Annotated in this window: 51 protein-coding genes and 2 pseudogenes (1 of these 53 running past the window's edge); 26 read left to right on the top strand and 27 right to left on the bottom strand. The window is 63.6% G+C overall.

The features are described 5' to 3' along the window. Nucleotides 1–476, bottom strand: partial view of an endo alpha-1,4 polygalactosaminidase gene (locus DK389_RS33610; protein WP_210206675.1) — the 5' portion only. 937 nt of this gene lie to the left of the window's left edge; only the first 476 of its 1413 coding nucleotides appear in the window; the start codon lies at nt 474–476; its stop codon lies off the left edge, out of view. A gap of 512 nt (nt 477–988) precedes the next feature. On the opposite strand from DK389_RS33610, the gene DK389_RS32540 reads away from it, so the two are divergent. After that, nucleotides 989–1150, top strand: coding sequence for a hypothetical protein (locus tag DK389_RS32540; RefSeq protein WP_162560701.1), 162 nt, complete (start codon nt 989–991; stop codon nt 1148–1150). Nucleotides 1151–1243: 93 nt separating this feature from the next. Then, nucleotides 1244–1510: a hypothetical protein gene (locus DK389_RS32535; protein WP_162560700.1), complete on the top strand. Its 267-nt coding sequence runs from the start codon at nt 1244–1246 to the stop codon at nt 1508–1510. 102 nt (nt 1511–1612) lie between these two features. Here DK389_RS32535 and DK389_RS16405 read toward each other — a convergent pair whose 3' ends face one another. Then, a complete protein-coding gene (locus DK389_RS16405) occupies nt 1613–2326 on the bottom strand; it encodes a class I SAM-dependent methyltransferase (protein ID WP_162560699.1) in 714 nt (237 codons plus the stop codon). A 303-nt stretch (nt 2327–2629) separates the two neighbouring features. Then, nucleotides 2630–4507: a DEAD/DEAH box helicase family protein gene (locus tag DK389_RS16400; protein ID WP_236960104.1), complete on the bottom strand. Its 1878-nt coding sequence runs from the start codon at nt 4505–4507 to the stop codon at nt 2630–2632. Between the two features lie 224 nt (nt 4508–4731). On the opposite strand from DK389_RS16400, the gene DK389_RS34330 reads away from it, so the two are divergent. Beyond that, complete coding sequence (locus DK389_RS34330) at nt 4732–4986, top strand: hypothetical protein (protein WP_236960102.1); 255 nt, start codon at nt 4732–4734, stop codon at nt 4984–4986. Here DK389_RS34330 and DK389_RS16395 read toward each other — a convergent pair. Together DK389_RS16395 and DK389_RS34325 are read right to left on the bottom strand one after the other, a co-directional pair. After that, entirely contained in the window at nt 4962–6653 is a 1692-nt protein-coding gene (locus tag DK389_RS16395; RefSeq protein ID WP_236960983.1) for a DNA topoisomerase, read from the bottom strand. The two genes, DK389_RS34330 and DK389_RS16395, sit on opposite strands and share 25 nt — an antisense overlap. Nucleotides 6654–6680: 27 nt before the next feature. Next, nucleotides 6681–6926 (bottom strand): annotated as a pseudogene (locus DK389_RS34325) (DNA topoisomerase); the annotation flags it as partial. A gap of 484 nt (nt 6927–7410) precedes the next feature. On the opposite strand from DK389_RS34325, the gene DK389_RS16390 reads away from it, so the two are divergent. From DK389_RS16390 to tnpC, 5 genes are all read left to right on the top strand, one after another. Beyond that, a complete protein-coding gene (locus DK389_RS16390) occupies nt 7411–7854 on the top strand; it encodes an NUDIX hydrolase (protein WP_236960100.1) in 444 nt (147 codons plus the stop codon). A gap of 197 nt (nt 7855–8051) precedes the next feature. Further along, entirely contained in the window at nt 8052–8228 is a 177-nt protein-coding gene (locus DK389_RS33450; protein WP_194075083.1) for a hypothetical protein, read from the top strand. Nucleotides 8229–9376: 1148 nt separating this feature from the next. Beyond that, a complete protein-coding gene (gene tnpA, locus DK389_RS16380) occupies nt 9377–9802 on the top strand; it encodes an IS66-like element accessory protein TnpA (protein ID WP_162560622.1) in 426 nt (141 codons plus the stop codon). Next, nucleotides 9799–10155 carry an IS66 family insertion sequence element accessory protein TnpB gene (gene tnpB / locus DK389_RS16375; RefSeq protein ID WP_109891135.1) on the top strand — a complete coding sequence of 119 codons (357 nt, stop codon included), beginning with the start codon at nt 9799–9801 and terminating at the stop codon, nt 10153–10155. The genes tnpA and tnpB overlap by 4 nt, the downstream gene beginning before the upstream one ends. Nucleotides 10156–10274: 119 nt before the next feature. Further along, on the top strand, nt 10275–11756 hold the full coding sequence (gene tnpC, locus DK389_RS16370; RefSeq protein WP_418292057.1) for an IS66 family transposase: 1482 nt from the start codon (nt 10275–10277) through the stop codon (nt 11754–11756). A gap of 19 nt (nt 11757–11775) precedes the next feature. Here tnpC and DK389_RS16365 read toward each other — a convergent pair whose 3' ends face one another. From DK389_RS16365 to DK389_RS32510, 10 genes are all read right to left on the bottom strand, one after another. Beyond that, complete coding sequence (locus tag DK389_RS16365; protein ID WP_109889933.1) at nt 11776–12006, bottom strand: DUF6429 family protein; 231 nt, start codon at nt 12004–12006, stop codon at nt 11776–11778. Nucleotides 12007–12360: 354 nt separating this feature from the next. Further along, the gene (locus DK389_RS32530) at nt 12361–13440 is read right to left on the bottom strand and encodes a hypothetical protein (protein ID WP_162560698.1); all 1080 of its coding nucleotides are present in this window, start codon (nt 13438–13440) and stop codon (nt 12361–12363) included. After that, nucleotides 13437–14582, bottom strand: a complete 1146-nt coding sequence (locus DK389_RS16360; RefSeq protein ID WP_162560697.1) for an HlyD family secretion protein — start codon at nt 14580–14582, stop codon at nt 13437–13439. The genes DK389_RS32530 and DK389_RS16360 overlap by 4 nt, the downstream gene beginning before the upstream one ends. Nucleotides 14583–14595: 13 nt before the next feature. Then, nucleotides 14596–15825 (bottom strand): glycosyltransferase family 2 protein, encoded by a 1230-nt coding sequence (locus DK389_RS16355; RefSeq protein ID WP_162560696.1) that lies wholly within the window; start codon nt 15823–15825, stop codon nt 14596–14598. Between the two features lie 67 nt (nt 15826–15892). Further along, complete coding sequence (locus tag DK389_RS32525; RefSeq protein WP_162560695.1) at nt 15893–17305, bottom strand: TackOD1 domain-containing metal-binding protein; 1413 nt, start codon at nt 17303–17305, stop codon at nt 15893–15895. A 45-nt stretch (nt 17306–17350) separates the two neighbouring features. Beyond that, entirely contained in the window at nt 17351–17872 is a 522-nt protein-coding gene (locus DK389_RS32520) for a hypothetical protein (RefSeq protein ID WP_162560694.1), read from the bottom strand. A 684-nt stretch (nt 17873–18556) separates the two neighbouring features. Next, the gene (locus tag DK389_RS16345; protein ID WP_109891127.1) at nt 18557–19390 is read right to left on the bottom strand and encodes a glycoside hydrolase family 191 protein; all 834 of its coding nucleotides are present in this window, start codon (nt 19388–19390) and stop codon (nt 18557–18559) included. A 664-nt stretch (nt 19391–20054) separates the two neighbouring features. Further along, nucleotides 20055–20186 (bottom strand): hypothetical protein, encoded by a 132-nt coding sequence (locus DK389_RS34990; protein WP_257791895.1) that lies wholly within the window; start codon nt 20184–20186, stop codon nt 20055–20057. 336 nt (nt 20187–20522) lie between these two features. After that, on the bottom strand, nt 20523–20696 hold the full coding sequence (locus tag DK389_RS32515; protein WP_162560693.1) for a hypothetical protein: 174 nt from the start codon (nt 20694–20696) through the stop codon (nt 20523–20525). A 65-nt stretch (nt 20697–20761) separates the two neighbouring features. Beyond that, nucleotides 20762–20899 carry a hypothetical protein gene (locus DK389_RS32510; protein ID WP_162560692.1) on the bottom strand — a complete coding sequence of 46 codons (138 nt, stop codon included), beginning with the start codon at nt 20897–20899 and terminating at the stop codon, nt 20762–20764. Between the two features lie 310 nt (nt 20900–21209). Here DK389_RS32510 and DK389_RS16340 point away from each other — a divergent pair, with 310 nt between their 5' ends. The 5 genes and pseudogenes from DK389_RS16340 (at nt 21210) to DK389_RS34320 (ending at nt 24580) form a co-directional block, all read left to right on the top strand. Then, nucleotides 21210–21596, top strand: a complete 387-nt coding sequence (locus DK389_RS16340) for a hypothetical protein (RefSeq protein WP_109891125.1) — start codon at nt 21210–21212, stop codon at nt 21594–21596. Between the two features lie 49 nt (nt 21597–21645). Further along, on the top strand, nt 21646–22314 hold the full coding sequence (locus DK389_RS16335; protein WP_236960098.1) for a hypothetical protein: 669 nt from the start codon (nt 21646–21648) through the stop codon (nt 22312–22314). 331 nt (nt 22315–22645) lie between these two features. Then, a pseudogene (locus DK389_RS16330) lies at nt 22646–23125 on the top strand (efflux RND transporter periplasmic adaptor subunit); the annotation flags it as partial. 152 nt (nt 23126–23277) lie between these two features. Then, complete coding sequence (locus DK389_RS16325; RefSeq protein WP_109891123.1) at nt 23278–23754, top strand: BLUF domain-containing protein; 477 nt, start codon at nt 23278–23280, stop codon at nt 23752–23754. Nucleotides 23755–24289: 535 nt separating this feature from the next. Beyond that, complete coding sequence (locus DK389_RS34320) at nt 24290–24580, top strand: hypothetical protein (protein WP_236960096.1); 291 nt, start codon at nt 24290–24292, stop codon at nt 24578–24580. A 438-nt stretch (nt 24581–25018) separates the two neighbouring features. Here the strand turns inward: DK389_RS34320 and DK389_RS34985 are convergent, their stop codons facing one another. Further along, nucleotides 25019–25150: a hypothetical protein gene (locus DK389_RS34985; RefSeq protein WP_257791894.1), complete on the bottom strand. Its 132-nt coding sequence runs from the start codon at nt 25148–25150 to the stop codon at nt 25019–25021. 14 nt (nt 25151–25164) lie between these two features. Here DK389_RS34985 and DK389_RS16310 point away from each other — a divergent pair, with 14 nt between their 5' ends. The 3 genes from DK389_RS16310 to DK389_RS16305 all read left to right on the top strand — a co-directional run bounded on the left by DK389_RS16310 (nt 25165) and on the right by DK389_RS16305 (nt 29960). Next, nucleotides 25165–25458: a HigA family addiction module antitoxin gene (locus DK389_RS16310; RefSeq protein WP_109891121.1), complete on the top strand. Its 294-nt coding sequence runs from the start codon at nt 25165–25167 to the stop codon at nt 25456–25458. Between the two features lie 444 nt (nt 25459–25902). Continuing rightward, on the top strand, nt 25903–26139 hold the full coding sequence (locus DK389_RS32505; protein ID WP_162560691.1) for a hypothetical protein: 237 nt from the start codon (nt 25903–25905) through the stop codon (nt 26137–26139). Between the two features lie 980 nt (nt 26140–27119). Then, nucleotides 27120–29960 (top strand): Calx-beta domain-containing protein, encoded by a 2841-nt coding sequence (locus tag DK389_RS16305; protein ID WP_162560690.1) that lies wholly within the window; start codon nt 27120–27122, stop codon nt 29958–29960. 94 nt (nt 29961–30054) lie between these two features. Here DK389_RS16305 and bcsN read toward each other — a convergent pair whose 3' ends face one another. The 8 genes from bcsN to DK389_RS32500 all read right to left on the bottom strand — a co-directional run bounded on the left by bcsN (nt 30055) and on the right by DK389_RS32500 (nt 44173). Next, nucleotides 30055–31152 carry a cellulose biosynthesis protein BcsN gene (gene bcsN, locus DK389_RS16300; RefSeq protein WP_162560689.1) on the bottom strand — a complete coding sequence of 366 codons (1098 nt, stop codon included), beginning with the start codon at nt 31150–31152 and terminating at the stop codon, nt 30055–30057. Beyond that, complete coding sequence (locus DK389_RS16295; protein ID WP_109891115.1) at nt 31152–33137, bottom strand: tetratricopeptide repeat protein; 1986 nt, start codon at nt 33135–33137, stop codon at nt 31152–31154. The genes bcsN and DK389_RS16295 overlap by 1 nt, the downstream gene beginning before the upstream one ends. Then, nucleotides 33122–34285, bottom strand: coding sequence for a family 8 glycosyl hydrolase (locus DK389_RS16290; RefSeq protein ID WP_109891113.1), 1164 nt, complete (start codon nt 34283–34285; stop codon nt 33122–33124). The genes DK389_RS16295 and DK389_RS16290 overlap by 16 nt, the downstream gene beginning before the upstream one ends. Then, the gene (locus tag DK389_RS16285) at nt 34282–36906 is read right to left on the bottom strand and encodes a cellulose biosynthesis cyclic di-GMP-binding regulatory protein BcsB (RefSeq protein WP_109891111.1); all 2625 of its coding nucleotides are present in this window, start codon (nt 36904–36906) and stop codon (nt 34282–34284) included. The genes DK389_RS16290 and DK389_RS16285 overlap by 4 nt, the downstream gene beginning before the upstream one ends. 73 nt (nt 36907–36979) lie before the next feature. Beyond that, entirely contained in the window at nt 36980–39427 is a 2448-nt protein-coding gene (bcsA, locus tag DK389_RS16280) for a UDP-forming cellulose synthase catalytic subunit (RefSeq protein WP_109891109.1), read from the bottom strand. Nucleotides 39428–39564: 137 nt separating this feature from the next. Then, nucleotides 39565–40293, bottom strand: a complete 729-nt coding sequence (bcsS, locus tag DK389_RS16275) for a cellulose biosynthesis protein BcsS (protein ID WP_109891107.1) — start codon at nt 40291–40293, stop codon at nt 39565–39567. Between the two features lie 506 nt (nt 40294–40799). Beyond that, nucleotides 40800–43286: a response regulator gene (locus DK389_RS16270; protein ID WP_236960982.1), complete on the bottom strand. Its 2487-nt coding sequence runs from the start codon at nt 43284–43286 to the stop codon at nt 40800–40802. Nucleotides 43287–43897: 611 nt separating this feature from the next. Beyond that, entirely contained in the window at nt 43898–44173 is a 276-nt protein-coding gene (locus DK389_RS32500) for a hypothetical protein (RefSeq protein WP_162560688.1), read from the bottom strand. 156 nt (nt 44174–44329) lie between these two features. Between DK389_RS32500 and DK389_RS35670 the strand changes: the two genes are divergently transcribed. After that, nucleotides 44330–44518 (top strand): helix-turn-helix transcriptional regulator, encoded by a 189-nt coding sequence (locus tag DK389_RS35670; protein WP_210206673.1) that lies wholly within the window; start codon nt 44330–44332, stop codon nt 44516–44518. A 147-nt stretch (nt 44519–44665) separates the two neighbouring features. Here the strand turns inward: DK389_RS35670 and DK389_RS16260 are convergent, their stop codons facing one another. Beyond that, a complete protein-coding gene (locus tag DK389_RS16260) occupies nt 44666–45955 on the bottom strand; it encodes an MFS transporter (protein ID WP_109891101.1) in 1290 nt (429 codons plus the stop codon). A 271-nt stretch (nt 45956–46226) separates the two neighbouring features. Here DK389_RS16260 and DK389_RS35665 point away from each other — a divergent pair, with 271 nt between their 5' ends. From DK389_RS35665 to DK389_RS16240, 3 genes are all read left to right on the top strand, one after another. Continuing rightward, a complete protein-coding gene (locus DK389_RS35665) occupies nt 46227–46532 on the top strand; it encodes a GcrA family cell cycle regulator (protein WP_109891097.1) in 306 nt (101 codons plus the stop codon). Nucleotides 46533–46837: 305 nt separating this feature from the next. Continuing rightward, the gene (locus DK389_RS16245; protein WP_236960094.1) at nt 46838–47170 is read left to right on the top strand and encodes a hypothetical protein; all 333 of its coding nucleotides are present in this window, start codon (nt 46838–46840) and stop codon (nt 47168–47170) included. A gap of 127 nt (nt 47171–47297) precedes the next feature. Next, nucleotides 47298–48494 (top strand): outer membrane beta-barrel protein, encoded by a 1197-nt coding sequence (locus tag DK389_RS16240; protein WP_236960092.1) that lies wholly within the window; start codon nt 47298–47300, stop codon nt 48492–48494. A 62-nt stretch (nt 48495–48556) separates the two neighbouring features. On the opposite strand, the gene DK389_RS16235 is transcribed toward DK389_RS16240, so the two are convergent. Then, nucleotides 48557–48859: a hypothetical protein gene (locus DK389_RS16235; RefSeq protein ID WP_109891093.1), complete on the bottom strand. Its 303-nt coding sequence runs from the start codon at nt 48857–48859 to the stop codon at nt 48557–48559. Nucleotides 48860–49498: 639 nt separating this feature from the next. Here DK389_RS16235 and DK389_RS32495 point away from each other — a divergent pair. Continuing rightward, nucleotides 49499–49861, top strand: coding sequence for a hypothetical protein (locus tag DK389_RS32495; protein WP_162560686.1), 363 nt, complete (start codon nt 49499–49501; stop codon nt 49859–49861). Nucleotides 49862–49960: 99 nt separating this feature from the next. On the opposite strand, the gene DK389_RS16230 is transcribed toward DK389_RS32495, so the two are convergent. Beyond that, the gene (locus tag DK389_RS16230) at nt 49961–50548 is read right to left on the bottom strand and encodes a PAS domain-containing protein (RefSeq protein WP_236960090.1); all 588 of its coding nucleotides are present in this window, start codon (nt 50546–50548) and stop codon (nt 49961–49963) included. A 96-nt stretch (nt 50549–50644) separates the two neighbouring features. Here DK389_RS16230 and DK389_RS32490 point away from each other — a divergent pair, with 96 nt between their 5' ends. The 5 genes from DK389_RS32490 (at nt 50645) to DK389_RS16210 (ending at nt 57575) form a co-directional block, all read left to right on the top strand. Beyond that, nucleotides 50645–50977, top strand: a complete 333-nt coding sequence (locus tag DK389_RS32490; protein WP_162560685.1) for a hypothetical protein — start codon at nt 50645–50647, stop codon at nt 50975–50977. Nucleotides 50978–51255: 278 nt separating this feature from the next. Then, nucleotides 51256–51585, top strand: coding sequence for a DUF3467 domain-containing protein (locus DK389_RS16225; protein ID WP_210206666.1), 330 nt, complete (start codon nt 51256–51258; stop codon nt 51583–51585). Between the two features lie 20 nt (nt 51586–51605). Beyond that, nucleotides 51606–53492, top strand: a complete 1887-nt coding sequence (locus DK389_RS16220; RefSeq protein WP_109891089.1) for a GAF domain-containing protein — start codon at nt 51606–51608, stop codon at nt 53490–53492. Next, complete coding sequence (locus DK389_RS16215; protein WP_162560684.1) at nt 53482–55611, top strand: site-2 protease family protein; 2130 nt, start codon at nt 53482–53484, stop codon at nt 55609–55611. Before DK389_RS16220 ends, DK389_RS16215 begins: the two co-directional genes overlap by 11 nt. Then, nucleotides 55608–57575 carry a preprotein translocase subunit SecA gene (locus tag DK389_RS16210; protein ID WP_109891085.1) on the top strand — a complete coding sequence of 656 codons (1968 nt, stop codon included), beginning with the start codon at nt 55608–55610 and terminating at the stop codon, nt 57573–57575. Before DK389_RS16215 ends, DK389_RS16210 begins: the two co-directional genes overlap by 4 nt. Nucleotides 57576–57671: the final 96 nt, after the last annotated feature.

Below are 57671 nucleotides of genomic sequence, written 5' to 3'. Positions count from 1 at the left end.
TTGGCCTGAGCATAATCGCGCAGGTACTTGATGAGGTCGACCATGGCCTGCTCGGCACCGGCCGCGCCGCCCGGCGCGTGGCTCTTGGCCCAAGCGGTCTGATACTCGTCGACCACGTCGAAGTAGACACCGTCGTAGCCGGCCGCCAGCATCCGATCGATGTAGGCCGTGGCGACCGCCTTCCACTCGGGCGTCCAGAATGCAACCTCGAAGTTTCCCTTCCACTGCGGGTTCTCGGGACCGAGGGCAGCTGAGGGAATGGTCTTGAAGTAATCCCGGTATGTCTCGGCCTCACCGATGCTGAAGTAGCCGAGAAGCAGCGCGCTGCCCGGGCCGCCGCCCATCTGCTTGACCTCAGCGGGCGTGAAGGTCCGACCGGTGTCGTTGTAGATGTCGATGACTTTAACGTCGAACGGGGCCGCCGCGATCTGTGAGGGTGTGACGCCTTGGAGGACGTACATTCCCGTCTTTGGCATCTCTCATCCTCGTTCAGGAGACTCTCGCAGGCGGGCGTAACTGAACACCTGCGTAAGCGGCAGGAATCCGATCCCGACCCTGCACAGTGATTCGGAAATTCGTGCTTAATGACGCAACATTATCTTCCCTGCAGCGGCGGCAGGTCATCTGGTGATGAGCAATCGTGATTTGCGCCAGTACCCTAGAGATCGCCACTCAACGAGAGCAGAAAGATCAGTCTCTTGAGCGCTCGCTTATCCGCACGTGAGGCGGATTTGCACTGAGAGGCGGATTGGAAAACTGATAGTCCTGTCGATGGCTGCATGACTTCCGCCGGGCAACAGCTGGAACAGGAATGAATGCGGGCGATGGGCCGGTTAGCGCGGCAACGAGACGGTGTATCAGCCGCGGCCGAAGTTCAAACATTCATTCCCCGCTGCACCATAGTTCACAGCCCAGCTTACAGAAGTTAATTTGGGCGGAAAGGTGGCGAAGCAACGGTCATAGTCAGTGCGTATCAGATTGTACATTTATGGCGACGCTGAAGGCGCTCTTCCAAAAACAACTTTTTCATTCCTGCATTCAGATCATTACGGCGGTGTTCGAACATTTTACGTTAAGAATGCTCGGTGCATCGACACCGGGCCGTCAGAGGAATCGCGTGGTGAATTCCGCATTTGGTTACGGTTCATGATGAGTGGCGCAATCTGTGTGGAATGGGCCGCGCCGATCTCGACCGCTGGCGGCGCCATCGCCTACGCGTGCGTCGGCTTTTGAGGGCGAAGAAATGCAAACCGGTATCGAATGGAACCGCTATACCGTTGTCCATTGGAAAACGGCCCAAATCTCAGGAAGCGAGAACGCTCCTCTGAAAGGTTGGACGCGCGCTTTTGCGCAACTCACGCAGGCGGTGGTGTTTGTTAAAACCCTCGATCCGGAGCGCCAGCAAACGGCGCGGGTCGATTGTGGCGGACAGTCCTACCACATCCTCGACATCAACCATCTTGCCGGGCGCGCAGACTTCCCGCACGCGCACCAACTTGTGGCGGCCTGACAGCGCTTCAGGCAACATCCAGAGCCTAAAATCACCCCCAGTTCTAGCTGGGGATGACCACGGGCAATTCGCAATCGATGACCTTGCTGGGCTGCTACAACTTTACTTCTTCCGAAGTATCGAGATGCAGTCGATCTGCTCTTCTCCCCACGGAACTTCTCGTTGCTCTATCACGTCGAATCTGGACCTGATCGCAACATGTTTCAAAATTGCTGCTGTCATAAAATTTCGCCAATGAGGATTTGCTCTGAAATCACCACCTGGGTTTTTACTGTAATTTGAATGATGAAGCAGAGCGTGCCCTCCCGATTTAAGCACTCGGGCAATTTCAGGGATGTAGGAGATAATCACCTCCATGTCAAAATGCACCATTGCATCAAATGAATAGAAAAATGATGCAGACTGATCCGATAAACCAGAGAGACTATAACCATCGTTTTTGAAAGATTTTGCACGGGGACCTTCAAGCGTGCTTTTGAGTTGATCAATGCACTCTTGATTGAAATCGACCATCATGACGTGGCCCGCACCGGCCTCGAGGAGCTTTTTCGTATTTCTCCCAAAGCCTGCCGCAAAATCGATCGTCTTTGTCAGATCAAATTCGTATTTTTCAAAAAATGGGTTGATATAATCTCTCCATTGATCGTCCATATGGCTGGAAGCGATCCCATGGTATTCATTTGCGACTTCAGATCCCCACAGAAGACCTTCTGCCGTGACAGTCTTTTCGAGACGGTTACTGTCTGACATCAAAAGCTTCCTGCCATCATCGGCACCCATATAAGCTACAGAACCCGCTCCTGGCAACTTACGCACTCTCAAAATATCGGGCGAAACCTCGGGTTAACCCTCACCGACGTCGGTAGCGGCTGAATTTGTCTACGGTCTATTTTGGCTTGAGCCAATCGCGGGTTGCAGCGCGGCAATAGACAGCGGCGACGCTGGTTGCGGTTTTTGTCGCGACGGCGCGCCGCTCCGACGATTTTACCGGAAGCGATCGAAAGCTCGGCGAACGCGCAAAGCAGCCCGTCGGCAGCGCTGCCCGGATCGCCGTGGCCCTCGGCCGCACCTGGGTCGATAAACACGCCAGCGGCCGCTGGCCTGTGGCTGCCCCACAGGTCACGGGCTTGGACGCTTTGACAGCCATCCGCCGCTCCGGTGGCGTGCGGACCACGCGTAACGCGCGTCGCCGTCGAGCAGATGCAGATGGTCGGAGAGGCGGTGGCGCTCCAGCCACGCGAGTGCAGCCTCCAGTTCGGCAAGTGTCATGGCGGCCCGCGCCTTGCCAAGCACGCGCTTGAGGACGGCGTTGTAGCGGTGGGGACGGTTGCCACTGCGCGGGATGCAGAGGTTCGCCTCGTCCTCCGCAGCTTGCGCGGCGACGGTCGCGGAAAGGCGCTGACGAAGGAGACGTTCGCTCAGCGATGGAGCTCGCTCCGAATCGGGGCAGCCGATCGCGGGATTCAGCGCGTTTGATGCTCTCGCCCTTTCGGCCCGCGCAACCGTTATCGGGCGCAGCAGAGCGTAGCGCAGGCCGATTGCATTGCTCTCCAGAGGAGTGATCGCGCGGGGCTCCTCGTCGGACCAGACGACACGCTCGGGCGTGAGCGCGGAGATGCGCTGGGTCTTGCGCGCTCGTGCGGCCGAGCCCTGCTCGTTCTCCAATTCCGCGCGGAAGCGGGCGAAGAGCGGGTCGTCCGGATGGAAGACGAGCGCCTGCTGGTCTGTGTAGGAGCCGGCATGCGGGTCGACGCGCGTGGCACGGGCGATCATCTGCTCGAGCCAGGGGCGAGACCGGATGTGGGTTAGGGCCGCCACCACGGCGATGTCCGGCGCATCTAGGCCCTCGTAGGCCATGGCCACGGTCACGAGTACCGCGGGCTCGGGCAACAGTCGGAACGCGGCGAGCGCCTCGTGTGCATCCCGCTCGGAGGATGTCGCGAGGCGCACGTCGCGCTCTGCCTGTGCGGCCGGCATCCAGCTCTGCAGCATGGCAAGGTAGTGGCGAGCACTCGCTTGATCCGGGGCCACAACGAGGAGCTTGCCGAGGCCGCGAGCGAACTCGGTAGGCCCGAAGCCTCGCTCCGCACGGCGCCGCGCTCGCAGCCGGCGGGTGGCGCCGAAGGCTTCCTGCAGAAGATCACGGGCGAAGCCGGTGCGGAGGGCTGTAAACAAAGCGGGGCGCGTCGTGTTGCGCACGGCGCCTCCGAGACGGTGCGGGCCGACGCGCGCCTGTCCGGCCGCGCGGCCGCCCTCGAGCCAGCTAGCCTCGCCGTCAAGGGCGCCGAAGGTGACCGGCAACACGCTGCGCTCGGCAAGGGCCTGGGCGCGCGAGTAGCCGATCACGGCCCAGCCTGGTGCATCGAGATCGATCTCAGGCGTGTGCGTGGTGGCCGCGGGGTAGTAGGGCAGGCCGAGGATGCGTCTGCCGTCCGCCCGCTCCAAGGTTCCGGACAGGAGCAGCCGCAGCGACGCACATTGCAAGAGCGGGAGCATCGCACGACTCCAGGCACTGGCCTCCTCGCCCTCTGCATCGTTCCGGTCGAGGCTTGAGCTCGGCACCGGCAGGTGGTGGACCTCATCGACGACGAGGAGGGTGCGATTGCGGCTGACCTCCTTGAGGTGAAGCATGGGTGCCGCGGCGACAGCTTGATAGGTCGTGACGTACCCAGCCAAGCCGCGGCTCGGATCCGGCGCATTCTCGGAGCTGCGCACGCTCAGACTGTGACCGAGGCTCGCACGCCAGAGCGGATCGGCGAAGGCCTCCTCCGCCTGAAGGCGAAGCGAGTCGCGCGGCACCACCCAGACGACGCGCTCGATCCGCCCAGCATTTATCAGGTGGGCGGCGGCGAGGACGGGCAGAAGGGACTTGCCGCCACCGGGCGTCACCGCTGCGAGAATGTCCGAGACCCCGTCCGCCTCACCACGGGCCATGGCGGCGGCGAGTGTCGCGAGCGTGCGCTGATGAGCGCGAAGCGGGCGAGCCGAGGCGCTCACGGCGCCCCTGCAGGTTGAGACGTAACCATCGCCCTAACCTGCCGCACAGGTTCAAGGTTGTGAATCCCGTCCGTGCGGGGCCGCGTTTGAGCTCAGGGACGCCCCTGCGCTGTTCGCGTGGATTTCGCCACCGACCTCTGTCTGCGGGTCGGCGCCGCACCTTTCCGGCCCTTGCGCGCGGATTGGGCGGGTTCGAACGGGCGCACCGGCTTCTTGGGATCGGCGTGAGCGTCGAGAAATTTTCGGCACTCAGCGAAGCTCGTCTCGGCCTCGACTGGGCATGGGACGCCATGCTGCTGCGCCAAATTGTGGGCGTAGCGGATCATCGCCGGGGTGGGTGTTCGCTCTCCACCCGACTGCGCGTCCGCTTTGTCTTGTTGTTTCCGCTCTGCGGCATGGGCATCGAGAAAGGCCCGGCAGATCTGACCATTGCTCCTGCAGCCGCGCGGGAGCGTCAGCCCCTTGCGCGCGGCGAGTGAGATGGCAAACGCGACCATGGCGGGTGTTGGGGGCGCCCGGCATCGGGAGTTCTCGGAACCGCGCTCAGATCGAGGCTGATCACCGGCGCGGTTGAGATCGCCCTGATCAACTCACTGACGCGTGCGCGGGTACGCTGCCGGAACTGATCAGCGCGGTGGCTGGCCTCAATACGCGTCGAGGCACGTCCGATCTCGGCAAGCTCCGCCTCGAACATCGCCCGCCCGACGGGGTCGCCGTAGGCCGGGAATACGCGCCGCACCGCCGCGATGAAGGCGAGCCCTACCTCCGTCACCTCGATGGCGGGGTCCTTGCCCTTGTGCAGAGCGACGTATTGGCTCTTGAGCAGCTTGGGTAGCATCGTGTCGCGAGTCGCAGCCGTGCCGAGACCCTTCGGCTCGTTGGGGTTCACTGGGTTCTCGAGCGCCTGCTTGGCCGCGGGATCTTCCACCTGGTCGATGAGGCGGCCCATCACCACCGGCAGTTCGCCGCGGGTGATGCGCCGCGGCGGCTCGGTGACGGCGGTGGCGATTTCAGCGCCTTCGGCGGACGCTGCCTCGCCGTCGCGCACGGGCGGCAGGTGCCCTGCCGCTGCGTCGTCTTCACGTGCCGCCTTGCCCGGGACGACGTCCGCCTCAAGTTCAGTTTGGCTGCCGTAGATCGCTCGCCAGCCCGGCTCGCGCACAACGCTGCCGCTGATCGCGAACCGCTTGAGGCCGAGCGGTGTCTCCACCTCGGCCGAGACGCCGGTGCGGGCATCGATGCCGTCGGGCAGGTGCGCGGCGAGATACGCCTTCGCGACGAGCTCCCACAACCGGAATTGATCGGGCGAGAGCCGAACACGGTCCGGCGCCTTGCGCAGCGGCACGATAGCGTGGTGCTCGCCCGGATCCTTGACGTAGTGGCCCTTGGTGCCGCGCCGAATCATGGGTTTGGTGTCGGGCGAGACGAGGCGGCCCAGGTCGGTGAGCACCGACATCACGGCCGCGCTGACCGCGTCCGCGTCCTCCGCCTGACCCTCCGGCAGGTACTCCGATTCGGTGCGTGGATAGCTGAGATAGCCCTGGTCGTAGAGCTCCTGTGCGAGGCCGGCTGAGTACTGCGGGTCCCAGCCGAACCGCTTCGCGCAGCGCCGCGCCAGCGTGTCCTTCGAGAACAGCCGCGGCGGCGCACGGCGAACTTCCTTCTGCTCGACCACGAGCGATCCGGACCATTCCTCGGCCGCAACCCGAATGGTCTCGGCAACGGCCGGATCGAGGATGCGCTCCTTGGGCGCGTGCAACAGAGTCAGCACGGCATCCGATTGCGTCCTGAGGGACAGCGCAATCTTGAAGAAATCCTGCGCCACGAACGAGCGGATGCGTTGCTCGAGATCAGCCAAGATAGCGAGGGTCGGTGTCTGCACGCCGCCGAACCGCCAGGGCTCGCGGAAGGCAGGGGGCCGCAGGCGAAGGGAGATCGCACGGGTGCCGTTTAGGCCGAGGTGGTAATCTTCGTATTGGCGGCAGAGGGCCTCGAGGTAAGCGGCGTAATCGCGGTCACCCGAGTCAGGCTCTCGGGCCAGCACCGCGAAGGCGCGACGAATCGAGACGTCGTCGAGGGCTCCGAGCTTCAACCGATCGACACGGCCACGCCAGCCCAGGTGTTCCAGGACCTCCCAGGCGATCATCGAGCCCTCGCGACCCGGGTCGGTCGCGATGATGACGCGCTCGGCACGCGCAAGTGCCTGCTGGATCGCAGCGATCTTCGGCTCATGAGACTGGCCCGAGCGGTTCGTGCCGCATCCGACCGGGATGGTGTCGAGCACGATGGGCAGCGCCTCGAAGCGCCAAGGCTTCCACTCGGGGCGAATGCTGCCCGGCTCCTCGGCAGACAGGAGGTGCCCCTCCGCAGCCACGCAGATGGTGTCGGGCGAGCGGAAAAACCGCTGAAGTTGGCGCATCGCTGAGGGCTTCTCGAAGAAGAACAGCGTGCGTCCGGTGTCGGGGGTGGGCATGGCTCGGATCGTCTGGACTCAGGCGGTACGCTTGAAGCGGTCGCGTGCCATTTCTGTTCAGCCCCCCGGTGGCGGACATCGAAGCTTCAGTTCACGCTATGTTCTCACAAGTTCCGCGGAGAAGCTAGGAGGCACCGGCGGGCACAACGGCGAGAGGCTCCAGGCCCCTTGTCAGAGTGGAGATCGGCTCCGCTGAGAGGAAGGGATGGGGCAACATCCCGTGCCGACGCTGAAGAGGCCCACGATCGCCAGCTTGGTTGCGCGCTATAAGCCGAGCGCATGGAAAGCCCCGCGAGCAGTGAGGCTTCGATACCGGTAAGGTGAAGCGTCGGTGCGAGATCGAAACTGGACGGTACGTAGCTCAACCTACGCCGTGCGCGACCGCTGGATCCGTGTTCGGGCGGATGATTGCACGACCGCCTCGGGAGCGGTGGTCGCGCCCTACTACGTGCTCGAATTTCCCGACTTCGTGCATGTGCTGGCGATCGATCGCAGCGACCGCGTGGTACTCGTGCGTCAGTACCGGCACGGGCTTCGTGGGATGAGCTTGGAATTGCCGGGTGGGATGATGGATCAGGCTGAGACCGACATCCTCGGCGCTGCAGCCCGTGAGTTGCGCGAGGAGACGGGCTTTGTAGGCGGAGCTCTGTCTTATGTCATCACCTTGAGCCCTGAGCCTGCTCGCTACGAGAACCGGTTGCATCTGGTCCGCGCGACCGACCTCAGCGTCGGAGCAACCAGCCCTGAGGCCACCGAGGACATCGAGGTGCTGCTGGTCCCGCGGCAGGAAGCGATGCGTCTCGCCCTGTCCGGCGCGATCGCGCATGCGGCCCACGTGGGATTGCTTCTGATCGGCCTCAACGCGCCGGCATGACTACGGGACGGGCGAGTAGCGGGGGCCTTCGTGGGCCGCAGCAGACTGGGGGACAATCGGTCAAGCGACGAAAGGGCCGATCGAGAGAACCGAGCTTGCAGCTAGTGAGGGTCTCCTGATTCAGGCAGGCAATTACCGACGGGAACAGGTCGCTTCCGTGGCTGATTGGCCGGTTGAAGGGGGTTACGGAGGCCACAATGCAGATCTTTCAGATCCGGCAGAGCGCCAGCGGTGCGATCCTTTGGACGGGCGCCGCGCATGACGAGGCCGAGGCGTTCGAGGCCATGGCTCACGCAGCTGGCTTCATCGACTTTGCGCACCTGCCCGAGAAAATCCGGGACAGCGGTTTGAGTGCTGAGCGCATCTCGCCGTGAGGGTCGGCAAGTTCTCGGCACTCTCCTGTTTGCTACGTCAGAGCCCGTGCCTCTCGAATAGCGGCTGACCGAGCGCGGCGTTCAGGACGTCATGCGGCACCACCAGCACGCAACATGCAGGCGATTGGCCCGGAGCCGGCCTGCTCACCACTGAGGCTGTCCGTACCAAGTCGGCCCTGCGGACCGAGGCTTGACGTGGCGCGCACGGTAAATTGCTGATCAACCGTCTTGCTCAAATTTGGTATACCAGCCCGGAACAAAAACCTACGGTCTCGATCGTCATCGATCGAAGGACGCACCTGCCGTGATGCCGGAACTCACTCTGTCCGCCCTGCCCCGGCATCTCTGGACCGGTGTGAAGGCTGTGCTGGCCGTAGCCGTTCTCGTCGTGGCCGCCGACCGGCATCTCGATCCCTCTCTGGATCGTCAGGCGATCGCGCGTCTCAGTGTCGGCACGCCTCCTGTGTTCGATCCTGTCACGACGGGGTCGGTTACGCCTCGCGCTCAACCCCGCAACAGCCAGAAACCAAAATCACGGGAGCGTGATTGGCTCGGCGGGATGAGCAGGCGCACAGACTCGTGCGCCGCTTGATACCCCTCAGCGGCTTGGTGGTCCCAGCCACCTGACTCGGCGGCCGCTCCTCCTCGCGGCCGCCGCTTTCGCTACACCGCAAGTGCGGCGGCCCGGTACCGCATAGCGCCACCTGCGAGCAGGCAAGCTCATCTGTGCCACCATTCCCGTGACCGCTGCGCGTGCCCCTGGTCCCGAGCCAGCCTCACCGTCTGCGCGAGAACGGCCGCGGCTCCCACAGCCTGTACGCGGGCGACGCCAAGGTGATCGCCGGTCTGAGCCACGATGAGGTCGTTGCCTTCTACACCGCGCATGTGGAAGGCGCCGTACTCGGCGAGACAGAGACGAGCCGAGCGTCTCAGCGCGCACCCGCGGCTCATCACGGCGAGAAGGCCAGGCCGGTCTCGATTGCGGCTCAACAGCACTCGCGCCGCGATCGCACGCCTGCTCGCCGCGGCCGATAACTTGCGCTCATCCCACATATCGGGCTGGTCCAATGTAAGCGGTGTTCGAAGCACACCTTCCGGCAGCTGCGATGTGGGGCGAGGATGATCTCCGAGGAGATCGTTTTGTGTCTATGCTCGACCATATGCTTGAGCCGCGAACCGTACGGCGACTGGAACTCTTCACCGGGGTCACGGGCCGGCGACGCTGGTCGGACGAGGCGAAGGACCGCATCCTGCAGGAGGCGTTGAGACCGGGAGCGGTGGTCTCCGAGGTGGCCCGCCGGCACGGTCTCTCGCCGCAACACCTGTTCACCTGGCGCCGCTTGGCCCGACAGGCGCGTCGGGCCGCTGCCCCTTCGCCTCTGTTCGTGCCGGCCGTGGTCGAACCGATCCCGCAGGAGCCGCGCATGGCGGTTCCACCCCACGAGCCAGCGTGTCGCTCGCTGCCGAGGCATGGCATCGAGGTGGAGATCGGCGGCGCAGTAGTGCGCATCGGCGCCGGCGCGCAGCCCGATGCGATCACAGCCGTGATCCGCGCGTTGAAGGCTGGCTCGTGATCGGCCCGACCGGTGCGGTACGGGTGATGGTCGCCACAAAGCCGGTCGACTTCCGCAAGGGCATGGACGGGCTTGCTGGCTTGGTGCGGGAGGCGATGGATGCCGATCCGTTCTCGGGGGCCGTCTACGTGTTCCGCTCCAAACGCGGCGACCGCGTGAAGCTGCTCTTCTGGGATGGTACTGGCGTGGTGCTGGTGGCCAAGCGGCTGGAGCAGGGTGAGTTCCGCTGGCCGAAGGTGCAGGACGGCGTGATGCGGCTGAGCGCGGCGCAGCTCTCCGCTTTACTCGAAGGACTGGACTGGAAACGCGTGCACGAACCGCGGGCGGTGCCGGTTCCGCTCGTCGCAAGCTGAGCAGAAAAGAACGCCAGACCTCATCAAACTGGCTGCAAGCCGCTGATCGGTATGATCTAATCTGCTCCGTGAGCGCGACCACGCAGCCCCTGCCGGATGACCCTGAGACCCTCAAGGCGATGCTGCTGGAGGCACGCGCCGAGAGTGAGCGGCTGCGGCAGATCATTCGGGAGCTGCAGCGTCATCGCTTTGGACGCCGTGCCGAGAGCTGGCCCGAGGACCAGTTGCTGCTGGCGCTGGAGGAGGCCGAGCAGGTCGAGGCCGCCGATCACGCCGGCGGCGAGGAAACGGCGCCGACCGTGAAGGCGGCACGGATTGCCAAGCGGCGCACAAACCGAGGCGCACTGCCCGGCCACCTTCCGCGGATCGAGAGGCTCATCGACATCGCGAGCACAACTTGCCCGTGCTGCTCAGGCTCGCTGCACTGGATGGGCGAGGATGTGTCCGAGCGCCTCGACATCGTGCCAGCTCAGTTCCGGGTGCTGGTGATCCGCCGGCCGAAATATGCCTGCCGGGCCTGCGAGGAGGTCGTCGTGCAAGCCCCGGCACCGGCACGGCTGATCGAGGGCGGGCTGCCCACCGACGCCCTCGTTGCGCAGGTGCTGGTCTCGAAATACGCCGACCACCTACCGCTCTACCGTCAGGCACAGATCTATGCGCGTCAGGGGATCAGCCTCGACCGCTCCACCCTCGCGGACTGGGTCGGACGCGCCGCCTTCCTGCTGCGGCCGGTGCACGCGCGGCTGCTGGAGCATCTGAAAGCCTCGGGCAAGCTGTTTGCCGACGAGACCACCGCGCCGGTGCTCGACCCAGGGCGCGGGCGCACCAAGACAGGCCAGCTCTGGGCTTATGCTCGGGATGATCGACCCTGGGGCGGCACCGACCCGCCCGGTGTCGTCTACCTCTACGCGCCCGACCGCATGGCCGAGCGACCGGCGGCGCATCTGTCCGGGTTCGAAGGTGTGCTGCAGGTGGACGGCTACGCGGGCTACAAGGTTCTGGCCGAGCGCGGTCCGGTGCAACTGGCCTACTGCTGGGCTCATGTCCGCCGCCGCTTCTACGAGCTGGCACAAGCCGGCCCGGCGCCCATCGCGTCAGAGATGCTGGCCCGTATTGCGGGGCTGTATCGGATCGAGGCCGAGATCCGCGGCCGCTCGGCCGAGGAGCGGCGCGCAGCGCGCCAAGAGCGCAGCCGCCCTGTGATCGAGGCCTTGGAGCCTTGGCTGCGGGAAAAGCTCGCGCTGGTCAGCCAGAAGAGCAAACTCGCTGAAGCCATCCGCTACGCGCTCGGCCGCTGGGCCGGCCTGTCGCTCTTCCTTGAGAACGGCCGGGTCGAGATCGACTCGAACGTGGTGGAGCGGGCCATCCGTCCGTTGGCTCTGACACGGAAGAATGCGCTCTTCGCTGGATCCGACGGTGGCGGCGAGCACTGGGCGGTGATCGCCTCGCTGATCGAAACCTGCAAGCTCAACGGCGTCGAGCCGCAAGCCTACCTGGCCGACGTCATCATCCGCATCGTCCAAGGCCATCCGCAGCGGCGCCTCGACGAGCTTCTGCCCTGGGGCTACCCGAGCACACCCACCCTCCAAGCTGTGGCCTGAGAACGCTCCGGTTCTCACATCAGTCGGGCCGCGTGAACAGGGTCCGGAACAGCGCCTCGGATTGACGCAGCCCCTCGTCAGTCAGCACTACCGACTTGGCGCGTCCGACCGGATCCGCAATCAGCCCTTTGGCGTGAAGACGTCTAAGCACGGTCCAGTCGAAGCCCTTCCAAGCTCGACGCTCGTCGTGGAGCGTCAGCCACAGAAGGGCGAGCACCGCCTCGTCAATGCGCTGCTCGTCGACCGCCATCAGAGCAGATTAGCACGCCGCGCTCACACCGGCGTGGTGCCAGCCGAACGGTTACGGTCCAATCGGTCATGCAACAGCCAAGATCCAGCGCGCACCTGCTCCAACGTCCAGGGGACCGACCAGACCGGTGTCAATTTTGCTGGGTGCGACACCTCAGAGCGGACTCTAAAGCGAAATGGGTTCGTTTCGCCAAACTCCCCTCGAACTTGATCTCCCAAGATTGCCGCGGCAGGAGGAGCCGAACAGATCAAACTGACATCAAATGGAATTGATATGGAGCGGGCCTGTTTCAAGTAACCGCTTCACCGTGGAAAATTCTTTTTGATGCCGCCAGCAACAGAGCGAGCCAAACCACTAACGAGCGCGGCGTCTATCACGAATAATTTCTTGTGCCGGGGTTGGATCATCCAAAATGGGCGCCTCATGAGGAGCATCCGGCAGATCACGCCAACCGACCCAGTCGTGAACACTGATCCCAGCAAAGCTCGCCTGGCCTTTAAGACTGTTGGCCAAAAAAACTAAGTCGCTGGTCACCGCAGCCTTGCTCATTTTCGATGGCGTATCGGCATAGCTGATATTTTCACCGGGCCCCGCGTGAGTCTCGAGTCCCACGATGACAGACGGACGCGGCTTCATAGTGTTGGCCACTTCTATTTCACCTTTAACTCGTCCCAAAACACTGGAAGGGCTCGTATTATAAGCCATGATCACGTATTGATCGACGAAACTCAGGAGAAACTCGACTAGCGGCTTAGTTTTACCCTCAAAAGAAGCGGAAATGGATTCACCTTCATACAGATCGGCCCAGCTCGGCATCGAACCGCCGTACTTAAGACCGCTAGCGTTACATTTATTCCGAAGTGATTGGTGTATCGTGAGCCAATCAGTCACTATGCGATTACGATCTGAAATCTGCTCCACACTCAGCTTACTCGACGCAATGCCATTGTGAAAAAGGTCCTTGCTCTCGCCTTGCCCTCCTTGCGGCTCCAAGTCAGAATGAAATCCAATAAGTTGAATGCCAAACTTTTTATTGAAAGCTACTACGCCATCGATGGTATTGTAGAGAGCGGTTGGCCCATCTTCATCTGAAAAGTAACTGCGCGATCCTTCCATAGCCCAGGCACGCACATCGAGACCCTTAAGGGATTCGACAAGAAGTCGGATCGCTTGTTCGGACGAAATAAAATCCATCGCAGTCAAATAGAGATAAACGTCGGTCGTCCTCGCAAGTCGAATTCCGTCGAGAAACCGACGAGCTTCGCTTGGATCCTTCATGATTTCCTGAGTCGTCCACACCCACATCGCGCGAACCGTTGTGCCTGAAGCGGCATTACGTTCTGGGGTCTGACGCGTAACGCCCTGCCCCGCGAACGCAGGAGACGGCAAGAGCGTGCAGGCTACTAGGCAGCAGGCGACAAGCACCATTTTCATTTGCGAGCTACCTTGTTCTGCGGCGGTTCATCTGCCATCCAGGCCGCTATCGAGCTGTACTTATCCTCGATCAACTCAAATAATGCACTCATCCATTTCTTTAACGCCTCTGACACTGATGTCGAGGTGATCTTATCGGAGCCCGGTATGAGGTTGTGGCCCGTGACACGCACTTTAGTGGCCTGCGCGAACGTGTCCGTGCTATCGAGAGCGATCGTGGCCACTTGGCCTCGCTCCTGCGGACGGAAAGCTCGCTGGAAGGCCGGAGGAAGTTGTACGGAGATAGGGCGAATATCAACGAGGGTCCCCTCAGTCTTGTTGAAGCCATCCGCGACTGACACACGCTCGCCTTTTTTCACATTGTAGAGCGTGCCCGTCGGCAGATAGGCGAGCACGTGCTTTTCCCCAACAAAGAGATCTCCGAAATACTCGCCTGGTTTCAGCACGTCGCCCTGCTGCGCGAGTTGAGCCCCCATGTAACCATCGAATGGCGACACGATTACGCCGTTATTGTAGCGCTTTTTGACGTCGTCGATCGCCTCACGCGCCTCCTTCTGTGCTTTGACGAGATTCTCGAGCTGACCGGAAGCTGACCTTTTCTCCGCTTCAAGCTTGGCCTTCTCTTGAAGCGCAAGATACTTTTCCCGATAGGCATTGCCGACAAAATTATCTGACATGAAGCCAGCCGGGCGCTGGGTCACTATGCGCTTCAGATTGACGTCTGCCTCGTTCAGGCGATCTTCCGCTGCCTTCGTAGTACTCGTTGCTATATCGAGACGTACAATGAGTTCAGCCTGTTTTGCCTGCGTTTCGGCAAACTGATTGGCGAGCATCGCAAGATTGCTGGAAACCTGAGGTGAGTGAACCTCACCGATCACTTCACCTTTCGAGACACGTTGACCGCTTTTTACGTTAATCTTGATTACTTGCGCTTCATTCATAGAGGCAATGGCAATTTTCTGCGAATTCACCAAGCCGTCCGCTTCCAGCCAAATAATCGGCCCAATAAATAGATTAACTAAGTAGGCTGCAAAAATTCCGACCGCGGCCATATAGAGGTAGCGGCCATATCGCTTCCCGTGAGCGCGGACATCATTTTTGAACCTGTCCGCATTGGTCCGCTCACTTAGTTTTCTGATCATTCGTTGATTCCTCTTAATAGCGGTCCAACACGTCCAGGACGCGCTGAGGAACGTAGGAGTCGCGATAGGACGCGTAGAAAATCATCTCTTCAAGGTACGCATACAGCCTGACAAGCCGCATGAGGAAACCGCTGTATAGCCCAAAGGTGAGAATGAACGGTACCAGCTGCACATAAAACCAAAAACTAAAGCGCCCGCAGCACGCGGCTGCTATGACAAACGCGACGATATCCAGACATACATAGACGAGAGCAACAGCAGCCAAGACGACGTATGCGTCCGCTGCACCCAGTGTGTAAAAGATATAGCCAATGTAAATTGGGAATATCATTGTCACCAAAAAGTTTAGAAAGAAAAACTCGACTTGCTCCCAAGTTTCAGATGCCTTGAACCGCGGGTTCCAAAACGAGAATGTGTCGCGGAATTTGCGAAAGCGGATTCGAAGCGTGTCGCGGTCCCACCGGCGACGCTGCCGAATTAACCCTGAGAAAGCGTGCGGAACGTCAGTGAGGCACCAAGAATCGTGAACGAAGCGGACCTTCCAACCGGCGCGGCGCAAGCGCAATGTTAAATCGAGGTCCTCGCCGGGACCGACGGCCAAAACGCCCACTTGTTCGATAGCTTGACGGCGGAAGGCTCCAAAAGCACCTGAGGAGCAGACCACTAAATCAAAGTAGTCCATAATTCGTTTACCCAAGGAGATTGAGATCAGGTACTCAACTGCTTGGAACGACGCGGCAACAGACTGTTTGAAGTTGCGCACGCCAATATTGCCGCAGGTTGTTCCAACCTTCGGGTCGTCGAATGGGATCAGGAGCTTTTCGATTGCGTCTCGATCGTAGGAGCAGTCTGCGTCGAGGTTGATAATGATGTCGCCTGTAGCCAGCCCAAATCCTAGATTGCACGCGGACGCTTTCCCGCAGCGAACCTGGTTGCAAAGGGCCATGTGAATCAGGCCCTCCGCTCGCAATTTGTGAAGCATTTGTCGCATGCCGTCCGTCGAACCGTCGTCCACGACAATGATCTCATCGAATTTCCGAGTCTGCTCATTGAGCGAGATCAAACACTTCCGCATCGCGTCGGCTTCGTTATGTCCGGCAATGACAGCACTGACCTTCCAGCGTTTGCTGGCGCGGATCTGCTCTGACGTCCGTACTCGAGGCTTCAAGTTGAGACCAAGGAAGATCACGCCGCCAATGATCACGAAACCTGCGGTGTAGCGTGGAATTTCGAACAAGCACATGTACCAAAACATCGATAAGAAATTTGGCCAATCAAGTTCTGAGAGAAGACGAAATGGCTCTGTCATCTCAGGCCGGCCCGCGCGAGCGCGCTAAAGCGGCCACTTGATCTGCGGTAAGTAAAAAACATTTTAGATCTGGGTTTAGGATCAGTACTTCAGCAATACGCACTTCGATATGCTTTACGAAATTCAGCGCGGACCGCCTATCTATTTGCGGCATCAGCACCTTAAATCCGTTTCCTTCGACGCTTATTATATCGACATCGCGCATCGAGCTATTCATGACATCCAGGGCGAGTTTATGAGTCTGGGACCAGAGGCGCGGATTGCCCCGCTGTTGCGTTTCCACGTCCCCAAATCGCACGTCTAAAACCTGAAACGGCGTCTTCAGACTGGCCTCCTGCTGTATAGCTCCGTGCAGCATTACCTCGAATACGGTAACATTCGTATTGCCGGTCGGGTCACTTTCGACGTGACCATTTAGAACCTGCCGCAAACCAGACGGCGTCATTGCATATGAGTGATGATTACGCGCCGGCATCTGTGCAGCATCGTGCTTGGCCGCGCAGTGAATGCAGACAAATCCAATCGCCGTGCTGTCGTCGCGATGCCCGCAGGAATGACAATGCATGACGGTCCCGGGCTTGTCGTAGTCAAGACCAATATGCCGGAGCCGATCAGCGCATTTCGGGCACTGCAGCATCGTAGATAAAGGCGTTTGGAAGTTTTCGTCCGGGCCTTCGAAGCCGCAGCGAAAATGGTGCACGATCGCTTGTTCGTGGACGTCTGGGGAACGGCAGCTGTGACATTCTTCGCGCACAGAGAGTAACGATGATGAACAATCTGGGCACACGTAAACTCGATCAAAAAACGTCGCCTGGAGCTGTCCGCTTCGCACGAGCCGATTGGCAATTTCAGGCACATTCGCTATATTCCCTGCGATTGGGTAGTCCACCAATGCCAGGCTTTCAGGTGCATAATGCGCAGTTAGATTTGCGTCACGTGTGAACATCCGGGCAAGCAGTAGATCTTCCTCTCGCTTAGACTGGCGTATGGCGGCTGGAAGGTAGGCGATGCGCTCCAAGATTGCGTCCGCGCGCTCCCAAGCGGTGCTATTGCCACGCTCATCGACGCCCGGTTGCAATGTCGTCCCGAGATTTACTACCGGCGTTAACTGGTCAGCGAGGCGGGCGAAGAGGCGGTTTAACATCGCCTCTGCAACCCGGGCGGTGATAAAGACCGCATCAACCTCTAGCGGAGCGTCGCCAGATACCAGCGCAAAATGTTCTGAGTTTGCGCTGCGCCAACCGGCGGGTGCCGTCGTGTTCGCCGTATAGGGGAACGATAAGAATCTGCGAGCAGGCCGAGCCTCGGACCGGGTTTCACTAAACATGGCTTTCCTTCGGGTGGCATCGAACTGGGTTTTCAGCAATCGAACGGCTGTTCTCGCCAATAATTGGGCAACAAGGTCAGACTTCAATGACCTCGCGGGCTGGTTTTTTGGCACGTTCTTCCGAGCGGCGTTTTAGAATGGGGCAGAACTATCATCCCAGGTGACTTTAATCTGTGTTTGCACTTCGCGGTCGGACTCCATTTCACTGAAGCCAACCGCGAGAAGAAACTCTGTCGCGTTTCTTGTAGATTGTTCGCCTCCAAAACTATGATGCAGCAGCTCTTCAACGATCGCTTTGACTGGATCTTGTTTTTTAACCGCTCGTGCTACGAGTGAGAGTGGTACAAAAATATTGTCGATGGCTGCATATTTTCTAACAGTCTCGTCTTCGTAAGTTTGTCGTGAATCATTCGGCATTTTTTGCTCGCTATATTTGTCCTCCAGGGCATCATCTTTGTGCAGATCCCGCGATCGGTCAGATAACGAGCGCGAACACCGGGCTGCAAACGCATGCCTTCTGGGCCCGGAGTCGCGTTGCCGAGCAGGCCGGTCTATCCGCGGATTTTGAAAGGTGAGTGGTTGAGAGGCCGGCGTCTGTTTGGCGCTCAAAGTGGGGCGATCAGCGCTGGCACCGCCTTCTGAGACCTTGAGCAAAACGGAGCGATCGGCTGAACTTGGCCGGTTCGGAGAGGCCCTTCCTTGGCCTGAGCAGTCAGTTGCTCGTTCCTCCGTGCATAAACGCGATAGAGGGAGACTTGGGTCCGAAACACAAGCCGGGCGCGCGTGGCTGCTTGATTAATTCGAAGACATTTTTCGGCCTTTGGCGACCAAGACGACGTCAAAGCAGGCGTGGTTGAATTGGAAATGTCGATCGGTGTAAGTGTGTTAGTGGCGGTTTTTTGAAAATTGAACGGAGCGTTCGTGTGCGGCCAGCCGACTTTGCCTTAGCGAAATAACATCGAGTTTCGTATATTTCGTACGCTGCAGATCCGTATTATTGGATCAAATCGAACTTAACAAAAGAGATGCCCGCTTGCAGTTTGGTGAGCAGCCGGCTGGTACGAGGCGAGGGTGATTGTGCAGCTGCGGACCGATACATAATTGGGCTCGGTCCGAAGTGACGGTGATCATCCGTCAAGGCGTCAGCGGGACTGGACCCGCGGCGCTCAGGCGCTGCGGTGGTGGCGATCGCCTCGACATTCGGAGGCGCGGTGCTGCTCACTTGGCATCTCAGGCATCGTCCCGTCGCCGCGGGGCCCACTTCGGGCGATCGGATTCGGGGACGAACAGCTTCGGGCAGCTTCAGGACGTCCAGCTTATCCCGCCTTCGCCACCGCTTCAGGCGATCAACTGCCGCGCATCGGTGGTCAGCTGCCCCGGACGGACGCCCTCGGAGTCGACACCGTTCAGGTCGAGATGGGCGACATAGCTGCTGATGCCGTACTTGTCGTTGAGTGCGTGGACGTCGGCGACCTTCTGCGCACCCGTGACGTACTCGATGCTGATGACGTCCTTGCCGGCGTTGATCGCCTTCTGCAGGAGGCCCAGGCTGTAGCTGGTCTCCGAGGCAGGCTGCTTCTGCCCGCTGTCCGTGTAGAACAAGTTCTCCTTGAACATCCCGTCGATCGTGTCGAGGTAGCCGGGGTGGGCCAGCAGCTCCTCGGCGTTGTTGACCCAGATCTTGAAGCCGGGTTGCTTGGCCTGAGCATAATCGTGCAGGTATTTGATGAGATCGACCATGGCCTGCTCGGCGCCGGCCGCGCCGCCCGGCGCGTGGCTTTTAGCCCAGGGTGTCTGATACTCGTCGACGACGTCGAAGTAGACGCCGTCATAACCGGCCGCCAGCATTCGATCGATGTAGGCGGTGGCAACTGCTTTCCATTCGGGCGTCCAGAAGGCGACCTCGTAGTTGCCTTCCCACTGGCGGTTCTCTGGCCCGAGCGCGGCCGACGGGATGGTCTTGAAATAGTCCCGGTAGGTCTCGGCCTCGCCGATGCTGAAATAGCCGAGAAGCAGAGCGCTGCCCGGGCCGCCGCCCATCTGCTTGACCTCGCTCGGCGTGAAGGTCTGGCCGGCATCGTTGTAGATGTCGATGACCTTGACGTCGAACGGTGCCGCCGCGATGTGTGAGGGCGTCACACCCTGCAGGACGTACATTCCCGTCTTTGGCATTGCTCATCCTTGTTCGCGGCGACTCACGCGCAGGTGGGATAGACCTGAGGACCTACGGGAGGGGCGAGGAATTGGGCTCGGGACGCGCAACCTTACTCCGAAGGTGGCCCGCTTCGACAGCGATCGGCGTTTTGACGGTCGGCGAGATATTAGCCGGGTGCGAGAAAGCCACCGCTTCATCGCGCAGGATTGCGGGCTCCAACGAGTCTCCGCGTGTTCGGCGCAACTGGTCCGGTACACTTCATGGGGCAGCTGTTCCCGAGGCAGGTCGACCCAGGTGATCTCGGGCAGAAGTGCGACGCAGGGGGTCGCCCAGAGTGGCACGACAGCAGAGCTGAGCCGATGAGAACCGTGTGGTTGGTCATGGCCTCCAGAACGGTCCCGCCGGTCTTCGCGTTCCGTCAAGCTCCAAGCAGAGCGTTCACCACGCAGTTGCCGCGCAGAGGAGTTGAGTGAAACGGGCGCTCTGCCGCGGATCGTGAACGGCACTATCAATGACACTCGCGCCTACCGTCGGGAACGCGTCGTGCGTGTGCGCTCCGTCGACCGCCTCCTGTCGCTCAGGAGGGCCAAAACCAGGCCTCGGGAGCACATGTCCGAGAGTAAGAAACAATAATCCGACCAATGAATTACCGCTTTTCACCGCGTGCGGCAGGCGGCAGGCTTACTTCTTATTGGCCGATTTAACGGCCGCGCTGACCATATCCTTCGTGGATGGTGCTGCCGCGATCGTCTTCGGCACTGGCTTCTTCGGCTTCTTAGCTTCGCGGTTTCCGTGCTTCTTCTCCGAGGCCATGATTCTCTCCTGACAAAGAGAAATTGTTATCGCACGGTTTAACAAAGCGCGGGAGACGGAATCTGGCTCGCGTTGAAAAATAAGCCGATATTTCGGAGACAAAGAAGTGTGGCGCGTCGGGGATTTGCTCTGTCAGTGCGCGCGGGGACACTGCTCGAGTTCTGTAGGTGAGAGCGAGCCCTACCCGACAGGTCCGCAACAGCCCGTTGCCGTCGGTGTGCTACGAAGCATCGGAGAGGCCCACTTGGCTCCTGTCGTCGGATGGCTGCTGGACGAAACCGACCGGCCTGAGCTGCTGAGCCGCTTTCCGCCGATCTATCCGGACGTGGTCGCGCATCATGTGACCCTCCAAGTCTCAATCTCGCGCAGCACGCCAGTCCGACGGCCATCGGCGCTGGCGATGATGCGCTCGATGCGGTCAAAGTTCTCCAGCTTACTCGAGAGCGCCTGGGCCGCGATTGCCTCATCGGTGAGCCCGTGCTTGGCGAGAAGCGCGGCTATCTCGCGCACCGCCTCTGGCTTTCCAGAGCTCCAGGCATGTACAAGTGGGTAGCGCTTATGCCCAAAACTGTCGCCTACGGGCTCTCCATAAGCATCCAGGGCGCTACAGCCACGGTATCGCCCGCGGCGAATGCTTCATCGCCGACGCGGTCGGGCGCGCGGGCCTGGCGGACGATGACGTAAGCGGGCGGGTAGAGCCGGTCGAGTGCCATGAGTCCGTCTCGTGCGATGGGCAGAGACGCCTCAGCGAACACGATGAGGCGCCCGGAAGCCCCGCGTTATTGGGCAACGCCTTCGTACGCGCCGCACGCATAATTTCGTTCTCGCCGACGCGCCAAGTTGCCCCAGGGCGATCTACAGAGATGCCTCAAAAAATTGATCTTATATACACTGCTGATCCAATAGAATACCACCCCTGCGACAGAGCGAATGCGGCAGAAATTCTTGGCAGCCGGCCCATCCTTTTTGGAACGCTTTCTCAGGGGCTCGCATTGAGGAGGCAATTATCCTGGGAGAACGCCCATGCGCCCGACACTCACCAGCCTCGCGATGCTCACCCTGCTCAGTGCCGCTCCAGCCGTCGCGCAGACAACCGTCACCGGCAAGCCGGCCACCGGCGCCGAGACCAGCGAGAAATCTGGCGGTCAGCAGTCCGTCACGCGCCCGAACACCGACAGACCGGACGCCAGCAATCCGGCCACCACGGGCAAAGCGTCGAGCGCCAAGCTCGAGGAGGGCTCGAACAGCTTCACCGAGGCGCAGACCCGCAAGCGCCTTGAGGATGCAGGCTACAAGGAGGTCAAGGACCTCAAGAAGGACGACAAGGGCATCTGGCGGGGCACCGCGATGCTCAACGGCAAGTCGGTGAACGTCGGCGTCGACTTCAAAGGCAACGTCGCGGCTCAGTAGGTGAACGTGACGAGACCAGTCCGCCGGAATAAGCACTCAGGAGGCCACCATGGCTCAGCAAACCATCACCGCTCTCTTCGACCATTATGATGAAGCGAGCGCCGCTGTCGCGAAGCTCGAAGCCGCGGGCGTCCCGCACTCCGACGTCAGCATCGTCGCCAACAATGAAGGTGACCGCCACTCAGGTCTCGTTGGGCGCGGCGACAGGGATCACCACGAGGCGAAGGAAGGCGCTGAGACCGGCGCAGGTACCGGTGCGACGGTCGGTACGCTGGCAGGTGGCGCATTGGGCCTTCTGACCGGGCTCGGCCTCATGGCCATCCCTGGCGTCGGGCCTGTCGTGGCTGCCGGCTGGCTGGTGACCACCCTGGCAGGTGCGGGCATCGGCGCGGCTGCCGGCGGTCTCATCGGCGGTCTGACCGGCGCCGGCGTGAACGAGGCTGACGCGCACACCTATTCCGAGGGTGTCCGGCGGGGTGGAACGCTTGTCACCGTCCGGAGCGATGATACTCGCGCAGCCACCGTGATGGACATCCTGGAGCAGCACGGCTCCGTCGATGTGCATGAGCGGGCGCAGACCTGGCGGTCGGAGGGCTGGACCGCACCCACCGTGGCCGAGAGTAGCGGGCCCACGGGCTCAACTGCGGGGGCCGGCCTATCGCCTGCCGGGGCCGTTGAAGGACGCACGCGCGTCCGGTCCTATCCGACGATGCCTTAAACCGGCTTCGACTGTTCACCGCAGAGAACGTCGTCCGGAACAGCGGTCGGGAGCAGCTCAATGCCCCCGACAGTTCCCGCCGGCCGAATTTGTTGGGTAGCCGCACCGCCCCAAGCGCAGCGCCTCTGCCCCCGTCATCGCCTGCATACATGTGGCTCGCCCTGCAGGCGTTGCAACGTGGAGTAATCTTCAACTCGCAGCTTGACCATTCGCGGTTCGAGAAACGTGGCGCTGACGTAGCTCCTGACCACCAGGTGCTCTATGCACCGTGTGCTGCAAGAGCGGAGTGATCGTGTCGTCCCGCCACCAGCCCCGCAACGCGCGGGCCGTCCTGACCGTCCCGGTCTCGGTCCTGGCCGGCGCCGTTCTCGTCGCCCTCTCGGCCTGCAACCAGAAGCAGCAGGCCGCCGCGCCCGTGCCCGGGCCGCCGCCGGAGGTCAGCGTCGTCACCGTGGCGCCGCAGCCGATCCCCTACGTGCGCGACCTGCCCGGCCGCGTCGCCCCGGTGCGGGTGGCCGAGGTCTGCTCCCGCGTCTCCGGCCTCGTCGTCAAGCGGCTGTTCGAGCAGGGCAGCCAGGTCAAGGAGGGCGACATCCTCTACAAGATCGACCCGGCCCCCTACGAGGTCGAGCTCGCCAGCGCCGAGGCGGCGCTGGCCCGCCAGGAGGCGGCCCTCGTCCTCGCCAACCAGCAGGCCGAGCGCCTGGAGACGCTGCTCACCAAGCAGACGGCGAGCCAGGCGCAGTACGACACCGCCTTCGCCGCCCGCAAGCAGGCCGAGGCCGAGGTGTCGGGCCTCCGTGCGGCGCAGGCTGTGGGTGCCGAAGGCCGACGGGTCCAGGCCGATCAAGGCGGTCCAGCCGGGGCGACCATGTTCAATCCCAGATCAGGTCAGTTGTGCTATCCTGCCACTTACGCACCGGGCGGAACGGCCTGCTTGGCATAAACGGAGCGAGCCCACCCATGTTCGACGAACACGGCCTTCCACGCGGCGCTGAGTTGGACGAAGCCGCGCTGCCCGCGCTTTATCATTTCGTCTACTGCAGCCGTGCCGCCGACGGCGTCGACGACGCCGAGGTCGGCCGCATCGTCGAGTCGGCCCAGCGCTACAATCTCGCGCACGGCATCACTGGGGTGCTGGTTTTCGGCAGCGGCGTCTTCTTCCAGTGGATCGAGGGGCCGGCTGCTCAGATACAGAAGCTGATTGCGAGCCTGCATGGCGATTCGCGCCATTACGATATCGTCACGCTGAGCCAGAGCGAGGAGGAGCGAGAGCGTCTCTATCCGAACTGGGACATGGAGAAGGTCGAGGCCGAGGACATCCGCCTGGTACTACAGGACGCGCTCGAAAGCGCTGAAGACAAAAACAACGTTGCGGCACTGACGCGGATCCTCAAGCAACTCGATTCGGGGCCGCTGGATTCGCTTGGGCGAAGCTGACCGGGCCAGCAACTGATAGCCTTGAGCGTGGGTCTGCCACGACCACGCCGTGCGATCACTGCCTGTACGAGCGCTCTGGGAGCCGACAGTCCGACCTTGTGCCCTGCGGATCTCGAGGTTCTCAGTGAGCGTTCCTCAGGTTTAGGCGCCTCTTTGAGAAAGGAGGACGTTGTGAACGCAGGGCTCTCGGCCAGACCTTCACCTTCAGAGTTCCTCTGAGGCAGCGGAAGCCGGATGCGGCGCACTGCGCGGCGGGCGATGAGGCTCGGCTGCCTCCGGCTGCGGCCGAGCGAGATTGCCTCCGCGGCGGGTCTGGAGGCGATCAGACGCGAGTTGGACGATTTGCTTTCCAATCGTCCCTCCTCGTGAGCAGCCAGGCGCGATCGTCCCTCTGGAGAGCAACGCGCTCGGTCTCCGCTACGCGCTGCTGCGCCCTAAGCCACCCACCCAGGCTGAAGGCCCCGAAACATCGAACCCACCGCTGCCTTCAGGCGGCGGCTTCAACCCGGAGCAAGCCCCCTCGTTGACCAAACGAGTGCTCCGTCGGCGCATCTCCGCGGCCGTCGCAGCGCAATCCGTCGAGGACGAGACGAATTTGCGTGTTCCACGCACCGGCAACCTTTCCCATCGCTACAATGCCGTCCTCAAGCGCGTGCTCGGCAAAGCACGGGGTGCGATGACAATGCCCGAGCTCGAGGCTGCCCTCGCATGGCTTGAACGCAACCGCCTCGCCGACCACCTGCATCTGCTCGACGGCGACACACGCTACGCGTGGTCCGCACGCCAGCGTCGCAGCAGCTGGATGCCAAAACGACCGGGTGCGTGATGCGCGGGAGCGGTCTCGATGCGGCAAGCAGCCCTCGGTCGCTCGTCGGACCAGATGAGACGCTCGGACGTAAAGGCGGAGATGGGCCGGATCGCGCGCGGTGGTGCGGCCGAGCCTTGCTCGGTCTCCAACTCGGCTCGAAAGCTAGCAAACAGCGGATCGTCCGGATGGAAGACGAGGGCTTGCTGCTCCGCATAGTACCCGACATGCGGGTCAACGCGTGTGGCACGGGCGATCATCTGCTAGAGCCAGGGCCGCGAGCGGATGTGGGTCAATGCCGCCACCACGGCGACCTCCGGAGCATTCAAGCCCTCATAGGCCATGGCCACGGTCACGAGCACGGCAGGCTCGGGGAGCAGTCCGCCTCACTATGCGCAATGGCCGCAACAAGCGCGGCGAGCGTGCGCTGGTGGGCGCGAAGCGGAGGGCCTGTGGCGCTCAAGACACCGCAGCAGGTTGCACAATGACCATCTCCTTACCCTGCCGCACAGCTTCGACGCTGTGAATCCCCCTGAGTGCTTTCGGTGGCACGGTGGCGACGGCTTCGATCTTGAGCTGGTCGATGATCATTGAGAGATGGCGTGATGGCTGATTTTGCTCCGACGCATCCCAGAGAGGTGCTGCGGCAGGATTTTCTCCGGCCGCTGGGCCTCAGTCAGTACGCCCTTGCCAAGGCCATCGCGGTGCCGGAGACGCGCATCAGCGAGATCATCCGGAGCCGGCGGTCGGTGTCGGCCGAGACGGCTCTGCGGCTCGCCCGGTATTTCGGCATGTCGGCGGAGGTCTGGATGGGTATGCAGGCGACGTATGATCTGGAGATGGCGCGGGATGTTGCCCCGCAGTTGATCGAGCAGCAGGTTCAACCGCGGGCCGCCTGAAGCGCGGGGTCCGGGTTGCGGGAGCTTGCCACTCGCTCGAACAGCCAGCCATTCGGCTGCCGCGCATCCGCACGACGATGAACTCGGTGGAATCCGAGCCCTGGTAGAGGCACGAGCCGAGATGACGTTCCGCTCGTTTCTGAGCGCAGAGGTCCAGCGTCGGGATCAGGGATCAACGCGCATCTCCCGTATGTCGGATTCAGTTTTACTATTTAGATTCCGACCGATAATGCCAGGAAATAGCCGGGATCTAAATCTACAATGCTCACCGTGCCGCAAAGAGAATAGCTGCGAAAACCGAAAACTTTCTGTCTAATGTTGTCCGATTCTGACACAAAACGATCTTTGCCATCGCTGGCACGTCGCTTGCTGAAAAATCGACCATGCTCCTCACTTGGAACATGCCTTGATTTCACAACCAGCAAGCTACTCCCAGGTCACCCCATGAATAAGATCGAGCTCCTTTTGTCAGACGAAGAGTTCAACATTCTTGCCAAACAACTGGAAAGCGAACTTGGCCCAGTTGAGAAAAACATCCAACTTGACTTTGCTAATATCTATAACGACAAATTCAAATTATCTTATGCAACTGACCACGGCCCCAACGTGCTTGCCCTCCTGCAAGTCGCCTCAACGTCGAGCCTTCCGGGATCTCTGCAGGAAAAGCATGCGGAGGGGTAGGAGCTGAGCGGTAGCGCCCGCTCAAATGCGCACCAAGGCGAAGGATAAACTCACAGATTGGCGCCGAGTATCTGAAACCAGCGATCAGGGTCCCACCGCCGGCGGAGAGCAAAATGACAAATGATCTAAATTGGCGCCATTATGCGGTAGCGTATTGGGCAACGGAGCACCCGTCGGAGCCGCGGCTTCGCAGCTGCGGTGGGCGAACGCGCGCATTTGCCGAACTGGCAGAGGCAGTGCAGTTCATCGCAGGCTTGAACGTAGCTTGCCAACAGACAGCCAGAATTGGATGCGGTGGAACTATCTACCAAGCTGCCGATATCGCGCAGCTGGCAGCACGTATCAGTCAGTCTGACCGGAGCGAGCACCGCGAAGCTTGATCGGGCTAGCGCGGTCCGGAGCGCTGCGCCACGATGAAGGGCGTTCACTTTGGCGATACCTTGGGCCTGCCTCCCCTGACGACACCTGGCTCCGCTCACAGGGAGCTCCGCTGGAACGGCGAACGGTTCTGTCGAGCGGGACCCACGAACCCGTACGTTTTCAACCTTGCACGTCTTATCCAAACTCTGAGGGGAGACGAACATGCTTCCGGTATCATCGGCGCTGTCGAGCATGGAACAGCCGCGACGAAGGCAGGAGCGGGAGAGATTAACCTAAGTGCAGAGAGGGGCGATGATGGCTCAGCAGAGTATGCGGCCGGCAGCTCCGCTTAGCTTCAGCCCTGTCAGACACCCAATTTAAAGCCTACTACGCAGTTTCTACGCAGATAAAGATCCGCCTGATTCTGGATTATGGACTTGATACGCAGCCTCACTGAACGCCGACAGCCCAACCGGATCTAGGAAGGACTTTGCCGGCCGCCACGCGGCAACAAACTTTCGTCACATTACGACGGAACTTCGGCGCCCTTCCTGCTGATGAGCGCCGGCTATATTGCCCGGCTTGCTCTCGCAGCAATGGGGGCAGCAATGACCTACGGCGTGGACTTTAGCGTCAGCAGCAGCTGGAACTCGGGCTTCATCGGCTCGGTGTCGGTGAAGAATGCGGCCTCATCTGGCACGAATGGCTGGCTCGTCGAGTTCGACGCTCCTTTCGAGATCACGAATCTCTGGAACGGCACCATCGTTAGCCATGTGGGCAACCACTACGTGGTCCGGGATGCCGGCTGGAACAGTGCGATCGCGCCGAACGGATCCGTAACTTTCGGGTTCCAGGCTGCATCCCAGGGTACCCCGCCCTCGCCGACGAGATTTACCGTGAACGGCGAATCGGCGAGTCCGACCGGAGCACCGGCTCTTCCGGTCATCTCCATCAGCGATTCGTCGGTCACAGAGGGCAATTCAGGCACGCTGCCCGCGAGCTTCAAGGTTTCTCTCACCGCAGCGTCGAACGAACCGATCACTGTGGCCTACTCGAGCCTGAATGGCAGTGCGACGGCCGGATCGGACTACACGGCGACCAGCGGCACGCTCACCTTCGCTCCGGGCGAGACGACCAAGACGATCAGCGTGCCTGTCATCGACGACACGCTCGTCGAGAGCAGCGAGACCTTCCAGGTCAGGCTGTCGAGTGCGACGAAGGCAACGATCGGCCAGGCCATCGGTACCGGCACGATCCTCAATGACGACGCGGCGCCCCCTCCGAGCCCGTCCATCAGCGTATCCGACGTCAGCCTGCAGGAGGGAAGCGGCGGCACCACGAACGCCGTCTTTACGCTGACACTCTCGGCCTCCAGTGCGGCCAAGGTCACGGTCGGGTACCAAACGCAGGACGGGACCGCGCTCGTGGGCTCGGACTACACGGCGACCTCCGGAACTCTCACGTTCAACCCGGGCGAGACCGTCAAGACGGTCGTGGTGCCGGTCACCGGCGACGTGCAGACCGAGGCGAGCGAAACCTTCAAGCTCAATCTCCTGCAGCCAACCGGAGCTACGCTCGCGAAGGCGCAAGGGACCGCAACCATCGTAGACGACGATGCTCCCCGGCCGACGCTGAGCGTCGCCGACATCTCCGTGGCCGAGGGCAACCCGGTGGTCACTTCGACCGGCAGCACGGGCAGCGGCGTTGGCAGCGGCTTCTTCCACACACAGGGAAGCCAGATCCTCGACGCTGCCGGTCACACCGTGAAGATCGCCGGCGTGAACTGGTTCGGCATGGAATCGGGCCGATTCTCTCCGGACGGGCTGAACGTTCGCAACTACAAGGACATGATGCAGCAGATGGTGGACCTCGGGTTCAACACCATCCGCCTGCCCTTCTCCGATCAGCTGTTCGACGCGGCGAGCGCGCCGAACGGCATCGACTTCAGCAAGAATCCGGATCTGGCTGGCCTGTCCGGCCTCCAGATCATGGACAAGATCGTGGACGCTGCCGGCCAACTCGGTCTCAAGATCATCCTCGATCACCACCGCTCCAGCGCCGGTGCCGGGACCTCCGAGAACGGCCTCTGGTACAACGGCACCTACAGCGAGCAGGCTTGGATCAACGACTGGACGATGCTGGCCAAGCACTTCGCCGGCAACAGCACGGTCATCGGAGCCGACCTCCACAACGAGCCCTACAACGGGACATGGGGCGGCGGCGGTGCCACCGACTGGGCCGCGGCGGCCGAGCGGGCCGGCAACGCCGTCCTCACGGCCAATCCGAACTGGCTCATCTTCGTCGAGGGTGTCGCCTCCTACCAGAACAACTACTACTGGTGGGGCGGCAACCTGATGGGGGTCAAAGACCGTCCCATCCAGCTCAGCAGCCCGGGGCACCTCGTCTACTCGGCGCACGATTACCCGAACTCGATCTACGGACAGCCCTGGTTCAGCGATCCGAGCTTCCCGAACAACCTCCCGGCGAAGTTCGACCAGATGTGGGGCTACATCGCGCGCGAGAACATCGCCCCGGTCTATCTCGGCGAGTTCGGCAGCAAGCTGACAGACCCGAAGGATGTCGCCTGGCTGTCGAAGCTGCAATCCTACCTATCGGGTGACTACGACGCCAACGGCACACGCGACATCGCGACCGGGCAGCAGGGCGTCAGCTGGACCTGGTGGTCGTGGAACCCAAACTCAGGCGATACCGGCGGCATCCTCAAGGATGACTGGACGGGCGTGCAGACCGACAAGGTTGCGAGCCTGCAGCCCCTGATGTTCCACTTCAACGCCGACGGCACCGGGGGGACGACGAGTGTCAACGGGACGACGAGCGCGACCTTCACGGTGACGCTGTCGGCAGCGGCGGCAACGCCCGTCAGCGTCGACTACACGACCCTACCAGGGACCGCCGACGCGACTGATTTCACGGCGGCCAAGGGGACGCTCACCTTCGCACCCGGCGAGACGACCAAGATCGTCACGGTCGCTGTCCAGGGTGACGCCACCGCGGAAGCGAACGAGACCTTTCAGTTCGCGCTCTCGGCGCCGCGCAATGCGGATCTCGGTCACGGGACCGCCACGGCGACCATCGTCAATGATGACGGCGGGGTCGTGGCACCTCCGACGAGTCCGCCCTCCACAGGCACCCCCACGCCCACTGGCACAGCGCTCCTCGCTGCCAAGACGACGGTCGTCAACGACTGGGGTACCGGGGTGGTCACCAGCACCGCGCTGAAGAACACGGGCTCGGCCGCGCTCGACGACTGGACGATCAAGCTGAAGACACCTCTGGAGATCACGAACATCTGGAACGCCGAGATCGTCAGCCACACGAACGGCGAGTATGTGATCCACAGTGCGGCCTGGAACCATCATCTCGATCCTGGTCAGGAGATCAGTTTTGGCTTCCAGGCGGCGGGCCACACGACGGCCGGATCGTTCGATTGGGTGATCTGACGCGAGTGCCCGCCGCGGCTAGCGGGACCGCGCTTCGGCGACCTGCGATTGGATCACCTTCGCGCTCGCTCAGGCGTCCGGGCCCGCGGAGGTGCTACCAACCGAAGGGTGGCGGCACAGGGCCGCGATACGCCTGAGCCGGGACGTCAGCCGAGAGCCGATCCGGCTGTGCCGCGCGGACCGGCGGTGGAGGCGGCGCGGCCTCGCTCGGCCGCTTGTCTCCGGCATTCGCGATCCGCTCGGTCAAGAAGCGCGGTTGCTCGAGCGATGCGCCGCCCTGGCCGCTCGGTCTCGGTACGGCGAAGGTTTGACCGAGCTCGCCCGAGGCAGCCGAGACGCTTTCAGGGCGCGCTGGCTGTCCCGTCAGGTACTGAGGCGACCGCGGCGCCTCCGGCGCGACCGTCACGAGAGTTCGGCTGTTGTTGACAGCGACGGGGGGCGGCGACAGCGGCGGGACGACCGGCGCTGCGGGCGTTGGAGCGGGTTGCTGCTGCTCGGCGGACCTCGCGATCTGCCGGCGCGGTCGCGCCTCGCGGACCGGCTCTTGTCCTGTGCTCGTCCGGATGTCCAGCCTTTGCAGGTCGGCCAACAAGACCTCTGACGGGGAGGGCCTCCGCTGACAATGCTGGATGCGTAGGGACGCGGCGATCTCGCCGCCCGTCCAGGATGCGGATCCACCATTATGGTGGCGGAGATTGTCGATCCACTGCCACGCGTAGGCGCAGCGGTCGCTCAATGCGACCCCGAACTCCCCGTAGCGATTGCGCATCGGTCGCCGGACGATGCGGTAGGCTCCGTCGGACGAAATCTTGGCGAGTTCCCCGGCGACGCCGGCGCGGGTCGGCTTCTCCATCGGCACGCCGCCACGTCCGCCGGTTCGGAGCATGATCTCGATCCGGCTCTCGGTGTTCGATCCTTCGAGCGAGATGCGCTGGCGACGGCCGTTGGCGTAGGAGGTCTCCTGCAACGAGACGACCGCTCCACTGCGGGGCAGCGTCACCAGCGGACCGCTCTTTGTCGGCGCACGCGTGTCCAGTGAGCTGAAGAAGGCGTCCGGCGCCGCACGGCTCGTCATCTGCCGACCCTGGGTTGTGGTGCAGGCCGGCAGCGCGAGGCAGACGACGGCCAGCGCGAGGCCTGTCCCGAACAGGCGCCGAGCTTGGACGCCGGCATAAGCAGGAAGGTCGGTCATCATTGTCCCAGGATACGGCTGTCCGGCCGAGCGCCGGCGGGATTGATGTCGAAAGCACCGAAGCGGTCGGCTTCGCCTCTGGAAGGCGTCCGCTGTGCGCTGGCGCGAGGCTCGGAAGCGATCTCGGCCTGCGCCAGGGTCCCGACGGGTGGGGATCCGCTGCCGATCTGGAAGCTCGGCCGGTCCGTCCCGTTCCAGCCCGGGAGCAAGGTGTAGCCGTAGCGCTCGTAGGGCATCGCCGCGACCCCAACGACGCGGCGGGCCACAAGCGGCGCCTGCGCGCTGCGCGCCACCCGCAGGTACTCGCCGTCGCGTGCCGCCTCAGGCGCGACCGACCCTCCAGCGAAGCGCAGCGGATTCTCGGCCGGCACCGCGATCGGGAAATCGGTCCGCTTGATTGGCGCTGGCTGCACCGAGGCGTCGCGCCCGGTGCCCGGCTTCGGCACCCGAGTCGGCGCCGCGCTCGCGACCTGGACGATGGGCGCCGCGGGGGAGGCGTTCCGCACGGAGCAGGGTGTCGGGTCGCCCTGCTGTGACTCGCCGGGAAACACCTGCTCGACAACCTTCGGGAAGAGCCCGTCGTAGCGGTTCAGCACCTCGAGGTACTCGCGCGTGCGCTTCAAGCGCGCCAGCGTGAGTGCGTAGCCGAGGATCACGGGCTCGCGCGGCATCCAAGCCGACGCGCGCTCGAACCACTCCAGGGCGGTCTCGTACTGACAGGAATTGTACGCGTACCAGCCAAGGGCCTGCGCGCCTTCGCCGGACGAGGTCGCCAGCACGACCTTGGCGAATCGGTCCGTCCGATGCGGTTCCAGCGGCGCGACCGGGGATTGGGTGAGACGTCGCTCCATCAGATCGATGTACAGGAGGGTGTTCTCAAGGGAGGGGCCGCGCCAGGCGAAGGCCACTTCCTCGGCCTCGCGCTCCTGGCCCATCTCCATCAGGCTCAGAGCAAGCCCGTGCGCCACCATCGCGTCACCCCCGCGTGCGATCGCGGTCTTGAACCATTCCAGCGCCTCGCGAAATTGGCGGCGCCGGTGAGCATACCAGCCGAGCATACTAATTTGCCCGGCGTCGCCGAGCCTTCGTGCGCTGTCAGCGAAAGCCGCCAGGTCAGCCGGCTGGACCCGCACGTCGGTCTCACCGTGGAGGAAGGCGGCGATCCGGGCTCGAGTGATGTCGCTCTGAATCGGACGGAATTCGCTCGAGCCGTCCGCGGCCGCGCGTCCCAGCGCGAGGAGCGTCTCGACCTGTGCCATGGGCAGATGCGCCATGGCCTTCTGGATGGTCGCGAGGCGCAGGGCGGTCTCGCTCTGACGCTCGAGGATCCCGCGGTAGACGCCTGCAGCTGCGGTGGTCTGGCCGATGCGGGCGTAGGCTTCGGCGACGTACCACGCGATGTCGATGTCGGGCGCCTGCATCGCGTCCGGGTCGGCCTTGATGCGAGCGACGATCTCGGACCACGCTCCGCTCTGCGCCGCGACCTTCACCTCGCTCCGGAAGGTGCCGCGGCTGAGCTTCCGCGCGAGTTCCTCGGAGGGCTGCCAATCTGGGTCCACCGCGCGGCGCGCGGCGATGGAGGCGCGCAGGTCGTCGAAGCGACCGGCCGTGAAAAGGTCCCAGAGGGGAGCCTCCTCGGGCGGGCTCGGCTTCACCGTATCGAGATCGGTCGGCGCAACCCAGTTCGGGTATCGACGCTGAAGGCGCCGGATCTCGGCCTGCACGCGCTGTGTCTGACCGTTCGCGGCGTAGTAGCGAAGGGCGCTCTCGTCGACGATCTCGGCCTGTAGGGAGGTCGATGGCGAGGTCTCGAGGATGACCGGCGCGCGGCGTTCCGAGGGCTGCAGCACGACCGACACGCCGGGACGCGTCGGGAGGTTCTGTGCCAGGCCCGACGTGGCGCCGCTCAGGCTCACGCCCAGCATCATCAGCAGCGCCGCGCCGCCGCGCCGCGGCCGCGGGTTCCGCTCTAACGCCCAAGGCATGCTTTGAACCTCATCTGTGCCGCGACGAGCGCGAGGAGATGGAGCGTCGCCGGGTAATAGTTTTCCGTTCTTGCCGGTGTCATAAAGCTCGACGGAACGGCCTCGCCCGATATGGCGCAGGCTTCGAGGGCAGAGAGAGCGTCGTAGCCGGGCTCCTGCATCCACTCGATTGTCTGCCCGTCGCTCGTGTTGATGACCGGCAGACCCGACCGTTCGCGGGCCGACCAACTCTGCGAAAAAGCCGCGTGGAAGCGCTGGTCGGTGATGCCGGCCCAGGCGAGGTACAGCGGAATTCGAATGGCGTTGTAGGAGAAGACGGCCGGAAATCCCGCCGCCGGCTTCGGCGCCGCGTCACGCATCGAGATCCACTCGGTCGGAAGCTTCGCGGGACCGAATTGCGCCTTGGTCAGAAGATCGAGACCGCTGCGCGTCACACTGGACCAGTCGATCTCGCCCGCGACCGTCGCGAGACGCGGGAAGGCGGGGAAGATCCAGTAGGACAGGTTCGCGACCGGCCCGTCTGCGCGGTCCTCGGCCGAGAAGCCCGACATGCCGGGCAGCAGGGGCTGGCTCGCGGTCTTGAAGAGGATCGTGCGTCGGCCGATGTCGACGGCCAGGCGGCGCGCCGCGACCCGGTAGCTCATGTCGGACCAGGCGTCCGCGGCCTCGACCAGCGCCCAGGCGACGAGGATGTCGCCGTCGGTCGCGTTGTTGGTATCGGCCACGCCCGGGCGCTTGTCCGGCTCCCAGCGCCAAGCCAGAAGCGAGTCATCGCGCACCATCAGGTTGGCCCGCGTCCAGTTCCAGATCCGCTGGAACGCGTCGCGGTCGCCGGCGGCCACCGCGAGCAGCATGCCATAGCCCTGTCCCTCACTGTGGCTGATCTGGCCGTTGCCTGTATCGACGACGCGCCCCTGATCGGTGACGAACCGGGCCTTGTAGGTGAGCCAGGCCGGCGCGTTGCCGAGGGCATTGAAGAGCGATGAAGGCCCCTCGGCTGAGGCCCTCCGCTCGGTCACAGTCTGGTCCCGGCGCATCTCGGGGGGAGCAGCGGGGCCTGGATCGTGCGAGATCGCGGCCGTCTCTGCGGAGGCCGGGGCGCTCAACAGAGCGATGATGAGCGAGAGGCAAACGCGCGTACGGCTCATGAGCCCTCTCCCGGTGTGGTCTCATCTGGGTGCTGCACGGTGCCGGACGGGCCGCTGCGCGCGCCGAGGTTCGCTCGTCCGACGTTGCGAAGCATCGCGTTCGTGCTCAGGCCGAGCGCGATCGCCGCGGCGAAGAGCGCGAGCACGTAGAGTGAGGGGTTCATCGACAGCCAGCCGGCGAAGACGAGGCGCAGATTGCCGAGGCTGCGCGGCTCCGTCTCGAGCAGGCGGGACCGCTTGGCCTCGAAGGTGTTGATCGACCCATCGTTGGCGTCGAGCGCGGCGATACGACCCTGCAGCTTACTCCACAGCACAGGGCTGCTGAGGCAGGTCACAGAGGCCTGAAGAAGAGCCGCGTTGGGCGCCGTGAAGACCGTGACAACCGATCCGAGCCCCTCGCCGTCGACGCCCTGCCCGACGACGAGCGAGGCGCGCGAGCCGATCTCGACGGGCGGATCCTTGACCTGACCTTTGACCCAGTTCGACGCGTCCTGAAGGGACGATTCTGCGACCTCGCCGAGCTGACTGGCGACGGCTGCGATCTGATCGCTGAGCGCGGGGGCCGGCCGCACCGTGGCATCCCAGGCTGTCGCGATGTCGGCCGCCTCGTTCCGAGGCTTGGAACCGAGCGGGCGCGAACGTTGCGTGGCGAGCGCGGCAACGCGGGCATGGGCGGTGGGCAGCGCACAGGCGGGCGGCACGTTGTTCTGCAGCCTATCGAGGCTCATCCCCTCGGTCTGGCGCGGCAGGCCAGCACCTTTCGCGCCCTCAGATCCGGGCGGAGCGGGCGCGGGTTCCGCGCGTCCCTGCCAGATCTGCCGCAGAGAATCCGGATCGAGGCCGATGGTCCGCAGCAGGGCCGGATCGAGCGCGCGGGCCGGCGCCACCACGATCGCGGGCGTGTCGCGATCGGCAGGACGGTCCGCGCTCAAGGTGAAATCGATGACGCGATCGGCCGCGATGGCCATCTGGACGGCGATCGTCGTGGCGGCCCCCATCGTTTCACGGTCCGGCGTCGGCACGACGAGCCTGGGACGTTTGGCGGACAGCGTATAGGGCAGCCCACTGCTCGCGGTTGCGGCGAGGTCCGGCACGCGCAGGGCCCGAGCCAGGGGCGGCACTTTCAGCGAACTCGTGTTGAGCAGCAGGAAGCGCTTCTGCTCATCGGCCGGGTTGGCGGTGTCGCAGGTCCGGTCGGCCTCCGTGGGAAGTAGCGCTCTGACGTCAACGTGATTGCGGCCTGGACGCCAGAGGTCCAGCGGGAGGGCGATCGGTTCGCCGCGCAGGCGATCACCGGCCCGGTTCGGGAGCGGGACACTGGCGGCGTTGCGGCCGTTGATGTCGACCATGATCTGCGCGCCGGTCTCGAGACCGGGCGCGTAGCCGCCGTCGAGCGACAGCTCGATCCGGGCGTAGTCCGCGGGAACGAAATCGGCCGGCAGCGTCAGGTCGAACCCGGAGCGGAACAGGCGGCCGCTGAACTCGCGGTTCTGGACGCCGAACGTGTCGAGCCGAACCGCGTCGCCCCCGCGGACCGGAACCCCCTTGGCGAGGGCCAGAACCCGCAGGCCCTGCGGGCTGCCGAAGAGGCTGTCCGAGCCCTCGCGCCGCTTGAGGGCGGCGACCCCCGCGTCGAGATCCTCCCCGTCCGCGCCCGTGATCACAACCGTCGCCGCGCGCCGTTCCGTGGCCGGGTAGAAGCTCAGCGGCGTACCCCCGATCGCGCTGCCGGCGTCGAAGTCCGGTACGGCCCGCAATTCCTCGGCCGTCCCGACGACCAGGTTGATGCCGGCGGGCCCGGACAGGAACGGCCCGAACTCGACGACCGTCTGCGAGAACCGTCCGACGAGCGCGAGGCGCTGGGCAGCCCGGATGATGCGCTCGAAGCTCGCCGGACTGGGACGACCCGGGAGCACGATGCGGATCGGAACAATCCCCTGACCATCGGGCGGCAGCGCCGGCAGGTCGCGCAGGCTCGCCACCCCGCCCGTCCCGGGTGGCAGAATGAAGCCGGTCCACGATGGGTCGATCTGGGTCCACAGCTCGAAGGTTGCCGGGACTGAGCAATCCACCCGGTGGCGCTGAACACCCGCGAGACGGACCGCGTTGTAGCCGGGCTTCAGGACGCCCTCGGGGATATCGAACTCGATGATCTTGACCGCGCCCGGTGCGTTGATCTGGCCGCGTCCGATGACCGTCTCGTTGACCGTGGCGGTGATGAACGAGGACTCGGGCATCACGGAGATCGCCGCGAGGTAGCCGATGCGAAACCGCACCCGCTCGCGGATCTGCGCCTCGGTCAGGTAGACCGGCCATTGCAGGCTGCTCTCCTCACCGACGAGCCTGAGGCTCTCGCCGATGCTGGGCAGAGGACGCTGCGGGATCGGCGGTGTCGTCTCCACGACCGGGGTCGCGACGCGCACCGGTTGCTCCCGCTGCGGGGCCGGGCGCTGGGCGCCCCCGACTTCCTCCGACGGGAGGACGAGGCCTTTGGGCGCCGTGCGGCCGACAAAGCTCTGCGCGACCGCTCCCTCGAGCGTGAGCAGGGCGAGGCCTGCCGCGAGCAGGGCGGCCGGCGCTCCGCGCGAACACGGCCGACCGTGAAACCGGAGGATGGACATCTCGACCGTCAGCCGTCGCGTTGAGAGGGGAAGGATCGAATCATGGAAGGTCGCGCCGCTTCGCGTTGAGACGTCACCCGGCCGCCGGTTCAGGCGAGGCGCCGAGATCTGCGGACCGCCGCCGGCGGTTGCGCGCGAGCGCCTCGTTCTCGGCATCGACCATGAGCTGCAACCATGTGGGTGCCGGCTCCGCGGCCAGGCCCTGTGCCGTCGGGCTCTCGGCTTCGGGTACCGGCCCCTGCTCGACGGCCCGGGTCGCGACCCCGTCTTGCTCCCGGCGCGCGGCCCGATCTGCCAGCGACTTGCGCATCGTGATGGTCTTCGGCACCGGCACCGGAGCGGCCTCGGCCGGCGCGCGCGCGCGCAGACCGGCGAGGCCGTACGCGACGGCCCGGAAGGGCTCGACCAGCCCCCACCAGAGAAACTGCGCGGTGCCCGCGAACAGGGTCTTGTGACGCCGCCGCGCCTGCTGGAACCGCGTCATCGCCTCGGCATCGCCGTACATCAGATCGGCGAGCGCGAGGTAATCGCGCGGCCGCAGTTTCTCGAAGCGAAGCTCGCACACCGTCTCTTCGCCCGCGAGCACCGAGCTCGACAGGATCACCGGCATCGACGGCCAGGTTCCGACCGATCCACCGCCCCGTTGCGGAACGACGGCGAGCGTTCCGGCACTGCTGTCGTCGCTCCGCCGGATCGGCACGATCGTGTCCATGCGGATTCGGCAGCGCTGGGCCGAGACCCGCTCCACCTGAACATCGATGGCGAGCCCGTTCAGCGTCAGAACGGCTTGCCGGTCGACCGGGAGCGAGGGTGTGGACTCGGTCTGCCGTCGTTCCGCCGCGACGCCGAGCGCCGCGCCCGCCTTGATCACGTTGACGAAGTTCCACAGGCCGACGACCAGCATCAGGTTGGTGATGCCCGGCTCGAACGCGTAGCGGTAGGCGGCCACCAAGCTGCCGCCCAGGAGGATCGCGTAGACGACGAAGAAGGGCAGAGCGAGCGGCGACAGGTGATCTTGGTCCAGCGTGACGTTCTTCGCCGTCACGTTGAAGGTCGGCTTGCGCGGCGAGAGGATGACGGAAGCCGTGGCTTTGATCAGGAACAGGCCTTGGACGTACTCGTAGAGTTCCGACACGAAGGGCCAGCGGACCCGGCCGTAGAGGTAGTTCTGCATCATCAGGTTCACGACGATGTAGGTCGCCGTATAGGCGATCGCCTCATCGACGTTCGCGACAACGATTTTCATGTCGAAGAAGATGTAGAGCAGCGGCGCGAACATGAAGATCATGCATGGCACTGGAAAGAACCAGTACGTCATATTCGACATGTAGCAGAGCCGCTGGATCGGCTTGAGACCTCGCTTGAGGACCGGGTTTTTCAAGAGCAAGATCTGCAGCATGCCCTGGCACCAGCGCGAGCGCTGGCCGATGAAGTCGCGCAGGGTGTCGGGCTGGAGGCCGGCGATCAGCGGCTTGTCGACGTAGATGCTGGTCCAGCCGCGCGAATGCAACTCGAAGGCGGTCTCGCAATCCTCCGTGATGGTGATGCCCGAGAAGCCGCCGGCCTCGTCGAGGGCGGCGCGGCGCAGGAGCGCGGCCGAGCCGCAGAAGAACGAGCCGTTCCACTTGTCGAGCCCCGGCTGGCCGATGGCGTAGAACATCTCGTTCTCGGACGGCATCCGCTCGAAGGTGCGCAGGTTCCGCTCGATCGGGTCGGGGTTGAGGAAGGCGTGCGGCGTCTGCACGAGGAACAGGCGCGGATCCTGTGCGAAATGGCCGATGGTCTCGCGCAGGAAGGACCGGAAGGGCACGTGGTCGGCATCGAGGACCACGACGATGTCGCCAGTCGCGTGCTTCAAGCCATTGTTGAGGTTGCCCGCCTTGGCGTGAAGGTTGCGCCGGCGCGTGAGGTAGCGGACCCCGAGCTCCTCGCACAGGCGCTGCAGGCCGGCGCGGCGCGCCCGCGCCTCGCTGCTCTTCTGGGGATCCGGATCGGCGCATTTCTGATCGGTTCCGCCGTCGTCGAGCAGCCAGACGGTGAGCTTGTCGGCCGGGTACTCGAGGGAGCGGGCTGCGGCGAGGGTGGTGGCGAGGATCGACGCGTCCTCGTTGTAGCTCGGCACGAAGATGTCGACGCTCGGGAGGTCCGTCTCACTTCCCAGAGGGACCGGCGCCCGCTTGAGGGGATCGGCGTTGATGAAGAGGCTCAGGAAGAGGATGTAGAGATAGTAGAGTTCGGCAGCGAGCAGGACCAACCCGGCCGTGAGGCTGAGCGGGTCCGCGGACCAGGGCAGCGTCCGGGTGAGGCGCCAGTAGAAGTACTTGATGACAACCAGACTTCCGATGCCGAGAAAGATGTAGTGCGACGCGCGCCCGCGCGTGAACAGCCAGAGTGCTGTCATGACCGCGACGGCACCGAGGCTCATCTCGAGCTGAACCGCGGTCCCGACCGGCTGCAGCAGGAGCACGATGACCGCGGCGGCGGTGACGAGCCATGAGAGTCGTGTGAGGAAGATCGGCATCACCGCGAAGTCCTGACCCTGATCCTGAGACGCCTGCCGAGACACGCGACGCCGCTACTGTGCTCGAGATGCGAGAAACTCTACCGAAGACTCAGAGACGAGCGCTGTCCATCCTTGAACAGATGTCCCGAAATGAACTAGAAGGCTGCTCGTCCTTCGACACTGGTGTAGTAACCGCCCTTCTGCACCCGATCATGTGCATAACCCACGCCAAGTGAGAACTTCATCGGGCCGACCGCGAAGCCCGTGAGGTGGGCGCCGACACGCCACTGATTGAAGAAGGCGTCGCCCAGGAGCGTGCCCTCAGGTCCGATGAACACACCGTCCGCGACCATGATGCCGGCCTTCGCGCGAACGTAGTAGGCACTGAACAGGGTCGAGTACGAGGCGCTCGCGGCGAGCAGGGTGTTCAGCGAGGGGTTCAGCCAGAGATCGGCCGCGACCTTGGCACCGACACCAGTGCCCACGACGGGATTTCTCGGGTCGAGGATCGAGAGTTCGTTGTTGCGCACGTTGAACCCGACATATCCGGCTAGCGCGGCCTGGTCCCAGATCCACTCGTAGCCGGCCAGAACCGTGCCCTCTTCCTGCTCGCCGCGGACCCGCGTTCCGGCCGTCGCCCCGGGATAGGAGTAAGTGCCGGCAACCGCCTGCATCCGGACACGCGGGCCGCTCTCGACCAAGCTCCCGGCAGGCGCGATCGTCGTCGTCAGGGCGCCGAAGGCCGAGCTGTTCGAGGTCACGGTCGCCGCACCGTCGAAAGCCACGATGTAGTCGTCAGACTGGCCGCCGCGCTCGACGCCCGTGTACCAATCCGCAGCCGAGGCGTGCCCCGTGACGAGCGTCCCGAGCGCGAGCGCCAGCATCCAGACGGTTCGAGGGCTGTGTTCAGGCACGTCATGTCTCCAGGACCTGCGGAAACCGCGAGGACTCTGCGGTGGTTAATACCAGATTCCGCTTAAATAAGACGGTGAACGCGGTGTTAAGGCGCTGTAGGCGGAGCTTTCCAACCAAGCGTGTCCTGAGCGCATCAGTCGGCCGCGCGGTCGTGTCTGCACAGAGGCGCGCGAGTCACGAGTCGTTTCTTGGAACGCCAATAGCGTTCTGCCAAAATTCCGGGCAGTACTGAAAATTTTTTATCACCCGACGCCCGGTGCGCTTCAGATCCTGAAACGCGGCGTCACTGGGCGGATGAACGCTTCTGATGTCTCGTGCTAGCGCCAACAAATGTTGGTTAGCGCGGCCGAAACACTGTCGCGTGTCGATCGCCGCAGGGTAACGGCCCTGGGGGTTGGACCGTTGTGGACCGTCTCGGCACCGGGACGGCGACATTCCGCGCCGGTGCGCGTTCCCCACCCCGGCGCGCTCGCCGTCACGCGGCTTCCTGCTCTCTCCTCTCCGGCCCTCTCGACTGCAGCGCCCGCACCAGCTCTGGCAGCCCGAACGGCTTATGCAGCTGCTGGAAGACCTGAGCGTTCGCCGGGAGATGGCCGCGCGGGCCGGCCAAGATCGTGCGGATGCGGGGATGCGTGCGGGACACGGTCGCGGCGAGTTGAAGACCGCTCATGCCCGGCAAGGCATAGTCGACGAGCAGGAGATCGAAGTCGCGGCGGCCAGCCAGGATTTCCACCGCCTGCGCGCTGGAAGCCGCCTGGGTGACGGTATGGCCGAGATCACTGAGAGCACTCGCCGTGGTGGAGCGCAGCAACGCGTCGGCCTCCACGAGGAGGACGGCCAAGTTCTCGGCGGCGCCGTCCGCGGCCGCCTCGACAACGGCCTGCCGTTCGCCCGCCGGGAGCCACACGCTGACGGTCGTGCTCGCCTCAGAGGCCTGCACGTCGACGGCCGCGCCGATCTCGTCCGCCAGATCGGCGACGGAGGCGAGACCCCGCCTGTTCGCGAGGTTGACGGGCGCCGAGAGGGTCAGGCGCAGGCTCGGTCGGGATGCGAGCAGGCTCGTCGTCGGCGGTTCGGCCGCCTGGACGACGAGGGAGACCCCGCAGCCAGCCGGAGCGACCGCCTTGATGTCGAGCACGAGGTTGAGGATCAGGATCTCGATCTGGCGCTCGCTGCACAGAACGGGCGGAAGCGCCTCATCGAGCGAGAGGCCGATGGTGATCTCCGGCGCGACCGAGCTGCGCAGAAAGTCGGTGAGATCGTCGAGCACCAGCGCGATATCGACCTCGGCCAGCGTCGAGACCTCGCGCCGGGTCAGCGCGGAGACGCGCCGCGTGAGCGAAGCCCCATTCCGTGCCCCGCGCTGGGCCACGTCGACCAGTTGGAGCGCACGATCCGGCAGATCGTGACCGTGGCGCTGGAGGCTGCCGAGCGCCGTCATGACGACCGCGAGGGCGTTGTTGACGTCGTGCACGATCCCGTCCGTGACCTGGCGCAGAAGGCCATCGCGCCGTCGTTCGAGCAGCGGCTCGTTCGCGGCCGGAGCCAAGGGCTTAGCAATCGGCGTCACCGGCGATCCGGGCAGACTCGCGACCCCGACTTCGCGGCTGAGCACGTGCAGCCGCTCGCGGGCGTCACCGTCATCCAGCACCTTTGCCATGCGCAGGTGCAGCCGCCGCCCAGATTGCTCTCCGGCGACCGGCAGCGTGCGCAGCGTGACGTCCTGGGCGCTTCCCCCTGCGGCGATCGCGGCCCGCATCGCCACCCGCATGAGGTCGCGATCCTCCGGGTCGAGGCGGTCGACCAGGTCGTCCAGGGTCGTGGCGAGCTCGGAGGTGCTGGGCAGGATCGGCAGAACCGCGTCCGTCCAGGTGACGCGTCCGTTCGTCAGATCCACCTCCCAGCAGCTCCAGCCGGCCATGGTTTTGAAGGCGCGCACGCGCTCGCGGCTGCGGACGAGCGCCGCGCGCGCGTCCTGCATCATCCGCTCTCGCCCTTTGCCGCGCGCGATGGCGTGGGCGGCCGCGTCGGCGAGGCTCTGCAACTCGCGGATCGGAAGCGCGGTCACCGTCAGCCCCGCGGCCTCCTGCCTGCAGGCCGCCTCAAGGTTGCGGATTCGCCGGCTCACGAGGCTCCCACCGAGCCAGCCCGCGATCCCGACAGCCAGCAGGGCCAGCACGATGGCGTGCGGGATCTGCACGCCCGATCCCGCCGCGCTCATCGTCCCGGGCGTTGCCCGCGCCACGAGCAGCCAGCCGAGGCCCGGCCGCTCGCTGCCGTCGAGCGGGGCGGACACCTCAAGTCTCTGAGTCTCCGGGTGGTCGGGCTTGACCGCACCCACCTGCAGCACCAGGCGGCCGCTCGCGTTGAGTACGGAGAAGGAGATGCCCTCGCCGGGAGCGCCCAAGCTGCGGCGCGCGAGCTGCGTCGCTTCCTCGATCCAGCGCGGCGTCATCTGGATCGCCACGACGCCGCCACCGTCTGGGACAGGCGCGCTGACGATAACGTTGCGCGGCGCCTCGGTGCCGGCGCGGTTGCGCTCCGACGCGTCTGCGGCTGCCACCCCCTGCAGGCCGCGCGCGAACCAGACGGCGCCCGACACGTCGGACCCGATGAGCTTGCCGCTCGCCGTGGCCCGAACGCGGCCGGCCCGGTCCGCGACGAGGATGTCGGTGTATTCCGGACGGAGCCGCCGCCAGGCCACGAGGTAGGCGTCAAGGTCGGCCGCCCGATCGGGTCGAGCAACGCGACCGTCGAGCGCGCCGAGGCTCACGTCGCGGCCGACATCGCGGAGGGTGCGGTCGAGCTGATCCGCGAGGATCGGGGCTGCCCGCTCGAGGACAGCCCGCGTCTCGTCCGTGCGACCGAGCTCCGCCTGGCGGTGTGACAGGTACAGGGTGAGACCGCTCCCGACGCCGACAGCCAGCGCGAGCGACAGGCTCATGAGCGTGCGGAGGGACACCGCCAATCGACGTCTCGCCATCTGTGGTCGGGCTACCAAAACAGGAAGGACACACCGCAGGGCGATGGTGCGCCGCACAGTCCCGATCAGGCTGGTGGAAGAAGGTTAACGACTGGTTAACGCACCGATCAGCGCACTAATCGCCGCGCCACCCGCTGCCCAAAAAACAGGCCGCCCAAGCGAAGAAATTGTTATAGTCGGGTGCGAAGCCCCGACGTCAGTCGTCACAGCGCCTGGGCGCCGCACGGCAGCATTGATGTCGGAATGCCGGGCCTCGCCGGGCGCATCGGTCATCTGAATTGCCGCGCCCTGAACCGGCGCCCAGACTGATGCGGCGGCGTCCGGTGCTGGGTCACGCGCGGTTCTGAGGAGGTCGCAGATTTCAGAGCCTTTGCGCCGGGCCAATCTGCGCGATGCTGAGGCTTCGGCCCGTGCCCCGACCTGATCCTGACCTGCTACCTCGGGCTTTGCCCCTGCACACTCCTGGACCGGCAGCCGACGACACGCTGATCCAGGCCGCCTGCGGAAGGGTGATCGCGCTTGACCGAGGTACGAGGATGCTCAGAGCCGCTGCGGGGCGGCATCCTGAGAGCGGAGGCGTCTCGTGCGGATCAGAGGGGGCCCAGCCACGAGGGACGGAAATAGGGTTCGGGCCGGTAACACACGTAGCCGTAGGGTCCGAACCAGCGCCGGCCGACGCGGCAGGGCGGCAGGGCCGAGCGACAGACACCGAGACACGGCTGCGCCACGACGGTGCCGACGGCGATGGGGCGGATGCCACTGTCAGCGCCTGCCGGCCTTGTTTGCGCACAAGCCCCTGCGGCCAGCAGGCCCCAGATCCCGCCAGCGGCAAGCGTGACGAGCCCGAAGCGATGGAAACGCGACATGACGATCCCTCCTCGCGGCGCGCCTTCGGCCTCCGCGTGGAGCGCGGGTGGGTGCGCAATTCGTTAACGATCAAGCGCGGCTGTGGTTCAGCTTGGTGACGGGGAGGCAAACTACGCACGGCTCCGGGCGGTGCTGAGCATCGCAAGGCGATCGCGGTGCCGGAAACGCGCATCAGCGAGATCATCCGAGGTCGGCGGTGGGTGTCGGCCGAGATGGCTCTGCGCCCTGCCCGCTACATCGGCACGTCTGCGGAGTTCTGGATGGGTATGCAGGCACTCTCCGGCTCGCGCGATAGGATCTTGCGGTTCTCGAATGCGTTCCGCTCGCTTTGCTCGGGAGCCTGACCTCAGCCAGACAGCGGGCTGAGTGAGCCGATTTTGCGCAACTTCATGCACGACGGTTAGGTGTATGACGTGGTCGAGAATGCAGGGCCGCCAGGGGGAGCAACGAGGGGATAGCCGCTCCCATGAGCTGTTCTTGAGCCGACCGGCTCACTCCGCCGGAGAGTGTGTGATCCGAGTTCCCGCGCCGATGGAGCTGAGCACCAGCGTCAGCAGGCCCGCCGCGATCATGAAGCCCGCAATCGCCAGAAGCGCGAGGCTGAACTGGCCGGTGACGTCCTTAACCCAGCCGATGACGTAAGGACCGACGAACCCGCCCAAGCCTCCAATCGAATTGATCAGGGCAATGCCCCCAGCTGCGGCGCTTCCGGTCAAGAGCGCGGTCGGCAAGGTCCAGAAGGTCGGCATCGCGCTGAACACGCCGAGCGCAGCCACGCTAAGCGCGATCATCGCGAGGGTCGGCGACGGTGCGTAGCCTGCCGCCGCGAAGGCAAGGCCGCCGACGACGGCCGGGATCACGACGTGCCAGGTGCGCTCCATCTTCAGGTCGGAGTGGCGCGTCCACAGCACCATGCCAACCGCCGAGACCATGTAGGGAATGGCCGTGACGAAGCCCGTCTGCAGCGTGCTCAGGCCGAAGTCCTTGACGATCTGCGGCAACCACAGGCCGATGCCGTAAAGGCCGGTGCTGACACCGAAGTAGACGAGGCTGAGCCCGAGCACGCGCGGGTGGATCAGCGCCTGACCGAGGCTGATTTTCTGGACCTGAACCCTCTCCCGGCGATCCCGCGCGATCCGCTCGGCCAGCCAGCCTCGCTCTTCCGCATCGAGCCAGTGGGCGTCTTCAGGCCGGTCCGCTAGGTAGGCCAGCACCGCGAAGCCGAGCAGGAAGCTCGGGGCCGCCTCGATCAGGTAGAGCCACTGCCAGCCTGCCAGGCCGTGCGATCCATCGGTTGCAGCCATGATCCAGGCGGAGAGCGGCGAGCCGATCACCGAGGAGATCGGGATGGCCATCATGAAGGTGCCGACCACCTTGGCCCGCTGCTCGGAGGGGAACCAGTTGGTCAGGTAGAAGATGATGCCCGGGAAGAACCCGGCCTCCGCCACGCCTAGCAGGAAGCGCACGGCGTAGAACGACCACTCGCCCACCACGAAGGCGGTCGAGGCTGAGACGAGCGACCACGTGATCATGATGCGGGCGATCCAGCGCCGCGCGCCGACCTTCTCCAGGATGATGTTGCTGGGCACCTCGAACAGGAAGTAGCCGAGGAAGAAGATACCCGCACCAAGCCCGTAGACGGCAGCGGAGAGGCCGAGGTCGCGGTTCATGGTCAGCGCCGCGAAGCCGACGTTCACCCGGTCGAGGAAGGCGACGAAGTAGCAGAGCATCAGGAAGGGAACGAGCCGCCAGAGCACCTTGCGGGTTACAGTCGCGTCCATCACGCCTGCCTCCCAACACGTTCTAAGCCCGGCATCGGAGAAGCGCCGAGCAAAGCCGTTGGTTGCAGGAGCCGAGCCGGGACGAACCTGTACCCCTTGAGGCTGCGGCTCATCTGTTTCGCCGCGCAGGTCGCGTGCAGCCGGCCGCTTCCGGTCGATGCAAGGGGGCGGAAGCCCGTGACGCTCGTAGTGTCGGGCTTCCCGACCGTCGTGCCCGCCATACCTTTGATCCAGCAGAGTTTGGGTCCTCTGCGTGCGCCACCGTCAACTGATGTCCCTGCGCGTGAACGCCAGGTGCGAGAAAGTTGGGGAGTTCGGCATGACAGCTGTCTGGGACGAGCCGCGCGTGGAACTGTTGAACCGCCTCTGGATCTCGGGTGAGCCGGCCCGCGCGATTTCCGAGAAGCTGGGCGAAGGCATCACGCGCAATGCCGTGATCGGTAAGGCTCACCGCCTCGGACTAACCGGAAAACACGGCAGTCAGCTTCCGGCTCCGGCAGGTCCTCGGCGCCGAGCTCTGAACAGGCCGAACCTCCAACCGCCGCGTGAACCGAGACCGAAGACGCGCTCGCACTGATGCGGGATCTTGTCCCGAGCGCTCTGCGTGCGGGCGTGGATGGGGCGACCTCACCCAGGTAGAGCCGCCGTCAGCCCGCAAGCCCCTGGGCACTATCTGCCGCGGTCACGATGCAGGCAGAGAGCAGGGAGCCAACCACGGGGGCAGCTCGGATCCTGTGTGCCCGAAACGGCACTCCGGCCACATTCCCACCCACGCTAATCGCCGCGCCATTGTCGGCCCTTGCCCTCAGCCGCATAATGCTCGCCGGCATTTTTCCATGCTTGCTGCGCAGAGGACCTGATCTTTCGATGCGGAAAGCGATTGTGGCCCTGAGCATTCTCTTTGCTGTGGCTGCACAGGCTCAAACCGCGAAGATCGTCGGTCACGGAGCTTCGACCTGCGCCGATTTCAACCAAGAAATACAAGGCAACCCTGCTCTTGAACGAGAGTTTTTCGCTTGGGCACAAGGCTTCATGAGCGGAGCGCTCATGCGCGCACCACAGGGGGTGGATGAGGACATCGATCTCCTGCCAGACGCGTTGCCTGCTGCAGAACAGATGAAGTTTGTTCAGGAAATGTGCCTGAGGAATACAGGCCAGGATTACATGGATGCCGTTCGGGCCTTGTACCACCAACTTCGCGACTTGAGGAAGTGATGCTGATTTTTCGGCGCCCCCATGCTTTCAAACTACGGGCGCACAGCGGCACCTCTCCTTTAACGCGCCAGCCGCGCGACCCGCTGGCCCTCTGGGAGAGTTGCCCCCGCGCGCGAGGACCAGAGGTTTGCGCCGCGGGCTGATGGCGTGCGCCCTTATCGGGCTGAGCACCATCGGATCTGCCCAGATCGCTAAGGCCGCGTCCGACGATGATGACGACTCGGTTCCGAAGACCGAGAAGTCGGGCGAGCTCGAGCAGCCAACGATCAGCGGCCCACTGAGGGCGGACCCGAACCCGGCGTCCTTTATGGCTGGGCCACTCGGAAAAATTAATGTGTCGGGCGTCGTGACGGGGTATGGATTGCTGCAGAGCAATCCATACCCGGATGACCGCACGGGGCGGGTCGATTTTAGCAATCTGCAGATGATCGTGCAGAAGGCAGATGGTCCGGTCCAATTCTACATTCAGACCGGCATCTATTCTATCCCCGCCCTGGGTGTTCCAAACTCTAGCGCGATTGACACGACGTCACAGACTTACGGGTTTGTTCCGCTCGCCTACGCGAAGGTCAAGCTCAGCGATGAGTTCTCGCTTCAGGGTGGGCAAATGCCATCCCTGTTCAGCGGGGAGAGAACCTTCACTTTCCAGAACATGAATGTGGAGCAGGGACTGCTCTTCAATCAAGCTAACAACATCAACAAGGGTCTGCAGATCGCCTACAGCAAAGACTCTACTGTTATCACGACATCGCTGAATGATGGCTTCTATTCGGATAGGCTGACTTGGCTCATTGGATCCGTCGTCTACAAATTCGATGACGCGAACCGTGTCAGTTTTAGCGCGGGAGCCAATCTTGATCGCTCCTCGCATGAGTCGGTCGCCACTCCGCTGCTACAGAACAACAGCAGCATCTACAATATCACTTATGGTTATAAATCTGGACCATGGATCATATCGCCGTACGTCCAGTTTACACATGTGCCCCGTGATTTTACGCTCGGAATAAATGAGAGCGCGTCGACCTACGGCGGCGCTTTGCTGGCAAGCTACTCCTTTACATCTCAGATCTCGCTCGCGGGCCGGGTTGAGTACATCGCCCAATCCGGCAAGAAAAGCACGGGTGAGACAAGCCTGCTTTATGGACCGGGCAGCAAAGCATTTTCCGCCACAATCACTCCGACGTTTCAGGTGGACAGGTATTATGTACGTCCCGAATATTCTTACGTCAAAGCGGTGAATGCGACTTCTGGCCTCGCATTCGGGAAGAACGGCGACAAGAAACACCAGAGTCGCTTCGTTGTCGAAACGGGGATCTTATTTTAGTGCGTCGATCGCGCCTGCCTGTACGAAGTGGGCTGAACGGTTTGCGGGCTTGAACCGGTAGCTCAAATATCTGCGGTGAGTATTGAGATCAACGCATTGCCGTGCTTCGTCACGGGATTTACCTCTACCCAATGTTCAATTCGGGCGATGATCTGCGAACCATCGTGGTTACAGATTGTCTGCTTGATAGCATCGCGTTTTAGTCCAAGATCGCGCTCAAGGAGGTCGTGGACGATTCCGAGATTTTGATCCGTATCTATAGTAAAGCCGAAGGACTGGTGTGGCTTGTAGAACAACACCCGGTCACCCGGCCGCAAGAAGTGCTTGATATCCTCGAAGCTGTGAACCGTTTCCTGGTCGAGCATCTTGTCAGCTCCGCGTGATTCGGATCGGCTAAGCTTGATACCCCGAGATCGTTTGCCGTCAACAGACCAGGGCCATCGCGGCGCGAGAGGCCCCCATCAGGGAGATCATACGGGAAGGCCTTCGGTCTCGGTCGGGACGACTCTGTGGCTCGCCCGGTATCTCGGCACCTCTCCGGAGCTCTGAATGGGCCTGCCGGCGACGTATGACCTAGAGATGGCGCGGGATGTAGCTGCGCCGTTGATCGAGAAGCAGGTTCAACCGCGAGCCGCGTGACGGGCGAGGTCGAGACGCAGGCCTCTTTCAGTCCCACCAGCGGTACAGCTCCATCCTCATCCTGCTACGAGCAGGAAGGATCGATCGGACGTTCCGAGCACCGCGTTGGCGATGTCGCCGAATGCGACGGGCTCACCCGGGCGGCAGGGTGTGCCCATGATGATGAGGCTGTGATCCCCCGTGCGAACCTCTAGCAGGGAGCGTCTTTTACAGCCCGGTTCGTTCGCCCCACCACCGATCCTGGTGCCATGCTGAGCCGCCTCGATGCCTCCGGCAGATGGCGGCTGCGCACATCCAAAAGGGCTCTCCGATCTTGGTTTTGCTGCAATCACGAGCAGAATTGAGGCTTGCCCGGAGCAGACCCGATGCGCGTCCCGTTCTACCTCCTCACCCTTCTCGCACTCGCCAAGCCGGCCTGGGCTGAGCCACAGGCGGTCCATCTGCAGCCACATGCGCCCACATCTGTTCAACGAACCGGAGAACCCAGCAACATCCGTGGCGAGATCGCAGACGTTTACGCGCGAGCTTCAACTCGCCAGCTAGATTTCGATCGGAGAACGGATAACCAGAGCCGGAAAGCACTCACTTCAGTCTGCAGCGATTGCAAAGAGCGCAAAACACGCAATCAAACAAAATCGAGTCTGCCAAATAATACGCGAAATGAGGTTGACGCGGACGCGATCTATTCAGGAGAGGGTTTTGATCCTGCGCAGGCTCGCATCGATTGATTATGAATATTAAATCCTACTTCTACGAGCTGGGGCGGAGAAATATGGTCTTTATTCACGCATTGGAGACTGGATCTTTAGACATTTTCGGCATATTGACTAAGGAAGAGCCGACAACCGCATGATTAACATCACAAGCTCTGCCTGCCGGCGGGTATGAGTCTTGGCAAATATGGATCCCAATTGAGCGCGGATAGTTGCTACGCTCAGACCCTGTGCTTCGGCGGCCTCCGCGGTTGTTGCGCCCGCCGCCAGCAAGGCTGCCAGCCTTCCTTCAGCTGGCGTAAGGCCGAACACCCGCTCTAAGGCTGCACGGTTTGCAGTTGGAGCCCCCTCCAAATCGACCAGAACTAAGAGCGTATGTGGCCCGCCATCACCTTCCTGCGGCAATGGCGCTGCATGCATGATCAGTGGTCGCCCTCCTTCACGTTCGACTAAAATCCAATTTTCATTATCAAATTGAACACGGGTTTTTCCCAAGCCGAGAAGTTTCTTGACGAAGTCCCTCCCGCCCCCGGCTATGTCGGCAGATTGAAACTCCGTGAGACCAAATCCTGCTTGTAGGATGCGCCGGGCGCTGTCGTTGATGAACAGCACCTCCCCTAACGTATCGAGGATCATTCCGCCACATCCGATGCGATCCAGCACTTTGAGTAGTGGCATGCCAATGAGCACCCGCTCACCCATCTTCGGCTCGATAGTCTAGTGTGTTTGAAAAATGTGCAATCCCCCCCGGATGAAAGGAGGGCCGGAATCGTGCACTGACCTGCGGGCCGTGACGGGATGCTCGCGCTAACTCGCGCGAATGCATCGGCTCCGCAGCCGAAGTTCCTCTCCGAAGCAACGTCCGCGAAGTTGCTGAATGCGGCGTCAACAGACCTGAAGCCCGATCCACCGGCTGATGTAGATACTTCCGTGCTCTCAAAAGCGTTCCGACTGAAGGTGGTTCAGGGCAGCGAGATGGCGTATCAATCGACCCGCAGGCTTTGGCGCGCGGGCGGGAGTTTTCGGCTTCAGCAGGATCATGACCCGACCGCCGCGGTAAGTTTGCAACACCCCTGGCGCGTCGCTCTGGTTGACGATCGCATCGGCTTCGGGACTGCGCCGCGCACATGATCCGGTCAAGCAGGTTGAAAGTCCCACACGCCTTCGAACGAGCATCTCCCGCAACCGCATCCCGTGGCCGCAAGCTCCCTGCGCGTGCGGGTGTGGCAGCAGAGTCGCTCCCTTGCACTGCCTTAAGTCCGTAGTTCATTTGAATGATGCAACGGGTAGCAGATCTGATAGGAAGTCTGGCGGCCAAGCGTTGACTACAGAACGCCAATGTTAGTCAATGGATTGACCTCAAGAAAATTGCCTTGCATAAGCAGAGAAATTCTGCGCGGAGCACAGTAGTGGCAAAATCTGCGAGCAAGTCAATCGGACCGGCGACTGCGGACGATCGAGGTCAGAACATCCCTGCTTCAACATCAAAAAAAGTCCGGTGGGACGACTCGCATATGGCAACATCGTTTGCCAATGTTGTAAATGTCCTGAGTACGAATGAGGAATTTTCGCTGCTCTTCGGGACAAATCAGACTTGGAATCTCATCGAAGCCGAAGAGCTAACCGTTGAACTCGAGAACCGGATCATGCTGACGCCACACGCGGCGAAGCGCCTGTCCGCCCTTCTCACCGCGCGTATCGCTGAGTTCGAACAGCGCTGCGGTAAGATCAACATCTGAAGGCTTGGTCGGGCGAGGCGATGTTGCTCGAGTCCAAGGATCAGGCGGCGGAAGAAGGCCAGCCGGGCTCTTCCCAGCCCATTCCGCAGAGTGCGATCCGTCTTGCTCTCAACGATAGCGTCAGTGATGAGGAGTTTCTCTCCTCATGGCTCCGCCTGCTCGTCGAGGAGGTGGGTGGCGGTGCCGTGGCAGCCGTTCTTCTCAAGGATGGGGCTGATCTGCGCTGCACGTTCTCCAGCGCGTTAAGTGATCGGGACACTGCGTCGCTTGAAGCCGTTGGCAGGAGATGTGCCGCTGAGATCAAAGCCGTAATCCGGCGCTTCGACGAAGGAGCACCGCAATCTGGTCGCGTCGGGATCGCCACGCCCATCCTGCACGCGAGCGAACTGGTCGCGGTCGCGGTGATCCTACAGGGGGACCGTGGCCGCGGAGACGCGCTTCGCACTCTGCGGACGGTGCAGATCTCCTCGGGATGGCTGCGCGCCAGACTGCTCACTCGGAAAGAGGCTCTCCCGCGGGCGGCCCGGTGGCGCCTGCTGCGGGACCTCAGCACCCGCCTGTTGCAGCAGAACGGCCTAGACGGGGCCACGCAGGTTTTGGCGACGGATCTCGCGGCTAGCTTCGGTTATGAACGCGTTAGCGTTCATCTCAGGGAAGGCCTCAACGTAAGGCTGCGGGCAGTCTCTGGCGCGGGTGAGTTCGACCGCAGGCTCGGTGTCGTCAAGAAGCTTCAGGCGGCTGCCGAGGAAGCCATTCTGCAGAAGGCCGTTATCCATTACCCAGATGTTGAAGGAGGAGCTTTTCTCGTCACGCGCGCACACGCGGACGTCGTTCGGCTGCAGGGCGGAACGCTCTGCACGACCCCGATCCTTTTCCGAGGCGAACCGCTCGGTGCCATCGTGTGCGAGAGCGCCTCACCCGAGGGAACGCCGCACTCGGTTGTGGAAACCTTGGCAGAACTTGCCGGCTCGCTGGGAGCCATCCTTCACTTCTTTCAGGAGCGCAACGCCCCGCTTCCACAACGCGCCCGGCGCTGGCTTGTCACAGCAGTCTCGCAACTCTTCGGACCCGCCGCTCTCAAGCTCAAGCTGGCCACTCTGTGCCTGGTCACGCTCTTCGCCGGCGCCTGCCTGCTCCGTGATGAGTACCGCATCACCGCCAACGCGAGAGTTGATGGGCAAGAATTGGCGACCCTTGCGGCCCCTTTCGACGGCTTCATCCTCGCCGAGTTCGGCCGGCCCGGAACCGTGATCGCCGGCGGAGCGGTCCTCGCCAAGCTCGACGACCGGGACATGAGGTTGGAGAGGCTGCGCCAGGCCGCCACACGCCGCCAGAAGACGGCAGAGCTCGACCGGGCGACCGCGGAGAACCGGCTGTCCGACGCGAACGTGATCGAGGCTCAGATCGCTCAGACCGACGCGGAGCTCGCCTACCTCGACGCGATGATCGGGCGCGCTGAGATCAAAAGTCCCTACCGTGGCCTCATCATCTCGGGCGACCTTTCCCAGGCTGTCGGCACGCCGGTCAAACGCGGTGACCCTCTGTTCCAGGTCGCGCAGGCCGACTCGTTCCGCATCACGCTCGATGTCAACGAAGATCTCGTCGATCGCACGCGTGCAGGCCAAACGGGCGACCTCCTCCTCGCCTCACTTCCCGATGCCACCTTTCCGATCACCGTGACGACGATCACACCGATCACCGAGGCCAAGGAGGGTCAGGCCGTGTTCCGGGTCGAGGCCCGCCTGACGCGGTCCGATCCGCGCCTCCGCCACGGCATGGAGGGCATCGCGCGGCTCAGCGCGGGGCAGCAGCGGCTGATCTGGATCTGGAGCCACCGGCTCGTCGGATGGCTGAAGCTCAAGGCTTGGCCTTACCTGCCTTGGTCGGGCAGCGCGCATGGCGATTGATGATCAAGTTTGGCACCGGGTGAAGCACTTTCGTCCGCGGTTGCCGCACACCATGAGCCTGACACCGCGCCACTTCCGCGGCCGTCTCTCGTACGTGCTGCATCAGGAGCTCACGAACCAGTTTCTGCGCCTCTCCCCGCGCGCGCACCGGCTGGCTGGGCTGATGGACGGGCAGAGGACCGTCGAGCAGCTTCTCCTCGCGGGTGACAACGTCGAGCGTGCAACGCGTCAGGAGATGATTCACCTGCTCACGCAGCTCGCGACCGCGGGGGCGCTGGCCGGCAACGTCCCGCCGGATCTCGCGCAGCTCACCGCTCAGGCCAGCGAGAAGCGGTGGGCACGGCGATTTCAGAAACTGACGTCACCGCTGTTTGTCAAAGTTCCGCTCGTTGACCCGGACGCTCTTCTCACGCGTGCCTCCTCGCTCGCGCGATGGCTCTTCCAACCGCTCGCCGGCATTCTGTGGGCCATCTGGGTCGTCTTCAGCCTGCTGCAGATCGCCAAGCATTGGATAGGGCTGAGCTCCGACATCGTGGATCACATCTTCTCCGCCGAGAACATGGTGCTGGTCCTGCTCACGATACCTTTGGTCAAGCTTGTGCACGAGTTCGGGCACGCACTCGCTGTCAAAGCGTGGGGCGGAGAGGTGCATGAACTCGGCGTGATGTTCATGATCTTCGTACCCATGCCGTATGTGGACGCGACAAACTCTCTTCGTTTTCCGAGCAAATGGCAGCGCACGATCGTCGGCGCTGCCGGGATCATGGCGGAGTTCATCCTGGCGGGCCTCGCGCTCCAGATCTGGCTCGCCGTCGGCCCCGGACTGGTCCGGGCGCTGGCGTTTAACATCTTGGTCATCTGCACGGTCTCGACGCTGCTGTTCAACGGCAATCCGCTTCTGAAATACGATGCCTATTACATCTTGAGTGACATCATCGAGATCCCCAACCTCGCCCAGAGAGCCAGCCAACAGTGGCTTCGTTGGTTGCGGGGTTGGATTTCCGGCGAGACTGCGCCCGGCCCTCGCGCGCCCGTCGGCGAGCGGGTCTGGTGCGCGCTCTACGCACCGGCCTCCCTGCTCTACCGCGTGGTGCTGTCGATTGGCATCGCGCTGGTTCTCGCGAAGAAATACTTCGGCCTTGGAGTGCTGCTGGCGCTCTGGTCGGTCGTGACATCGCTGCTCCTCCCGACGGGGCGCGCGCTCGCTTTCGTGCTGCGCGATCCGGCGACCGGATCATTTCGGCGCGCCGGAGTGGTGCGCGGGGCGCTCATCCTGGGCGCCCTGCTGGTCCTCCTCTTCCTGGTGGAGATCCCCAACCGGACCCTGACGCAGGGCGTTCTCAAGCCGGGATCGGGCTCGGAGATCATCGCTGAAGTGGATGGCTTCGTGGAGCGGTTGCTCGTCTCGCAGGGCGAGACCGTGCTGCGCGGCGAGCCACTTCTGGTCTTCACGAACGATATCGTCCAGCACGACCGGCGGCTGCGGACCGCCGAACTGGAAGCGTTGAAGCACCGAAGGACAGCGGCTCTCGCGAAGAGCTTGGTCGACGCGGCGATCGTCGAGCACGAGATCGGCTATGCCAGCGAGAAGCTGGCGCTGGCTTCGGTTAAGGTCGAGCAGCTCGCCGTACGCAGCCCGGCGGTCGGCGTCGTCGAGCTGCGCTCGCCCGCCACCCTGTTCGGGCGCTACGTGCCCCGTGGTGAGCTTCTCGGATACGTCCTCACTGAAGCGACCACCGTTCGGGCCCTGCTCGCCGAGGAGGATGTCGATCTCGCTCGGTCGTCGACGCAGCGCGTTTTGATCAGGATCGGGAACGACGGCGAGGAGCGGCTCCTGCCCGCCCGCCTCGGGCGCATCGTGCCGGCCGGCGCGCGAGAACTGCCCAGTGCCGTTCTGGGCACGAGCGGTGGCGGCAACACGGCCTCGGATCCAACCCGAGCGGATGGCCGCCGAGCCCTGACAACGTTCTTCGAGGCCGAAGTCATCCTGGAGAAGCCTTTGGCCCCGGGTCTGATCGGCCGGCGGGTCGACGTCCTCCTGGACCACGGCTGGGCCACCCCCGCCTGGCATCTCGCGCGCGCTGTCAAGCTTCTCTTCCTCAAGGAGCTGAAGGCGTGAGCACGGGCGCTTCCGTCCCGGTTGGTGCGCGCGACAGACCGCGCTCGCGTGCCGTCATCCCCGGTGGCGCCGGCGAGGCGCCGAGCTCCTCTCGCTGGGCCGCCGCCCTGGCCCGCGTGCCTCTGCGGAGGCTCTCTCAGATCGACGGACGCTCCTTTCGACAGATGCGAGAATTGGCCGGCGCGGCGCACCGCGACGCCGAGACATACCAGTCGGTATCCGACGTGCAGTTGCGCGCCGAGGCCTACCATCAGCGGGTTCTCTGGCGCCTCGGGACGGCGGACAACGCCTGTCTCGTCAAGACCCACGCGCTGATTGCCGAAGCGAGCCGCCGGACACTCGGGCTCGTGCCGCATGTCGAGCAGCACCTGAGCGGGATCGCCATGGCCCGCGGCGCCGTCGTGGAGATGCAGACGGGCGAGGGCAAGACCCTGACGGCCGCGTTCCCGGCCGTTCTCGCGGCGTTTCGCGGCTACCCGGTGCACGTCGTGACGTCGAACGACTATCTGGCAACCCGCGACGGGGACGCGCTCGCTCCGCTCTACGCGTCCCTCGGCCTGACAACGGGATCCATCAGCGAGGGTTCGGAGCCGTCGGCGCGCCGTGCCGCCTACGCGGCGGACGTCACCTACGTGAGCAACAAGGAGCTCGCCTTCGACTTTCTCCGCGATCGGGTCACCCGCCTCCAATCTGAGGCTCAGGAGTTCGAGACCAGTGCCGACATCCTGATCCCACGCCTCGGGCAGTGCATCGTCGACGAGGCGGACAGCGTGCTCGTCGACGAGGCGCGCACCCCGCTCATCCTGTCGGAAGGACAGGGCCAGCTTGATCTCGCCGAGGGACCGCTCGAGGCGATCCTGGAGATCGCGCGCGGCCTGCGCGAGGGCGGGCATTTCCGCCGCCTTGCGGCCGATCAGCTCATCCTGACGCCTGCCGCTTACGAGCAGAGTGACCCCGTTCTGCTCCAGCTCGACCCGCTGCTGCGCAACGCGCGGCTCCGCCGCACCGTCCTGCACCAGGCCCTGATGGCCATTCATGGCCTGCACCTCAATCAGGATTACATTGTGGTCGATGGCAGTATTCAGATCATCGACGAGTACACGGGCCGCAGCATGCCCGATCGCGCCTGGAGCGACTACCTGCAGGCTTTCGTCGAGATCAAAGAGAACTGCCGTCGGACCGGGACGCGCAGCGTCCTGGCGAGCACGACCTACCAGAAGTTCTTCCGGCGCTACGAAAAGCTCTGCGGCATGACGGGAACGGCAGCCGAGGTCTCGCAGGAACTCCACGCCGTGTACGGCCTGCGCAGCTGCCCGATCCCGAGTCATCGGCCGACCCGACGCGCGCGCTATGCGCCCGCGTTCTTCCGCTCCTCGGAGGAGAAGTGGCCCGCGGTGGCGCGACGTGCGACCGAGATGCGGGCGACCGGCCGGCCGGTCCTGATCGGCGTCCGCAGTGTCGAGGCAACGCTCGCGATCAGCCAGAGGCTCGCCGCGCACGATGTGCCTCACCAGGTCCTGAGCGCACTCAACCACGCGGCGGAGGCCGATATCGTGGCACGAGCCGGCGAGGCGGGCGCAGTGACGGTCGCCACGAGCATGGGCGGGCGCGGCACCGACATCCGCCTCTCACCGGCCGCGAAGGCTGCGGGCGGATTGCACGTGATCATCGCGGAGGCCCAGGACGCTCGCAGGATCGAACGACAGCTCGCGGGCCGCTCCGCCCGACAGGGAGATCCAGGCTCGTTCGAGTGCATGCTCGCCTCGGACGAACCGCTGTTGCGCTCGCTCTCCGCACGCTTCCCGTCACAAGGCGTCAACGTGCTCGGATCCTCGGCAGGCCTGTGGTTGCTGCGGTGCGCGCAGCAGCTTGTTGAGCGTCGGCATCGTCAGGCACGCCGCCTGCTCACCACGTACGACGAGCGATACGACCGGATGCTCGCCTTCCTCGGCAAGCCGGACTGAGGTCTCCGCAGCGATCGGCACCGCCCTGAGCGGCGTCGCACGGGCCCGCGGACCGGACGGGGTGAACAGTGCGGCAACACGCACGCATCTCAGGCT

It is taken from the genome of Methylobacterium durans (assembly GCF_003173715.1).
In the GTDB taxonomy this organism is placed as follows: Bacteria; Pseudomonadota; Alphaproteobacteria; order Rhizobiales; family Beijerinckiaceae; genus Methylobacterium; species Methylobacterium durans.
The sequence above is the reverse complement of the archived record's forward strand: the minus strand, read 5'-3'. Positions and strand labels throughout refer to the sequence as shown.

Bases quoted from the DNA above. Each gene is read 5' to 3' on its own strand.
- bcsS (WP_109891107.1), bottom strand. From the start codon at position 40,293: ATGCTGGCGCTCGCGCTCGGGACGCTCGTCACGGGGCACGCCTCGGCT.
- DK389_RS16355 (WP_162560696.1), bottom strand. From the start codon at position 15,825: ATGTGCTTGTTCGAAATTCCACGCTACACCGCAGGTTTCGTGATCATT.
- DK389_RS32495 (WP_162560686.1), top strand. From the start codon at position 49,499: ATGCGCGTCCCGTTCTACCTCCTCACCCTTCTCGCACTCGCCAAGCCG.
- DK389_RS16310 (WP_109891121.1), top strand. From the start codon at position 25,165: ATGGCTGATTTTGCTCCGACGCATCCCAGAGAGGTGCTGCGGCAGGAT.
- DK389_RS16285 (WP_109891111.1), bottom strand. From the start codon at position 36,906: ATGTCCATCCTCCGGTTTCACGGTCGGCCGTGTTCGCGCGGAGCGCCG.
- DK389_RS34985 (WP_257791894.1), bottom strand. From the start codon at position 25,150: ATGATCATCGACCAGCTCAAGATCGAAGCCGTCGCCACCGTGCCACCG.
- DK389_RS35665 (WP_109891097.1), top strand. From the start codon at position 46,227: ATGTCCCTGCGCGTGAACGCCAGGTGCGAGAAAGTTGGGGAGTTCGGC.
- bcsN (WP_162560689.1), bottom strand. From the start codon at position 31,152: ATGACCGACCTTCCTGCTTATGCCGGCGTCCAAGCTCGGCGCCTGTTC.
- DK389_RS16295 (WP_109891115.1), bottom strand. From the start codon at position 33,137: ATGCCTTGGGCGTTAGAGCGGAACCCGCGGCCGCGGCGCGGCGGCGCG.
- DK389_RS32535 (WP_162560700.1), top strand. From the start codon at position 1,244: ATGCAAACCGGTATCGAATGGAACCGCTATACCGTTGTCCATTGGAAA.
- DK389_RS16235 (WP_109891093.1), bottom strand. From the start codon at position 48,859: ATGCTCGACCAGGAAACGGTTCACAGCTTCGAGGATATCAAGCACTTC.
- DK389_RS16215 (WP_162560684.1), top strand. From the start codon at position 53,482: ATGGCGATTGATGATCAAGTTTGGCACCGGGTGAAGCACTTTCGTCCG.
- DK389_RS16335 (WP_236960098.1), top strand. From the start codon at position 21,646: ATGGCTCAGCAAACCATCACCGCTCTCTTCGACCATTATGATGAAGCG.
- DK389_RS33450 (WP_194075083.1), top strand. From the start codon at position 8,052: ATGCAGATCTTTCAGATCCGGCAGAGCGCCAGCGGTGCGATCCTTTGG.
- DK389_RS16325 (WP_109891123.1), top strand. From the start codon at position 23,278: ATGTTCGACGAACACGGCCTTCCACGCGGCGCTGAGTTGGACGAAGCC.
- DK389_RS16365 (WP_109889933.1), bottom strand. From the start codon at position 12,006: ATGGCGGTCGACGAGCAGCGCATTGACGAGGCGGTGCTCGCCCTTCTG.
- DK389_RS16220 (WP_109891089.1), top strand. From the start codon at position 51,606: ATGTTGCTCGAGTCCAAGGATCAGGCGGCGGAAGAAGGCCAGCCGGGC.
- tnpA (WP_162560622.1), top strand. From the start codon at position 9,377: ATGCTCGACCATATGCTTGAGCCGCGAACCGTACGGCGACTGGAACTC.
- DK389_RS16230 (WP_236960090.1), bottom strand. From the start codon at position 50,548: ATGGGTGAGCGGGTGCTCATTGGCATGCCACTACTCAAAGTGCTGGAT.
- DK389_RS16360 (WP_162560697.1), bottom strand. From the start codon at position 14,582: ATGATCAGAAAACTAAGTGAGCGGACCAATGCGGACAGGTTCAAAAAT.
- DK389_RS32540 (WP_162560701.1), top strand. From the start codon at position 989: ATGGCGACGCTGAAGGCGCTCTTCCAAAAACAACTTTTTCATTCCTGC.
- DK389_RS32530 (WP_162560698.1), bottom strand. From the start codon at position 13,440: ATGAAAATGGTGCTTGTCGCCTGCTGCCTAGTAGCCTGCACGCTCTTG.
- DK389_RS32510 (WP_162560692.1), bottom strand. From the start codon at position 20,899: ATGGCACTCGACCGGCTCTACCCGCCCGCTTACGTCATCGTCCGCCAG.
- tnpC (WP_418292057.1), top strand. From the start codon at position 10,275: ATGCTGCTGGAGGCACGCGCCGAGAGTGAGCGGCTGCGGCAGATCATT.
- DK389_RS16395 (WP_236960983.1), bottom strand. From the start codon at position 6,653: ATGATCGCCTGGGAGGTCCTGGAACACCTGGGCTGGCGTGGCCGTGTC.
- DK389_RS32505 (WP_162560691.1), top strand. From the start codon at position 25,903: ATGAATAAGATCGAGCTCCTTTTGTCAGACGAAGAGTTCAACATTCTT.
- DK389_RS16345 (WP_109891127.1), bottom strand. From the start codon at position 19,390: ATGCCAAAGACGGGAATGTACGTCCTGCAGGGTGTGACGCCCTCACAC.
- DK389_RS32500 (WP_162560688.1), bottom strand. From the start codon at position 44,173: ATGTCGCGTTTCCATCGCTTCGGGCTCGTCACGCTTGCCGCTGGCGGG.
- DK389_RS16340 (WP_109891125.1), top strand. From the start codon at position 21,210: ATGCGCCCGACACTCACCAGCCTCGCGATGCTCACCCTGCTCAGTGCC.
- bcsA (WP_109891109.1), bottom strand. From the start codon at position 39,427: ATGCCGATCTTCCTCACACGACTCTCATGGCTCGTCACCGCCGCCGCG.
- DK389_RS16260 (WP_109891101.1), bottom strand. From the start codon at position 45,955: ATGGACGCGACTGTAACCCGCAAGGTGCTCTGGCGGCTCGTTCCCTTC.
- DK389_RS34990 (WP_257791895.1), bottom strand. From the start codon at position 20,186: ATGGCCTCGGAGAAGAAGCACGGAAACCGCGAAGCTAAGAAGCCGAAG.
- DK389_RS16290 (WP_109891113.1), bottom strand. From the start codon at position 34,285: ATGAGCCGTACGCGCGTTTGCCTCTCGCTCATCATCGCTCTGTTGAGC.
- DK389_RS32490 (WP_162560685.1), top strand. From the start codon at position 50,645: ATGCTCGCGCTAACTCGCGCGAATGCATCGGCTCCGCAGCCGAAGTTC.